The following is a 57671-nucleotide window of genomic DNA, read 5'->3' as shown; positions in this document are numbered from 1 at the left end:
GCAGCACGTGCCGGCCGGGCGTGCCGGCCCAGTCGGAGACGATCTGCTCCTTGGTGTAGAGCGTGGCGGGCTGCGCGCGGTCGACCTCGACCGTGGCGCCGGGGGCGACCGGCAGACCGGCAGCCGTCGCGTAACCGGTCGGGTCGGCGAGGAGGCGCTGGAGTTCCTCGTCGCTGCGCCACACGGCGGTGACGAGTTCCGAGTACTTGGTCACGAACCTCGCGCCATATTCCTGGTCGTCGTTGCTCATCGTTCGGTCCTTTCCTCGGGATCACTGCGGGACGGGCGGGTCGATTTCTGTGGGGAGAACGTAAAAAGATCGAGGTTCGACAATCAAGGATTTCCTCTGACTGCCATCAGAATCTGCCGTACGGGCCGGCGGGCGGCAGACATCGGTGTCACGTGCAGCAGCACGGGCAGCAGCAGGCGCAGCTGGAGTCCAGGCCGGCGACGACGCTGTCCAGTTCGTCCTCGGCCAGCTCCGCCTGGGCCACCGGCAGCAGCGACGGCACGAAGAGCGCGAAGGCGCCGGCGCTTTCCGCCCGCTCCCACGACTCGACCTGCACCTCAAGGTCGGGGTCGGCGTCGGCGACGTCCCGGACCACCCTCACCTGCACGTCCTCGGGAAGGTGAAGTCCGTAGCCGGCCAGGAACGCGCGCGGATCCTCCTCGAGCGCCCGCTCCTTGACCGGGTCGGCCCAGACGTCGGCGACCAGCCGGCTGTACGCGGCCACGAAGACCGCGCGATCGACAGGTGTCATCCCCTGCTCCCTTCGATGATCGGCCGCCGGCGGCGACGCCGGGGCGGGCGACAGGCAGCGCGGGAGGTTCCGGGCCACCGGTTCGGCTTCATCGTGGGCCACCGGCCGACCCGGCCCGACCGTCGAGCGGGAATTTCATCGAATGTGGCCGCGAAAAGGTCGCGCTGCGGCGAAAGCCGGGTAATTGGGAATCAGCGGCGTACGGCGAATCGCGATTCTAATGATGGTGGCCACTGTGGACAAGTAGTAATTCCTCGCCTGTCATACGCCGGTGCCCGCACATACGCTGCGATCGTCGGACCGCCCACCGTGACAGCGGTTCGACGGGGTACCAGGTTCCGTCACCGAGTGCTGCCGGAGGCCACCGTGACCATCGACGAGGTGACGACGACGCCCGGCGGCCCGGTCGGGTACAGCGTGGAGGAACTCGCCCGCAAGGTCGGGATGTCGCCGCGCAACATCCGCGCCCACCAGGCCCGGCGGCTGCTGCCCCCGCCGGTGCGGCGTGGCCGGGCGGCGCTCTACGACGACTCCCACGTCCGCCGGCTGGACGCGATCCTCGCCCTGCAACGGCAGGGCTTCAACCTGGTCTCCATCGAGGCGATGCTCGGGGTCCGGGCCGGTGACGAGGCGCCCGACGGGCTGACCGCGCTGCTGCAACGCCTGACCGCCGACCGTCCCGCGCTGGCCCACGCGCTGACCCGGCACGGCGTGATCGGGCGCGCCGCCGACGGCACCGTGCGCACCGTCCGGCCCCGTCCGCTGCGCGCCGCCCTGGACCTGCACCGGGTACGGGTGGGCACGGTGCCGGCGTTGCAGACCCTCAGCGAGGTGCTGGACAGCCTCCGGCCGATGGCCGACGAGCTGGTCGCCGCCGTCACCGCCCGGCTGCTCGCCCTCGCCCCGGAGCTGGTACGCAGTGACGCCCGCTCGTCCTTCGCCGACCTCGACCGGGAGACCCTGCTGCTGACCCAGGGTGTGGTCAGCGTGCTCACCGAGGCGTTCCGGCTCGCCGTGGAGAACCAGGCCGAGACGCACGTCGCGGAGCTGCTGGAGAACCACCTCGACGCGGACGTGTGCCTGGAGGACGGCATCGCCATCGACAACGGCTGACCGGCTCCCGTCAGCTCGTCGCGGGCTGCCCGTCCGGCTGCCGGCTCTGCTCGACCACCGCGTCCGGCCGTCGCGGCTCGGTGAGCAGTTGCCGCCGCGCCAACCGGTGGAACAGCCCGTCGGGCTGCTCCATCAACTCGTCGTAGCTGCCCCGCTGCACGATCCGCCCCTCGTCGAGGACCACGATGGTGTCCGCCGCCCGGACCGTGGACACCCGGTGGGCGATGACCACCCGCGTCGCGGCCAGGGCCGCGGTGCTGCGGGTGACCACCTCCTGGGTCCGGTTGTCCAGGGCGCTCGTCGCCTCGTCGAGGAAGATGATCCGGGGCCGGGGAGCCAGCGCGCGGGCGATCAGCACCCGCTGGCGCTGCCCGACCGAGAGCGTCCCCCCGCCGAACGGCACCATGGTGCTCATCCCCATCGGCAGCGCCTCCAGGTCGTCGGCGAGGCCGGCCATCCGCGCCGCCTCCCAGACCTGGTCCAGGGGGTAGCTGCCGGCGCCGCAGATGTTGTCCCGTACCGAGCCGGCGAAGAGCTGCCCGTCCTGCAGGACCACCCCGCACTGGCGGCGGACCGCGTGCACGTCGAGTTCGCAGAGGTCCTGGCCGTCGTAGAGCACCGCGCCCTGCTGCTGGCGTTCGAACCCGAGCAGCAGCCGCAGCAGTGTGGACTTTCCGCAGCCGCTCGGTCCGACGACGGCGACGAACTCACCCGGGCGCACGTGCAGGTCGATGTCGACGAGCACCGGCGGCTCGTCCGGCTGGTAGGCGAAGGTGACCCGGTGCAGCGCGACCTCGCCGCGCAGCTCGCCCGGGTCGACCAGGTCCGGGCGCGCCTCGGGGTCGGCGCGCAGGATCTCGCGCAGGCTGCCCAGCCGGGGCACCGCCGCGATCACCTCGACCCCGGCCGACGTCAGCACCAGCAGCGCGCCGAGCAGCATCGCGAAGCCGACGTTGAGGACGAAGAAGTCGCCCGGCGGGACCCGACCTGCCAGCGGCCCCATCAGCACGGCGAACAGGACCAGTTGACCGGCGATCGGGAGCACGGTGGCGAAGGCGACCAGGCCCGCCTGGCTCTGCCGGACCCGTTGCAGCGTCGCCCGGGCCGCCGCGGCCACCTCCGACCAGCGGGCGTGGGCGCGGGCCTCGGCGGACGCCAGCTTGATCTTGACGATGCCGCCGAGCAGCTGGTTGGTCATCGCCGCCGCCCGGTGCTCGGCCGGCAGCGCGGACCGCTGCTGACGCACGATCAGGACGGCGAACGCGCCGAAGGTCAGCAGGGTGACGGCGACGATGCCCGCCCCCCACAGGCCGAGCACCGGCTCGACCACCAGGAGCATGCCGAGGGTCACCGCGACTGTCGCGCCCGCCGAGACGAGCTGCGGCAGCAGTGCGCTCAACGCCTCACCGACAAACGAGATCCCCAACATCGAGTTGGCGATCTCACCGCTGCTGCGACTGGTGAAGAACCGGGCCGGCAGGCGCATGAGCCGGTCCCAGATCGCCAGCTGCGCCCCGGACTGCAACCGCCCGTCCAACCGCAGCAGCCGCAGGTTCTGCACCACCCCGACCAGCCCCGCGACCACCGCGGCGCTGAGCATCAGCGCGAGGAAGCCGAACAGGCCGTTCACCTCGCCCTGGCGGGCCAACTGCCCGAGCACCTCGCCGGTGGCCAGCGGCACGCCCAGGCCCAGCAGCGCCACGCAGGCGGCGGCGACCAGCAGGCCCCGTACGTCACGGGACGCGCCGACGAGCCCGGCCCGCACCAGGTGGCGCATCCGGGCGGTCGGCGGCAGCGGCGCCTGCACCTGTGTCGCCTCGGCGGCGAACGTCGCGGCCACCGTCGCGTCGACCGGCCCGTACGCCCGGGTGTCCGGGTCGACGTGGTGGTAGCGGCCCCGGCGGAACACCAGCGGCACCGCGACGGCGCGCTCCGGGTCGTCGCCGGTGCGCCACCCCACCAGCGGCCCGAGGTCCCGCCGCCACCACCGCTGCGGCAGGTGCAACTCGCGCAGGAACAGGCTGGACGCCCGGGACACCGCCCGCACCGCCGCCCGGTCGTCAAGTGGCGCGCGGCTGCGGTCGGCCGGCTCGTTGACCGGGCTGCCCATCCCCTCGGTGACCACCCGGACCACCGAGGCCGCCCGCCCGTACCTGTCGAAGCCCTGCTCGGTGTCCGGAACCGGAGCGGCGCCGCCGGCGCCGATCACCCCGATCGACCGGCGGGCCGCGGCGGCGAGCACCGCGGCGTCGACCTGCCGGCGCCGCCGTACGGCGTTCAGCACGGCCGCGTCGGCCTCCTCGATCCGGGTCTCCACCATCCGCAGCAGTCGGACCACGTGCTGGTCGACGGCCGTGCGGAGCTGACCGGTGACCAGCAGGTCCCAGCTGCCGTGGCTCTCCACCGCGCACGGCGACTCGGCCACCACCCAGTCCCGCTCGACAACCAGCAGCAGCTCCCGATCCCCCGACATCTCCACCGGGCCACCGTCGTTGCGGCGCAGCAGTCCGCCGGCGCTGCGCAGCCACCAGGCGCCCCCGGTGGAGGTGAGGGCGCTCCCCTGCGCCAGCGAGACGATCTCGCGGCCGCTGAGGGTGGACGCCTCCCGGGGCGCCTGCCCGCGACGCAGGGCGTCGGCGATGGTGACCAGCACCAGGTCCACCGCCTCGACCAGCTCCGTCGCGGCGGCCCGCGCCCGCGACGACCGCCCCCCGTCCGCCGGGCGACCGAGCCGGACGTGCCGCTCCAGCAGGGACAGGTGAGGTTGGGGCAGAGCGCGCAGCTCCGTGCCGGGCAGCGGCACCAGGATCAACTGCCACGCGCCGATCGCGGTGGACGTCGGCACGAGGCCCCCCGCGGGCAGCCGGGCCACGTGGTGCCGGCGCGACGGGCTCAGCCCGGCCCGGCGCACCGCGAACAGGTCGGCCTCGCCACCGGTCACCAGCCAGCCGGCCACCGGGTCGTCCAGACGGCAGACCTGGCGTACGCCGTCGGCGCAGAAGCCGATCAGGTGGCCGGCCGGGGGCTCCTGCACCGCGCCGCTCATCAGCGTCTCCCTCGGATCGTCGTGGTCACTGGTCCCGGACCAGGCGCGCGTACGTCCCGTCCCGGGCGACCAGTTGCTCGTGGGTGCCGCGTTCCACCTCGCGACCGCCGTCCAGCACGACGATCAGGTCGCAGTCGCGGACCGTGGACAGGCGGTGGGCCACGATCAGGCAGGTCGCGCCCCGCCGGCGCAGGTGCATGTCGATACGGCGTTCGGTCTCGGCGTCCAACGCGCTGGTGGCCTCGTCGAGCACCAGCACCCGGGGATCGCGGACGAGCGCGCGGGCGATCTCGAGCCGCTGCCGCTGCCCGCCGGAGAAGTTGCGGGCGTTCTCCCGCACCGGGCTGGCCAGGCCACCCGGGCGGGCGGCGACCTCGTCGTACAGGCACGCGTCGGTAAGCGCGGTCACCACGTCCTCGTCCGCGACCGTGAGGTCCCACATCGTGACGTTGTCGCGGACCGTCCCCTCGAACAGCCGCTGGTCCTGGTCCACGATGGCGACGGTGGCCGCCCAGAGTCCGTCGTCGGCGTCCGAGCGTTCGAGTCCGTCCACGGTGACCCGGCCGGTCCACGGGCGGTAGAGCCCGGCGACCAGCCGGCCCACCGTCGACTTGCCGCTGCCGGATCGCCCGACGAGCGCCACCCGGGCGCCCGGCGGCAGGTCCAGGGTGAAGTTCTCCAGCAGTGGACGGCCCAGCGGGTTGTAGCCGAAGGTGACGTCCTCGATGCGCAGATGCCCCTCCATCGGCGTCAACGGTGGGGCCGGACGGTCCCCGGCCGACGGCAGCGGGTACTGCTCCACGTCACGCAGCCGGTTCAGGTCGGCGCTCATGTCCTGCAGCCGCGAGCCCAGCGCGGTCAGGTTGCCCAACGGCCGGTTCATCGCGGCGGCCAGGCTCTGCATGCCGACCAGCACGCCGACGCTCATCGCCTCCGCCACCACCTGCCGGCTCCCCAGTCCCAGCAGCACCGCCGTCGTTCCCGAGGCGAGGAACGCCGGCAGGACCGAGAGCACCGCGGTGGGCACCCCGAGCCGCTGCTGGCGGCTGGCGACGGTGGCGTGGCGCGCCGCGAACCGGGCCACGGCGCGTTCCTCCTCGCCGCCGGCCTTCACCGTCTCGATCATCTGGACGGTGGTGTACACGGTGGTCACCAGTTTGCTGCGGTCCGCCTGGAGCCCGGCGACGGCTGTCGACCGGGTCGAGGCGACGTAGCGCAGCACGCTGACGTTCAGCCCGGCGAGGACCATCGCGCACAGTCCGAGCAGCAGGTCGTACTGGCAGAGCAACGCCCCGTACGCCAGCACCAGGCCGGTGTCCACCACTGTGGTGGCCGCCCGGCGGGTGAGCACCTCGGCGACCACCTCGTTGCCGCGGACCCGCTGGCTGAGGTCGGCGGCCTGCCGTTGGTCGAAGAACGTCGGCGGCAGCCGCAGCAGATGTCGGAAGAACCGGGCGGCGCTGCCCAGGGCGAGCGCCGTCTCCGCGCGTACGGTCAGGCGTTGCTGGAGCAGGCTGGCCAGGAAGGTCAGCCCGGTGGCCACCGCCACCGCCGCCACCAGGCCGGCGAACGCGGCCCGATCCTCCTGGAGCAGCACCCGGTCGACGAAGACCTTGGCCATCACCGGGATGGTCAGACCGACCACGGCGATCAGCAGGCCCAGCAGCAGCATCTGCGCGATCGCCGAGCCCGGTCCACGCCACCGCTGCGCCAGCGCCCGGAGCAGCCGGTAGCGGGTGCCGCCCGGCCGGAACTCCGGGCCGGGCTCCATGGTGAGCACGATGCCGGTGAAGGCGCCGTCGAACTCCTCCCAGCTCACCGCCCGGGGGCCGGTGGCCGGATCGTTGATGAAGACCTTGCGGCCGAGCCCCTCCAGCACCACGAAGTGCTCGAACCGCCAGAACAGCACCGCGGGCAGCGCCACGGTGGCCAGGCCCGCCAGGTCCATCTGGAAACCCTTGGCCACCATCCCGTACCGGCGGGCGCCCTTGAGCACTGTGGCCGCGGTGGAGCCGTCCCGGCTCACCCCGCACACCCGGCGCAACTCCTCCAGGGGTACGTGCCGACCGTGGTGGGCGAGCAGGATCCCGAGCGCGGCGGCGCCGCACTCCACCGCCTCCATCTGGATCAGGGTGGGCGTACGGACGCGTCGGCGGCGGATCCTGGGCAGCTCCGGCGCGCCGGTGGCCGCGATCGGCGGGGCGCTCATCGCCGCAGCAACCAGTCGATGGGGTGTTCCCTGTCCACGGTGAACCAGGCGGTGACCTCGCTTGCCGAGTTGAGCTGGAACGGCGGCGGGGACTTGGTCCAGCGCAGGCCACCCGGGGCGGCCGGGTCGGGTTCCAGGGTGACGGTCACCCGGACCACGCTGCCGTCGGCGAGCAGCCGCCGGACGTCCGGCCCGGTGCCCAGGAAGGCGCGCAGCGAGGCCTCGGTCTCCGGAAACGCGCCGACGGTGGTCACCCGGCCGGCCAGGGTGCCGAACACGTTGCGGGGCGCCGCCGCGGCGGCCACCTCGACGGGTACGCCGGGTTGCAGCAGCGGCGCGGCGACGGCCGGGGCGTAGACGACGGCCTGCAACTCGTCCCCGGCGGTGTCGAGCCGTTCCAGGTCGGCCAGGTGCGTACCCGGGGTGACGAGCTCGCCCTCCGAGACGAGCCAGGCCACGACGTACGCGTCACCCGGCGCGTTCTCCACCCGCACCTTGCCGTCCATACCGCGCAGGCTGTACAGGGGCGTGCCCTTGGTCACCCGCTGGTGCGGTGACGCCCACACCTTGGTGACCTGACCGCTGTCGAGCGCGTCGAGGGCGGAGATCCCGTTGGAGTGGATGAGCACCCCGGCCGCCTCGACGGTCCGGGGCACCACCGTGCGCACCGACCAGACGCCGGCGGCGACCACGACGATGACCAGCGCGGTGGTGGCCAGCCAGTTCGGCACTGTGGTCAGCCGGACCGCCCGGTCCAGCTGCTCGGGCGCCTCCAGTTGGCGCAGCGCCTGCCGCCGGAACTTCACGGCCGGCCCCCTCCGTCGGCGGCGCGGCGCGAGCCGAGCAGGAAGTCGGCGACGCTCGGCTCGACAAGCGGATCGAGGCCGGACAACTCGGCGAAGGCCTGGGAGTCCCCGGCGCCCAGGGCGCACGGCGCCAGCCCCATGGCGGTGGCGACGAGATACATCTGCTGGGTCAGCACACCCGCGTCCTTGAGAATCATGGCGTAGCTCATCCCTTCGTACTTCCACATGAGCCGCTGGACCCGGGCGGTGACCACCAGGACCGTCTGCGGCGGCCGGGGCATGGCGCCGGCCGCCCGGGCGTACGCCAGCAGCCGGTCGGCTGCCGCTCCCCAGACGGCGACCGGCTCCAGCCGGTGCCCGACCGCGTCGTAGTGGTAGAGCCCCGGGTCGAGCCCGGCGCAGCGGGCGACCAGCGGATAGATCTCCAGCTCGTAGACCCCGCCGCCGCCCGGGTAGGGCCGGTGGCCGACCTCCTGTCCGCCGGCCTCGCCGACAGCTGTGGTGTGCTGCGACCGGTACAGGAATTCCGCCAGCCGCTCCAGGGGCAGCGGCGCCCCGTCGTGGTCGCGCACGGTGCGCCGGTCCGCGACGACCTGACTGAACGCCGGGTCCGCCTTGGCGATCGTCGCCAGGTCCGGCAACGGCAGCTCGACCGCCCGGCCCCCGTCGTACGGGCGGCGCAGCGGTTGCGGGGCGAAGCGCTCCCGCATCCGGTAGGTGCCGCCCACCGGCAGCGCGTGGCCGCCGGCCCGGGAGCGTTGGTGCAGCCGCAGCTCCTCCGGCGACCAGTAGGCCAGCGGCGCGTCGTCGCGCTCCGCCTCGAACTCGGTGTCGGTGACCAGGATCCGGGCGGTGGCCAACTCGTCCAGCACCCGGCCGGCGGCCTCGGCGGGTACGCCGAGCGTGCGGGCCACCGTGTCGGGCCGGACGCCCGGCACGGCGGCGGCCAGCACCGCGCCGAGTGTGGCGTCGGCGCAGCCGACGGTGAGGGTGCTCAGCGACGACGCGGCCACCAGCATGCCCCGTTCGTGCTGGAGGGTGGCGAAGCGGGAGAGCCGGTAGCGGGCCCCCGGGGTGTGCGGGCGGCTCTCCGGGAGGCTGCCCCGTCCCAGGCCGGTGGGCACCAGGTCGAGCAGCGCCCGGTCGTCGACCTGGACGCGACGCTCCAGCCAGGAGTGGGCGAGCAGCCGCCGCAGCAGCAACTGCGCCGGCAGCACCCGGCTCTCCCCCTCCAGGCCGCTGATCAGTCGGCCCACCTCGACGTCGCCGACCCAGTCGGCGGCGAGCCGCAGCAGCAGCGCCCGCCGGCCCATCCCCGGATGCTCAAGGGTGAGCTGGAAGCGGGTCTGCCGCAGGGTCAGCGAGCCGTCCTCACCGACCCGCAGCTCCGCGTCGCGGCGCAGCCGGTACGAATCCTGGATCGGCGGACCGCCGACGGCGCCGCTCACGACGGCCACCGGCCGACCGGGTCCACCCTGCTGGTCATCTGCGCATCCCCTCACTAGAAGAAGACGTTCAGCGGATTGGCCGACGCCTCGTCGGCGGCCACCGGGCTCCGGCCGAGGCGGGCCGGCACGTCCCACAGCCGGCCGGGGCCGAGACGGCGCCAGAAGTGCCGCAGACCCGGCACGACGACCTTCACCACCGCCAGGTCGACATCCGGACGGGACTGGTCGACGACGATCACCTCGAGGCCGGCCCGCTCCGCCCGGCGTACGCAGTGCCGCACGTCGTCCCCGACGTCGCCGGTGGTCAGCGCCGGGTGGTCGGCGGCGGTGCGCGGCGGCCGGGCCGGGTCGGGAGACAGCCAGGGCTCGTCGGCCACCCGCACGGTGCCGAACCAGCGCGCGGTGTCCGGGTCGTCGACGCCGTACCTGTTGCGCGCGGAGGTCGGCCCGGGAACCGCGGGCAGGAACTGGTTCACCTCGGTGAGCGCCCGGGTCAGCGCGACCCGCGCGTCCAGGTGCGCGCCGAAGCCGACAAGGACGTCCTCCGGCCCACCGTCGGCCCGTCGGGACACCGCCGCGAACGCGGGTACGCCGAGGTCGGCGGTCAGGTCGAGGGCCCACAGCTCACGGCCCAGGGCGGTGGCGTGGTGATCGACGCAGGCGGCGGTCCACGGGTCGCCGAACGAGTCGAGGTCCACCCCGGGCATCCGGGAGCGGTGGTACCACCACAGCGCCACGCTGTCGCGTTCGACGAGTTCGCAGAAGCCCTGCACGATCGCCTCGGACAGGGTGCCGCCGGCCGCGCAGCCGTTCGAGTCGGCCGAGCACACCCCGAGCCCGGCCAGCTCCGGATGCCCGTACCAGCAGTGCGCGGCGGGCAGCTCGCGCGGCGCCTGCCGGGTCAGCGACCAGCCCGTGGTCCAGTCCAGCTCCACCTCGTCCGGCAGCGGTCGGGGAACGCGGTGCAGGTGGCCGAGATCGCGGTTGAGCCGGTCCCGGTCGGCGTACTGGCGATCGGAGAACAGCAGCAGCTCCCCCAGGTGCACCGCGCGGTCCGGGCCGAGCTGCCGGTAGGTCGCCCGGTGCACCGGACGGTCGCCGCGCCACACCCCGCAGTAGCGCTCCACCGCCTCCCCGATCGCGCTCATCCGGGCCTGCAGGTCGGTGCGGCCCTTGCCGCCGCTCTGCCCGCGCAGGTTGCGGCGCAGGGCGGCGAGCTGGCGGGGCTGGGCGAAGTTGTGCCCGGCCGAGTAGGTGTGGGTGACGCCGTTGTCGGTCGCCTCCAGCGGGGTCAGGCGGCTCACCACGCCCAGGTACCGGCTGACGTGGTGGGCGAGCGCGGCGTACGTCTCGGCGGGTTCCCGGGTCCGGGAGTCGCCGGCCCGGCTGGGCTCGGCGCCGCTGGGAGGCAGGTCGATCCGTGGTTCGGCCTTGCGGACGAGGTCCGGGTCGCCGCAGGCGGGGCACTGCGGCTGGCGTACCAGCTGGTGGCTCTCCGTGCTCAGGTCCCGGGTGTCCAGGGCGACCATCCGGCCGGTGAGGCGGGGCGAGGTGCCCCGTACGGCGAGCACGGCGAGTTCGGCGGCGAGCAGCCCGGCGGCCGTGGTGGCCAGTCCGGGCAGGACGGCCCGGCCGGGCTGCGGCGGTGGACCGGCCAGGTCCTGCCCGCCGAGGTAGGCGTTCACCTGCTCGTTCTCCTGCCAGCGTTGCCGTAGGCAGGCCCAGCAGCCGGTGCGGCCCGGCACCAGGTGCGGCCCGAGGAAGACGACGTTGCCGTGCGGCCGGGCCAGCGTCCACGCGCGGCCGGCGGCCAGGTGCCGCTCGTTGATCAGGGCCAGCCGGGGGTCGAGCATCGACGACGGCAACACCAGCACCTGGGCGGTGTCCGGGTCGGGGTGGGGCCTGTCCGGCCCGACGACCGTGACGTCGAGGCCGAGTGCGCGCAGCGCGTCGGCGGTTTCGTCGAGCCGGGGCGCCCCGAGGTCCACGATGGTCACCGGACCTCCGGCCATCCAGCGCCGCCCGGCCTCGGGCGGGACACCCCGGGCGTCCCAGCCGGCGGCCTCGGCCGGCGAGGTGTGCGCCGGACCGGACACCAGCAGTCCGTGGTCGCGCAGTCGAGCCAGGGCGGTGGCGACGGCGGCGACCGGGTGCCGGGTGGCCAGCCGGGCCACCACGTCGGCCAGCGGCGCGGCGCCGTCGAGCTCGTCGGCCAGGTCGGCGGCGACCGGATCGTCGACGAGCAGGCTGCGGGTCTCCCCCAGCACCACGAGCGGACCGTCGGGCAGCCGCACCGGTATGTAGTCCGATCGGAAACGCGGACGCCACATGCTTCCTCCCGAGCCTGGTGGCCGGACCGTGGCCCCGCCGGCGATCACGGCTGCTGCCATCGTCGCGGTCCGGGTCGTCCGATCCCGAGTGATGCCACCGGTTTCTGCCGTCGGCGGCGGGCGGGTCAGCCGGCGGTGACGGTCAGCGCGGTGTCGTTGAGCCCGAGCACCGAGGTGCCGGTGATCTGCGTCGGTACGAGCAGCAGGAAGGTCTCCACCCGGGTGACCCGGATCGACTTTCCGCTCACCGCCGTGCGGTGGCCGGTGGCGATCAGGTCCGGGCTCTGCGGCACCATCCGGACGGTGGTGGGACCGCCGGGCGCCGGGCGCAGGGTGTCGGTGGCGTGGACGGTCAGGAACGCCAGCGTGCCGGCCGGCACGGCGACCGCGCAGTCCGACCACTCCGCCTTGTCCATGGTCCGCTGCACCGTCGCGCCGGCACCGGCGAGCTGCTGGCCGTAGACCTCCCACCCGCCGGCGAACTGGCCGTCGAGCAGCGGGCTGGACGCGACGAGGGACCGGTTGCTCGTCGTGGATCCGATGCTGCGGGCGAACACTTCGGCGGCGAGGGCCCGGCGGCTGGTCTCGTCCAGGGCCGTGCCGCCCTCGGTGGCGGGGCGGCCGTCGATGCTCCGGGCCACCACCAGCGACGGTTGGGTGATCTGGACGTTGTGGCTGAGCTTCCACTGGCCGTCGGCGCCCAGCACGAACTGGCTGGTGTCGGTGGGTGCCAGCTCCGATCCGGCGAGCCTGAGGGTGGCCGTGGTGAGGAAGCAGGCCGGGTCGCCGGGCGGCACCGCGAAGGCCGGGTTGATGTGCTGGAACGACGGTTGCGGGCGCTGGTTGTAGGCGGCCCGGCGGACCGCGGCGATGCTGAGGTCCAGTGAGGGTGGTACCTCCTGGGTCCGCAGCGCCTCCACGTCACCGGCGACCGAGGCGGCCGAGTCGGCCTGGTCGAAGGCGGTGAGCACCAGCGCGGCCCGCTCCCGACCGAAGGTGGCCGGGCCCTGGGGCGCCGGGGCTGCCGCGTCCACCGGCTCACCCCCACAGCCCGTGAGCACGAGCAGCGTCACCGCGGCGGCGGCGAACGCCGGCACCGGCGCGGCGAGGGTACGCGGGCTCCTGACGGATCTTCTGCCCAGCATCTCGTCCTCCATCCACCACCGGCCGACGGGAATCGCGCCCGATGCAGTCGAGTATGTGAGCGACTGTCGGGCGTGACCGGTGCCGGCGCGGCCTCGTGCTGCCCGGCCGGTGGGCGTTGCACCGATCGACGTCATCCGGCCCGGATCGCGGTCACCGATCGGTGTCATCGAGCCGGGCGACCCAGGCGACCAGAGCCGACCGGGAGGCGACGCCCGCCTTGCGGTAGATCCGGGTCAGGTGCGCCTCGACGGTGCGTGGGCTGATGTTCAACTGCCGCCCGATCAGTCGGCTGGTGGCCCCGGTCGCCGCCAGCCGAGCGATGTGCCATTCCCTGTCGGTCAGGGCGGCGACCTCGCGTGGGCCGACCGGGCGGGCCAGTCGCAGGCCGACCCGCTCCGTCCCGCACCACCTGGCCAGTTCCAGGGCCCGGCGGCGGGCCCGCGCCGCCGGGCCGGTCTCGTCCGCCGCCTCGGCCGCTCGGGCCAGGGAGGCCAGCGCGAGGCTGCGCCGTAGCGCCATCCCGCCGGCGCGGAACAGGTCGGCGGCGGTCTCCAGGTGCGGCATCGCCGCCGCGACGTCGCCGCGGGCGAGCAGCACCTCGCCGTACGCCGACTCCGCGAAGCCCCGCTGCCCGGGAAGGCCGACCCGATCCGCCTCGGTCATCGCCCGCCGCGCCAGACGCTCGGCGTCGGCCAGCTCGCCGGCGGCGAGCGCCGCGGCGCAGAGCAGCTCGTACCACATCGGCCGGAGGGTGGTCTGCAGGCGGCTCAGCCGGCTGTCGCCGCCGGCCGAGCGCACCAGTTCGGCGCAGGTCGCCGGATCCCCGGACAGCAGCGCCGCGGTCGCCAACGCCATCGCGGCGGTACGGCCACACCAGGTGGCGGGGTCGGTGGCGATTCCGAGCGCGCTGCGGGCCAGCGCCACCGCCCGGTCCTCGTCCCGTGGCCCACCACGCCAGGCGGTCGCCTCCGCCTCGAACGCCAGGGCGAAGCTCAGCAGGTGGCGGCTGCCGATGCGCCGGGCGACGATGCCCGCCTCGGTGGCCAGTCCGATCGCGGCGGTCAGCTGACCGCCGTGGTAGGCCACCTGACCGCGACCGAGCAGCAGCTGGCACAACCCGTCGTCGCGGTGCGAGGCGCGCACGAGCGTCAGGCCCCGGTCGAGGTGTCGTACCGCGTCGGCCTGCCGTTCGAGGTACAACTCGGTCAGGCCGAGCGCGGTGAGGCAGTCGGGATGGTCCCGCACGTCCCGGTCCGGCAACGAGTCGACGATCCGGGCGCCGGCGTCGAGCAGGCCGCGGGCGTCGTCGAGGACGCCGTCGTGCGCGGCGGCCAGGCTGCGCACGGCCAGGAGGCCGGCCCGGTCCGCGCCGGAGCCGCCGTCTTCGCCGAGCGCGTCGGGCAGTGCGGCCACCGGCCGGCCGGCGAGGATGCCTGCGACGCCGATCTCGGTGGCGAGTCGATAGCCGCCGGTGGGTCCGGCGCCCTCCGGCAGGGCGGCCAGCTCGCGACGGCTGATCGCCGCCGCCTCCGCGTAGTTGCCGAGCAGGCGTTCCACGCGCGCCCAGAGAGCCACCGCCTCGGCCCGTCGTCCCTGCCGGTCGGCGGGGAACAGTGGCACGATCTCCTGAAGCAGGGCCCGGCTCTCGGCCAGGTTGCCCGCCTCCCCGGTGACCTGGGCCAACGCGAGTGACACGTCTCGGCGACGCTGCGTCGTACCGGCCGTGGGCCGTAGTGCCCGCAGTGCGAGCCGCAGCCAGCGGATCGCCAGGTCCGGTGCCTCCCGCCGGATCTCGTGCGCGGCACGGCAGAGCACGTCGACGCAGCGTTCGGCCCAGCGACCGTTCGGCTGGGCGAGCAGACGCTCGGCGTAGCGGGCCCGGTCCGCGGGTGGCGCGCCCAGCTCGACAAGCGCGGTGAGTGCCCGCGCGGAGGCCTCCACCCGCCACGCCGGATCGGTGTCCTGGGCGACCGCCATCCGCAGCACCGGGTGCCGGAAGGCGAACCGTCCCGTGCCGGGGACGCGGCGGATCAGGTCACGCCGGGCCAAACGCCAGCCGGCCTCGACCGCCAGGGCCGTCGGGACCTGAGCGACCTCGGCCAGCAGGTCCGCCCCGAAGGGCGCGTCGACGATCGCCCCGGCCCGCAGGCAGGCCAGCTCGACCGACGGCAGATCCGTCCATTCGCGGCGCAGCACGGCCACCGCCGCGTCGGACAGCCCGCCCTGCGTCTCCCGGATCGGGTCGGCGTCGTTCGACGCGGGGCCGCCCGGGAGCGCCGCCAGGTAACCGGGATTGCCGCCGGTCAGGTCGTACCGGTCGCGGAGCTCCGCCTGGTCGACGTGCGGGTGCAGGTGCGCGACCTCGGCGAGCCCGAGAGGGGTCAGCTCGATGCGGTCATGCGTCGTCGACTCCCCCTCGGCGTGTTCGTCGGGATCCGGCGGGCCGAACGGCATCGGGGTCGCCATCTGCCGCGGACGGTAGACGAGCACGAGCAGCAGCGGGGCGGGCACCGGATACCGCAGCAGGTGGGCGATCAGACCGGCGGAGGAGTCGTCCGCCCAGTGCAGGTCGTCGAGGACCAGCACCAGACCGTCCTGGGCCGCCAGGGCGATCAGCCGGCGCGCCAGCTGGTACGTCCGGAACCGCCGGGCGTCCGACGCCCGCGCCGGTGGCACCGCGGCGGCGGACTCCGCCCAGGTCTCCCCGGTGGACCGCCCGGCGCGCAGCCCTCGTCGGAGCGGCTGCCCGGTGGTGAAGGCGTGGCGGAACACGTGGAACGGAACGCCCCGCTCATCCGGCACGCAGGTCCCGACGGCCCACGGGACGGTATGGACGCACCGCTCCAGGGCCTCGCGGACGAACCGGGTCTTGCCGACGCCCGGCTCGCCGACCACCTCGCAGACCACCTGCCGGCCACGGCTCAGCACGGCGGCCTGGGCTCTCCCGATACGCGCCAACTGTGGTCGCCGCCCGACGAAGTGCGGGCCTGTTGACGCATTTTCCAGCCCAGGTGTCATCACGCAGATCAGACGCTTTCCGGAACGGTCCGAGGAGATTGGTCGCACTATACCCAAGCACCGTCGAATAACGAACGCGCCGACGCGACAAGCTCTCCTTTCGACAGCCGAGTAGGGCACAGATCCTTCTCGACTTCGCACCACAGTCCGCAGAAGGGGCGGTCACCAAAATGTCGGATCGATATCCCTGAAACGCGATAAATCACCCAGCCTCCACCGCGCCAAGGCACGGCACAACCAGGCCAAGGTCGCCACACAGCCTGCACGGGGATGGAGATCGTACCCGCGGGCACACCCCTTTGGCGCTCCATCCTGGACATTCGGATGATCGCCAGTAGGCCGCAGTTGCCCTGCCGTCTGGAAGTTATGCCCGCCTATACGATTCACCCGGATAGGTCATTCCTCTATCTTGCCCTGCCCAGAAGCCCAGAGCCCCTTGGGATCGCCCACCAGAATTGGAAACGGTTCCGCTAGTCATCGACAAGCGGACGCGACATTCGGGCCCGATCGACACAAGAGAGATGAAGGTGGAAGAGCCGCAGGCTCCGGCCGGTCGAGGAGCGCGCCGCACCGACGGGGATGGTGCCCTTGGAACGCTGGTCCGGGTCAACGTCCCGGCCGCCGCTGCCACAGGGATCGCCCACCTGCCTACACAGATCGCGCAACCCCACCATGAGCCTCTTCTCGCCGGGATTCACACCCCTACGGCAGAGCCCGATTCGTGGGCGGCACGGCGTCCAGGCTCAGTCGCGACGGAACAGCCGAGGCTGAACCGCTGTATTTCCCGGCATAGCCCACCGAGCAGCCCTGCATCGCCCAGAACGCCAACTTCCCGATGACCATGCCGGGAAACAGGCGGACCGGCGCGGCCACGGCCATCTCCAACGTCCACGGGAAGATGGCACCGCTGTGACCGAGCGGTGCCGAAAACTGGATCCAGATGCCGAGTGTCGACACGGAGCGGCAGGCGTAGAGGGTGGCAGCGTAGTGCGGGCTGCCCATCGCTTCCATGGTCCCACCGAGGTAGAACCGCCCCGGCGTGAGCACCATCCCGCCATCGTCCATGATGGTCGTTCGGGACGCGATCGGTGACCGAGCATCGATCACGTCCGTCTCGTAGGAGATGATCTCGCGGGCCAGCCGGAAGCCGTAGCTGTTGGGCTCCAGACGCTCCGCTTCGAAGTCGTCGATGTGGATGCGGCCCGCAAGGACCTCGCGGTGAATTTCACGGCCAGTGAGTATCACATCCAGCTCCGCACAATCCTACGCACAGCGTCGCGGTGCGCCATGAGGTCACCACTGTTGTCCAGGACGGCGTCCGGCTCGATCAAGTCGAGATCGCTCGTCGACTGGTCCGCTCTGCTGGTGTCGCCGCGCCCGGCCAACCTCTTTTCCCGCACCTCCGGCGCAGCCGTGACTCGCAGCACCCGGAACCCGTGGGCACGCAGGGCCACGGCATCGACGAACGGGTCACGCAGGTCGTCGTTGACCACGATGTCGGCGTCTGTCGAGGCCAACCGGGTCAGGAAGTCGTCGACCAGGGACTCTGGCCTGATGCGACGCATGGAGTCGGCCAGGGACTCCATCAGGATCTGGTCCTGTGCCCCAGCGGGAACCTTGACCCGCGCCGCCCGATAGACCTGGGCCTGCAGGTCGTACAACGGTTTGGCGAGCTTGACGGTGGCGTACGTCCGGCCGAGCTCCTGCGCGAACTCCTCAATCAGCCCGGCAGAGGTCGACTTGCCACAACCCGCCAACCCGATGATCGAAATACGCACGGATTCGCACCTCCCCCAGATGTTTGTTGGCGATCAGCACCTCGTGGGTGACGTGGCCCCGCTCGGGCTCTCGATGTCGCGCAGGAACGAGAGCTTCGAATAGAACGTCCGCTCTCGGTCCACGCCGTTGCGGGCCAGGTAGCTGTCGACGAGGTTGGTCAGGCGTTCAAGTTCGGGTTCGACGGTGGCGACGTCGAGCCCGTCGTGTATCCGCGACCGGTGGTAGGCGATCTCGGCCTGCCGAAGGACGTGCTCATCCCCGGCCGTACGCACCTCGTCGATCTCGATGCCGAAGAAGTGACCGGTCGCGCTGGACTCCAGGTTGACGTCGAAACGCGTACGGCTGAAGGTGCGCAGGGCCCGGAAGGTGAGGTGCGGATACTCGAGGTCAAGGAAGGCGGCGAAGTCTCTGCCGGGCACGGCGAGGTTGTGCCGGAAGGTCTCGACGCGCCGGAGCGTGTCCTCGGCGAAAATCTTGTGCTTGAGCATGAAGGCCCCGGACGGCTGCTCCTGGAAGGCGATGTAGCCGCGCTCCGCGGCCGGATTCAGCACCTCGAACGTGTGCTGGAAGACCTCCCAGCGTTGCACTTCGTTGCCGACATCCGGGATGAAGCCAGGAAAGGAGGCACTACCGACCTGAGAAGCCATCTCCGAGGTCAACCGCCAGATCGACACGTCGCCACGAAGGGTGATCTTGTTCTCGATCTCAACGCCGGGTACAAGATTGCGGAAAACGTGATTCTCGACGGCCACATGCTCGCGCAGGTTTCCCGCCGACTTCAGCGCAACCGGGACCACGTCGTCAGCCGTCGCCGTGGACGGGAACTCGCATTCCGCGACTCGCGCGAACACCGCCCCGACTTCGCGCAGACGTGTGCAGGCGAGCACTTCCACCCTCGTCCGCTCCTGCGACTCATGGAGCCGCAGCACCATGACCGGCGACAGGAATTCAATGCTCTCGGTGGCCGCGGCGCCCGGCCACACCGACCGTAGGTGTGTCCGCATCGATTCCGAGAGCGCGCAGCCAGACCAGGTGGGTCGCGCCACCTCGACGGGCACCTCGACCGGAGCCGAATCCTGCGGAAGAAGACGGATCGAGACGGACGCCGTGTCGATCGGCCGCAGATATTCGACAGCCCGGTCGCCACCATCCGGGTCCGCCGGAAGATCGATCGTGACAATAGGAAGCCGCTTGCGCGGCACCAGTGAATATTGGAGAGCCGGGTCGCCCAGGACAAGGATCCGGCGCACCTGAGCGGGCTTCGCCGCAGCTGTTTCCTGACTCAACGCATCCCCCCGTGGTGCAGCAAGACCGGTCACGGTGCTCGCCGACGCAAACTGCGGGCCAGCCTACACACCGACCACGGTGGAGTGTGTCCCGAGCAAGGTCCCGCACACCGACCCGGATGGTTCACGGGTGAACTCGATCTTGCATCATCCCTGCTCGGCGGCGTTTTCGACAGGGGCACTTTTCGGCGCCGAAGGTCCACAGTGTGTTCCGCTTCCCGGTGGTCGGTTGACATGGCACGGCGCCGAGTGTCATGATCGATCGTCATCGACGGGGGTCGTTCATCATGATCGAATGGCGTCAAGCCAATCCTAGAGTTCTCGAATCCTGGTATGAGAAGTCGGGAGTACGTGGAAGCCCGCGTCGAGTTGTTTCTACCGACGACGACATCCTCAAGGACTTCTTTCCCCGGCACCTGGTGACCCACCTGGCGCACCCGGCCGTTGCCGAGACCGATGAAGTGATCAAACGATATCTCCTTGCCCAGCACCTGTACCAATGGCTGAACTTCACGAAGGCGTTCGAGGTCGGGGTCGTCTGCCGGGCAACCAAACTGATCGCCGAGCAGGACTGCGGCATCGAGGTGCCGAGCCGCGTGCGCATGGACGCCTACAAGATTCTGGTCGACGAGAGCTACCACGCTCTCTACAGCGTTGACGCCGTCGAGCAGATCCAGACACGCTCCGGCATTGAGGCCCTGCCGTATGATTTCCAGCCCTTCCTCGACAACCTCGACCGGATCGGCGCAGACCATCCGCGGCATCGGCGGCTTGTCCAGCTGGTCCAGGTCTTTGTCTTCGAGACGCTCATAACCGGGCTGCTCGTCGATATCCCGAAGGATCCGAACGTCGTGTCACTGGTCCGGCAGATTGCCCGCGATCACGCGATCGACGAGGGGCGGCACCACGTCTACTTCGCCGACTTCTTCGGCCGCCTGTGGGGCCAACTCGAACCCGGCGACAGACAGGTGGTCGCGGCCCTCCTGCCCGACCTCATCATCAGGTCGTTGCAGCCGGCGACGAGATCCGCCTCGTCGGCACTCAGGGAAATCGGGTTCTCGCCGGCCGCCGCGCGGTCGATCATTGCCGAGTCGTACGACCAGGAGTCGGTGACAGCCGGCATCCGGTCCGCGGCCGAGCGGACCATCGGGATTCTCGAGGACTACGGGGTGCTGGATCAGCCGGGAGCCCGGGAAGGCTTCGCGGAGTCGGGGCTGCTGGATTTCTGATCTCCCACCAGCAACGCCAGTCGACCACCCGTACGCGATGGGAGCCCGTCGTATGTCGCAGCCTCCTTCTGAGGACCGGCAACTTGTCGTACTCGGCGCCAGCGGGCAGATCGCCGCCGTCGCGAGGCGCCTCGGCTGCCGACTCATCCACGTCCAGAAACCAGGGAGTCCACTCGAGCAGTTCATCGAGCCGGGCTCCGTACGGTCGACCTACTACACGGTCGACTACACCGCGGAATCCTTTCCGAGCTTCCTGGAGCAGGTTCTCCGGCCGCTGGCGCCCGACGCCGTCGTCAGCGTACGCGAGGACGGACTCGGCCCGGCGGCCCTCGCCAATGCGCGCCTCGGCCTCGCCGGCACCCCGCTGGAGGTGGTGGAGACGCTGCGGGACAAGGCGAAGATGAGAGCGTTACTGGAGAGCAAGGCCCCACATCTCACGGTCCGGGCGTCCGTCCCGGCGAGCCTTGAGGACGCTGTCGACACCTTTCTCAGCTGGGGCGGACGGCCGGCGATTCTCAAGCCCCGCGCGAGTTCCGGCAGCCGGGGCGTCGTGCTCGTCGAGAGCGTCGCCGATCTGCTGGCGCAGGGCGATCCCTCCGGCCAGGTGCTGGAGGAGTATCTCCCGGGCCAGGAGTACAGTGCCGAGAGCTTCAGTGTCGGCGGCGTACACCGCATTGTCGCGCTCGTCGAAAAGCACACCGGCCCGTCGTTCGTCGAGCTGGCGCACGTGGTGCCCGCACCCTCGCTGGACGTCTCGGCGGTACCGGTCATTCAGGACCAGCTGACCGAGTTCCTTGACGTCGTGGGGCTGGTCGATGGGCCGGCTCACACCGAGTTCAAGCTGATCGACGGCGGGATCCGCGTCATCGAGTCACACAACCGGATCGGCGGCGACGGGATCCCGCACCTCGTTCGCCTCGTGACCGGGACGGACCTTCAGCGCTGGAGCATGGGGTGGCCGCTCGGTCTTGGCGGGCCCGGTCCTCAGGATCGTCCGGCCGCGGCTGCCGCCGCGATCGCCTTCGCCACCGCGCCGGAGGGTGTGGTGCAGTCGGTCGCACTTCCGAGGCTGGAGTTCGCGGACGCGACGGTTGAGGACGTGCGGTCGTTCGTCAGACCGGGCGATGAGGTCGCCGTACTGACGAGCTCGTCCGCACGCGTGGGCAGTGGGAGTGTTTCCGGAGCCGATCCTTCGCGGGTCCTCGCGGCCGCGCGCAGGCTGGCTGCGGGCATCGACGTGGTCTGCCGGCCGACCGGAGCCCGAGGGTGAGGAAACCGCTGTTGATCATCAGTCGGGACCCTCACCGCGCCCTCTTCGACAGCGCACGATGCCTGCTGCCACTTGCCGACATCGAGCCACATCTGGTGACCAATCCATGGCTGGTGGAGGGCGTGAATTCCCGCGACTTCCGCCATACCACCGTGTGCGACTTCATCAACGACGACCTGGTGGAGCGGACCTGCGACTGGATCGTCGGGGCGAACGGGATTCGGGGCATCGTCGCGTTGCACGAGAAGATGGTCATCATGGCCGCCCGGCTACGGACCGCCCACGGGCTGCCCGGCCTTCAACTGGACACCGCGCTGCTGTTCCGGGACAAGGTCCGGATGAAGAGGGCGGTTCACGCTCATGGTGTGACCGTCCCGGAGTTTCGTGCTCTCGACGACGACGGCGACCTGGCGGCAGTGGACTGGAGCCGGGGCCGCCATGTCATCAAGCCGCGCTGCGGAGTCGGGTCGAACCAGACACATGTCGTCGACTCGCTGCCAACGGCGCGCGAGGTCTGGCGTCGGATCGGCGCGCGGGCCGGCGAGTACGAGATCGAGGAGTTCATCGACGGAGACATGCTCCACTGCGATGGGATCGTCCGGGACGGGCGCGTACTTCACACAAGTGTCGGGCAATACCATGCCCGTCCGGGCAACGTCGCTCCCGGAGCGATGGCGGGCAGCTATCTACTGCCGAACGGGGACCTGACCCAGCGGATCGCCGACATGCACGAACGGGTCGTGGGTGCCCTCGGGCTCGGGTCGGGGGTAACCCATCTCGAGGTCTTCCACACTCCGCAGGGCAGGCTGGTGTTCTGCGAGATCGCAGCGCGCCCCGGTGGGGGCGGCATCGATCGCATGGTCCTGCGCCGGTACGGTGTGCACCTCCGGGAGGCGGCGATTCGGATCGAGGCCGACCTGCCACCGACGGTCGCCCGCCCGCCGACGTCAGCGGGCGACCAGACGGTGTGGGGCCGGGTCGGCATCTATCCCGATGGGCGCGTGCCGACCGAGTTCACCGCGCAGGAGTGTGGCGAGCTCGGCGTCGCGGAGTACGAGTACCGCCCGGCTGCCGGCGGCAACCACCACCTTCCCCTGCACAGCACGGACTACGCGCACCGATTCATCCTGAGTGGCGGCAGCCCGGCTGATTTCATGGCCAGAGTCGAGCGCCTCAGGGCAGCCGCTGGACAGTGACCACGCTGGCGTCGCTGATGATGACCTCACCATCGGCGGTGAAGCCGGGTACGGCGACAGCGGGAACACCGGACTCTCGCAGCAGGATGGGGAGGTGACCCAGAGTGGATCCCTTCTCGAAGACGAATCCGGCCACGTGTCCGATGAGGACCGACAGGGCGGCGTACGGTAGCGCCGCGTGAATGATCGGGCGCTCTGGTAGCGACAGAACCTTGTCCAGGATCATGGCCATGCCATCCCGGGCCGCCTCGCTGGTGGAGGCCTCGATGCTGATCGCGGGGCCGATCGACATCCTGCTGAGCAGCTCATCCTCCTCCAGTCGGAGCAGCGTGCCGTGCGCGGTGCCGGGCGAGATCAGCACCGCGCCCTCCGAGGACATCACGAGCTCGTCGGCACCGCGTACGGAGTAGTCGACGAAATAGGGTTCCCCCGCGCTGAGAACCCACTCCAACGTGACCGGGCCGTGCTTGGCGGACATCGCACCGGTCAGACGCGCCAGGGTGTGCAGGTGCGGAAGCAGCGGTTCGGCTCCAGGAGCGGCGTTCAGGTTGCCCGGATCGTCGAACGGCCGCTCCAGGTCGGCGACGACGATCGTCTCGCCACCCGCGGTGCCGCGGTTGAGGGCCATGAGCCCATCGGCGGTGAACTCCACCACGATGCCGGCACCGGAGTTGCGGGAGATCATCCCCAGCTCACCCCGCAGATAGTCGCGAATGATGACCGCACGCAACTCGGTGTCGCTGGCCCGGGCCCCGGCCAGTTCGGCCAGGCGCGCGAGCACGTCCTCCTTCGGCAGCACGATCTGCCGGAGTTGGTCGCCGAGGTCCAGCACGCATTCGGGGGCGGCACCCGTTCGGAGTACGTCCCGCAGCCCGGCGACGGTCGCCTCGTCATGCAGGCCCCGCCCGTTGAACTGGATCACCCAGGCCGCTCCGGTGCCGGCGCCATTCGCGGCGGCCAGGCGGTAGGCGGAGCTGCGCTTGGCGACGTAGTTGGCGTACACCCGCGCGACGTCACCGAGATGGAACGTCGGCGGCACCTCCTCGACGTACATCGGGACGGCCTGCCCCACCGGTTCGGCCGCGGCGCGCGGCCGATCGATGGTCGCGGTGAGCGGGCGCACCTGGATCAGATGAACGCCGCTGTCGTCGGCCGCCCACTCGACGTCGACGTGGTGGCCACGCCTGTCCCGCAACGCTCGTGCGAGCGCCACCACCTCTGCCAACCGGGAGTCGGGGGTGGCCGCGACCGCGTCCGACGTGGTTCGGACCGGCGCGACGACGCCCGCGACAAGCTGATCGGCGAGGCCCTCGACGTGTTCGATGACCACCCGCTCCGGATCGGCCGCCTCCAGTCCGGTGAACGCGACACCGGCGATGACCGGCTGCACCATGGACTGAACGATCACGGCGAGCCTCGGTGTGACGTCATAGTTGTCCGCACGCAGACGCGCGGCGACAGCCGGCGCGTCGTAGTAGGACGCCCAGCACCGCTCGATGGCCGCGACGATCCCGGCGAAGGAGCACACATTCAGCACGCTGTGATGCACGCCGGCGAGGCTGCTCGCGTCCGCGTCCTCGTCCAGTCCAGACGATCTGACGGCGAAGCGGAGGTCAGTCCGATCGCCGAAGATCTCCTTCAGTCGCGCCCGAAGCAGGGAGTGCGCCGACTGCGGGAAGCGAATCTGCGCGCCGATGCTCTGGATTCGCTCCAGCGATTCGGTGTAGAACGCGCCGACGGTCGCGCGCAGGTCGGCGAACGCGTCGGTCAGCTCGGCGGTCTGCTCGGCGGAGAGGGCGCCGGCGAACTCGCCTGCGCCGATACAGAACGCTGGCGGTACGGAGAATTCACGGCTGCTCGCCGCGAGTGCGGCGAACTTCGGACCGACGTCGGCGACGGATACGCTCGCCCCCAGGCCCGGGAAACGCTGTCTCGCGAATTGTTTGTCGTAGTCGACGTGGATGTCGCTGGACCGCGGCCCGGTCGCGCCCTGATATTTTCCTTCGTAGAGATCGACGTCCCCCTGGGGCTTCCACCACATCATCTGGCCGATGTTGAGGCCGGTATAGACACGGACCCGGTTCAACGTGTAGAGCTGCAGGGTCCATTGCCCCTTGTATCCGATGTCGCCGAGGCTCGCGGACAGGTTGATGAACATCCCGAGCCGCGCCACGGATGACCTGGCGGCGAAGGTCGGTGCGTAGTGGTCGCTGCCGAGGACCTCGATCGTGTGGGCAAGGTAGAGCTTGCCCGGCTCGAGTACGTAGCCGTCGTCCGGAATCTCGATTTCGACGAACTCATTTGGAGTCCGAGGGCTCAGCGTCTCGCCAGAGTAGACCCGCAAGGTCTTGCCCAGCCTGAAGTTGTAACTGTTTGGATTCACCTGCTCAGGTGTGAACGGCTCGATGGTGATACGACCCTGGGCCCATTCCTTCTCGATCTCGCTACCGGTCAGAATCACGACAGTTCCCCCATGGTGAAGCGCGACGTGCGACTCCTACGATTCGCGGTGGTCGGCACGCTACTGAATAATGGACAGGTGTCCTCCGCGTCGCAGCGGTGCGGTCAATTGCCGATGCTACGAAAATGGCTTGTCAATTCACCGCCCTCAACGACGTGGAACACCACGCCGGGCACATCATCACGGTCGAAAGTGTTTGCCCAAGCCAGCTCGTCGGTCGTGGTCCAGGGTAGGCGGGTGGTCGAGAATATGCCCGGTGCCGCGATCAACGGCAGCCCTGCGAAAGTCCCTGCGGCGGCAGCATGGGCATGTCCGCAGAAGACCGCCCGCGGGGTGGACGATGCCTGGAGCACCGCGGCCAGATCCTCGGGGTTACGGAGCCGGATGCCGTCCAGGAGCGGGTTGTTCAGTCGAATTGGATGGTGGTGGAGGGCGACGAAGACCGGCTCCTGGGCGGCGCCGAGAACCCCTTCCAGCCAGTCGAGGGTCTCCGGCGCGAGCAGGCCCTCGTCCTCGCCAGGAATGGTGGAGTCACAGAGAGCGAACAGCAGACCACCGGCACGCTTCAGCTGATTGATAGGTGCCGCGCCATCGCCGTCAAGCAATATCTTTCGGTACGCCGACCGATCGTCATGGTTGCCGGGCAGCATCAGGACGGGGATGTCAGCCACCAGCTCGGCTTTCACCTCGTCATATTCCTCGACAGTGCCGTGGTCCGCGAGATCGCCTGTCACGAGAATCACGTCAAGGTTGCAGCCGCGCAGAAAGGCCATAGTCTGCCGAGCGCGGGCCAATGCGCGCCCACCGCCGTCGAAGTGGGTGTCGCTTATGTGCGCGATGATCGTCACCCGGCATATCCTGCCATCGTCGCTTGTCGACGTAAAGGGACCGCCGACGACCGGCGGGGCGGGTACCCTGACGTCTCGGCAGCTACCATCAAAGGGTGTACAATCACGAACCGGCCGGTTACGACTGCCCCTTCTGTGGCCTGACGAGGGGGCGTTACAACGATCTATCCAGTCCGGCGACTCTGGTCTGGCGCACCCCCGCCGTGTTTGCCTTTGTCTCGCCACGCATGTGGCCTACGAACCTCGGCCACATCCTCGTGGTGCCCAACGAGCATCACGAGAATCTGTACGACCTTCCCAGGTCCCTCGGCCACGCGGTCTTCGACCTTTCACAGCACATCGCACGAGCCATCCGGGCAACGTATCCCGGCTGCACCGGCACCTCGACACGGCAGCACAACGAACCCGACGGCCACCAGGACGTGTGGCACTTCCACCAACATGTCTTCCCCCGCTACGACCGGGACAAACTATACGCCTCCCCACCTCGGCGCGGTTACGCGTCGATCGAGGAGCAGGCCCCGTACGCCTTGCGCCTGCGCACGTACCTGGACGAGTCACTGTCCGATTCGGACGGCTGCTCCGCCGCGCTCGGGGCCCACGACGCCGCGAAGATCGCCTAGAGTCGTACCGTGCGCCACAGTGGATGTGCCCTGTGGTCGGGTCGTGCAACGTTCGGATCCGCCTCACGTCAAGGACGGACAATGCCTACCAGAGGAGAATGATGCCCGCGGAATCGGAGCTGATGCTCATTCTCGCGCCTGATCGCTACGTTCTCCGGGCCTGCCGGAAGCTCGGCGTTCCGCACGTCGTGGTCTACGGAGCGCGGCACCGTGACCTCGCCTTCCAGGAGATACCCGCCCCCGCCATCCCGGTCTTCTGTGAGGATCACCACAAGCCCGAGGCCGTTCTCACCGCCCTGCACCGCGCCGGATTCGGCGATCGCCAGTTCACCGCGGTGCAGACGACCATCGAGCCCTTGCTGATCACCGCCTCGGTTCTCGGGCGTGCCCTGGGCGCCAGGGTGCTCAGCCCCACGACCGCGGTGCTGTTCCGCGACAAGTTTCTGCAGAAGCAACGCATCGCCGACGCCGGCCTGGCCACGGCGCGCAGCGTCCTCATCGAGGACATCTTCGCCCTGGAACCGGACTTCCCGATGCCGTTCGAGCGTGGCGTCCTGAAGCCGGTGACCGGCCTGGCCACCCAGACCACGTCGGTCGTCGACGGGATCGACGATCTGCTCGCCACCGCCCGCCGGTACCGGCAACAGCGCATCTCCGCCCGCACCTTCGTCCTCGAGGAGTTCGTCACCGGTGACGAGTGGACCGCCGACGGCGTCGTGTCCGATGGCGAACTGCTGTTCTACGGCCTGGGCCGCTACGAGCAGCCATGCCTGACGACCCTGCAGGACAACGCCCCGCTGAGCATGCGCAAGTTCGACCCGCACTCGGAGAGCTGGGCCTACCAGGCGGCTGACGACATGGTGCGCGCGGCCCTTGACGCGCTCGGCCTGACGGATGGCGTCTTCCACATGGAACTGTTCCACGACCCGCTGAGCGGTCGGGTCGTCTTCAGTGAATGCGCTGCCCGCCGGGGCGGTGCGCTCACCGAGGAGGAGATCCTGGCGAAGTTCGGCGTCGACCTCGGCGAGGCGGCCGTGCAGTGCGCACTGGGCTGGAAGCCCGATCTGGACGTGCGGGTTCGAACCGGCACCGTCGGATCGGTCTACTTCACCAGTCGGCCGGGCACGCTGGCCGCCTGCCCGTCTCCCGCGGAGCTCACCGACCTTCCCGACGTGTCGTTCGCCCGTATCGAACTACCCATCGGCTACCGGATGGCTGGTGCCGCCGAATCCACCACCACACGGATCGGCATGGCGATGATCAACGCCGCCGACCCTCAGTCGTTGGAGCGAAGAAGGGCAGAGGTGTTGCAGTGGTTCGATGAGCGACTCGTTGTCATTCCCGCCGCGACGACCGGCGCCGAACTGCGCGACTGGCACCGCAGGGTCAGCGGGACGGACGAGTTCGCCGACGTCCTGTACGGCGAATGACCGCCCCGGGCCCCGCGCCGCACTCCACGAACGATGCCGAGAACGTGGCCGTCAGCGCGCAGGGGAGGCCGCAGCCTGACGCCTCCGCGGGTGCCCGGTTCGCCCGGTTGACGCGCGTCTTCCCGTCGACGGCGGCGGGAAACCAGCTGGTGTTCGTCGCGCTCATCGACTCCTTCGGCACCGGCATCTTCCTGAGCGGCAGCGTCATCTTCCTCACCCGGGTGGCCGGCTTGACGGCGGCCCAGATCGGCCTCGGGCTCTCCGCCGCGGGGATCGTGGGGCTGATCTCGACCGTACCGATCGGCGTCGTCGCCGACCGGATCGGCACGCGTAAAGTTCTCGTCGCCCTCCAGATCTGGCGCGCGGCGTGGTTCGTCGCCTACGCGTACACCGGAAGCTTCCCCTTCTTCCTCGTCGTCGCCTGCATGCTCGCCATGGCGGAGAAGGCGACGGGGCCGCTCAACCAGGCGGTCATCGCCGCCGCCGTCGGCGACAACGACCGCGTCCGGACCATGGCGCTGGTCCGCGTGGTGCGCAATGTGGGCTTCTCCCTCGGTGCGCTGGCCGGCACCACGCTCGTGGCGCTCGGCTCCAACGCCGGCTTCCGCGGCATCATCCTGACGAATGCGGCCTCGTTCCTGCTGGCCGGAATACTGCTCGCCCGGATCCCCCTGCTCAACGCGACGGCAAGTGCCCGGCGGGCCGGTCCGTGGCACAGCCTGGCGTCACTGCGCGACGGCCGATACCTGACGCTGACAGCCCTCAACGGAATCGTCGTCATGCACATGACCCTGCTCTCCGTGGGGATCCCGCTCTGGATCATCATGCACACCTCGGCTCCGCCACCGATGACCGGCGTGATCATTCTCGTCAACACCGTGCTCGTCATACTCCTGCAGGTTCGCGTCTCCCGTGGATGCGACGACATCGTTGTGGCGAGCAGTCGGATGCGCTGGGCCGCGGGTGCCCTCGCCGGGTGCTGCCTCCTGCTGGGGCTGTCCAGCGGCACGACATCGATCGTGGCCACCAGCCTCATCGTGGCGGCCGTCATCCTGCTCACCGGCGCGGAGATGTGGCAGGCGGCGGGTTCCTGGGGCATCTCCTTCGAACTGGCACCGCCGGACCGGCGAGGCGAATATCTCTCGGTGTTCAGCCTCGGCACGACCCTTCAGTCGATCGTCGGCCCCGTGCTGCTCACGACCCTGGTCGTCCCCCATGCCACCGTCGGCTGGCTGGGCCTCGGCGCCCTGTTCCTGGTCACCGGCCTGATCCTGCCCGCTGTGGCGGCGCCACGCCGCCAACCAGCCTGACGCTTGCTGCCCGGCACCGACCGCAGCAGCCCGGTACGCGACCGGGTGGTTGAACGCGAATCTCGCCTAACTCGACAATCCTCCCCCTAGGTTCGATGCGCAGGACGGAGCCGAACCGGGGAGAGACGTGGACAGCTATCCGGCGATCGAGGATCACGGACTCATCGGCGACCTGCAGACCGCCGCGCTGGTCACGTGTGACGGGACGGTCGACTGGTTCTGCGCGCCGCGGTTCGACTCGCCGAGCGTCTTCGCCGCACTGCTGGACAAGGAGAAGGGCGGCTACTTCCGGATCGCGCCGCACGACGTGAAGTACGTGACCAAGCAGCTCTACCTGCCCGGCACGCCGATCCTGATCACACGGTTCATCAGTGCCGACGGCGTCGCCGAGGTGATGGACTTCATGCCGGTCACCGGCGAACGGGCCACCGACGCGCACCGCCTGGTCCGCATCGTCACCATGGTCCGGGGGAGCATGCGGTTCCGGGTGGAGTGCCGGCCGCGGTTCGACTACGCCCGCGAAGAGCATCAGCTGGAGCGGCACCACAACGGCTACGTCTTTCGCAGCCGGTCCGGGACGATGACGTTCAACCCGGTCGACCCCGTGCGACGGCTGCTCGCCGAACGCGGCGACGTCCGCCTCGAGGGCGGCGACCTCGTCGCGTACGGCACCCTGAACGAGGGCGACACCGGCGGTGTGGTCCTGGAGACGGCAGGCACCGAGCCACGGATCTTCCCGCCGGAGGAGATCCAGGGCATGTTCGAGTGGACCAGGGACTACTGGCGGCGCTGGCTCGAACGCTCCCGCTACACAGGTCGTTGGCGGGAGATGGTCGAGCGCTCCGCCATCACGCTGAAGCTCATGACGTACGCGCCGACCGGCGCGATGATCGCCGCGCCCACCGCCGCGCTCCCCGAACTGGTCGGCGGCACCCGCAACTGGGACTACCGCTACACCTGGGTGCGCGACACCTCGTTCTCCGTGCACGCGCTGCTCGGCCTCGGCTTCACCGAGGAGGTCGGCCGGTACATGGACTGGCTGGACGAGCGGATCCGCGAGGCCGGCGACCACCAGGACCCGCTGAAGATCATGTACCGGGTGGACGGCTCCTCCGACCTGCACGAGGAGGTGCTCGACCACCTGGAGGGCTACCGGGGCTCGCGGCCGGTGCGGATCGGCAACGGCGCCGCCGACCAGCTCCAGCTCGACATCCACGGCGAGGCGCTCTACGCCATGCATCTCGCCGACGAGCAGGGGATCCGCGTCTCACACCAGGTGTGGAAGAGCACCGTCCGGCTGGTCGACTGGCTCTGCCACAACTGGGATCAGCGCGACGCCGGCATCTGGGAGAGCCGGCACCACCCCCGCAACTACACGTTCGGGCGGGTGATGTCCTGGGTGGCGTTGGATCGGGCCATCCGTCTGGCCACCCGCACCGGCCGCCCGGGGGACCTGACCTGCTGGTCCGAACAACGCAACCGGATCTACAACCAGGTCATGGAGCGCGGGTACGACCGGGGTCGCGGCACCTTCGTGCAGGCGTACGACGAGGCCGTGCTGGACGCGGCGTTGCTCGCCATGCCGGCGGTCGGTTTCGTCACGCCGAGCGATCCCCTGTGGCAGTCCACCCTGGAGGCGATCGAACGCGAACTGGTCTCCGACAGCCTGGTGCACAGGTACGACCCGGTCCACTCCCCCGACGGTCTGCCCGGCCACGAGGGCACCTTCAACATGTGCACGTTCTGGTACGTCGAGGCGCTGGCCCGTTCCGGCCGCCTCGACGACGCCCGGCTCACGTTCGAGAAGATGTTCACCTTCAGCAACCACCTCGGCCTCTACGCCGAGGAGATCGCCGCGACCGGGGAGCAGATCGGCAACTATCCCCAGGCGTTCAGCCACCTGTCGTTGATCAATTCGGCGCTGACGCTCAACGACCTGCTCGACACCGAGGCCGACTCCCGCCGCCGCCGGTAGCGCGTGCGGTGGCCCTCGCCGTCGGGTGGCCGGACGAGTCGAGGCCCGGTCCGCTCCCCCTCCGCCCGGCTGTGCGGAGCCGACGCCGGGAAGTTCTTGACGCGCCGACGTCCATCACGCATCGTCGATTTGCATCGACAATCTCGAATGTATTGACACGGGGAGGACACATGAATGCCTTCGTCACCACCGCCACTGTCACGGCCCTGCTGCTCCTGACCACGGGCGGCGCATCGTACGGCCAGCCCACGGCCGACGCGCCCTGCGCCGGGCAGATCCACCCGAACCCCGGGTTCGAGCGCGGCACCACCGGCTGGACCGCCGGCCCTCGCATCGTCGTCGTGGGCGACGAGACCCGGCCCGCGCACACCGGCCGCGCGTACGCGAGCTTCGCGGGGCTCGACGTGACGCACAGCGACCTGCTGCGCACCACCGTCACGGTGCCGGCCGACTGCGACCTGACGGTCCGCTTCTGGATCCGGACCACCACCACGGAGACCAGCCGCAGCGACTACCTGAATGTCGGCCTGGCGGTCACCGGGATACCCCCGAAGACCAGGTTCTCGCTGGCCTTCGACGGCGGGTCGCAGTGGCGGCAGTACAGCATGTCGACCGGGACGGCGACGACCGAACGCACCGCGACGGCCAGCTTCCTCGCCAGCGAGACGGCCGGCAACGGCGCCACCGCCTTCGACGTCGACGACGTGACCTTCACGTTGAGCTGACCCCAGGGGGAACGCCCGGCCCTCGCGGCCGCGGTGACCGTCCTCGCGCAACGCGAACTCGGCGCAGCGCGTCCCGCGTATCCGGGGCGGCACCTGGATGGAGGCGACGCGAAGACCAATTCGATCAGGAACTCGCCGTGATGCGGATCGGCAGACTACTGATACCGAGGATGAAGTTGGACCGCACCCGCCTGACGGAACCGCTCACCTCCCATCGCAGCCCGTCGGCGGTGAGCTTCCTGAACAGGATGGACAGTTCCAGGTGCGCGAGCATGGCGCCGATACAGCGGTGCACGCCGCTGCCGTAGGACAGGTGCCGGTTCGGTGCTCTGCCCACGTCGAACAACCGGGGATCGACGAACTGCTCCGGATCGTAGTTGGCCGAGACGTTCCAGAGGGTCACCGCGTCGCCCTGCCGGATCGTTCGCCCCGCGACCTCCACGTCACGGGCGGCCACCCGCTGCACGTACGCATTTGTGGAACTCCAGCGGAGGATCTCGTTGATCGCGACGTCGAGCAGCGTCGGGTCCTTCAGGAGCCGAGCGTACTGGCCGGGATTCTCAGCGAGCGCGACCATGCCCGACGAGGCGGTGTGCGATGTTGTCTCGTTGCCGCCGACGGCCACGTTCATGCAGTTGTAGAGAATGTCTTCTTCGGTCAGGCGGCGCCCGTTCAGCTCGGCTGTGAGCAGCATACTGACCAGATCCGAGCCCGGCCGTTTACGCCGCATCGAGATCAAATCATAGAAGAAGTCGAATATTTCGCTCTGGATCGACGCGAGACGTAGCCGGTCGTCACCGGACGTCTGCACATACGAGGAATCCCGGAAGCCGATCATCCGTCGGGTCATCCCGATCAGGGAATGCGCGTCGCCATGACCGACGTCGAGCATGCTCATCAGCGCACCAGCCGGCAGTTCGGTAGCGATCTGCGTGGCAAAATCACAGCCCCCGTCGTGGACCGCCCGCGCGATCGCCGCCTCGACCAGCACGGATACCCGGGCCGCGACGCTTGCAAGCATCTGGGGCACGAACGCACCGTGCATCTGCTGCCGGAGCAGCCGGTGCCGGGGCGGGTCCGAGGAGACCAGCATGCGGCCCGCGGCGGTGTCGGCCTCGTTTCGGTACGAGCCACCGAGCATCGCTCCCCCGAACGATCGGAAGGTGCCGTGATCCAGGTACGCCGACGACACGTCGACATGGCGCGTAAGCGCCCAGAAGCCAGAACCGTCGGCCGATTCCTGCCAGTGGACGGGGTCGTTCTCCCGCAGCCAGGAGAACCACGGCTGGTAGTCGCCTCGAACGAACGCGTCCACGTCGGTAAGGTCGATCACCGCAGGCATCATGACGACACCGCCTGCCGCTGCTTCAGCAGGTCCGCGAGTTCGCCGAGCACTGTCACTGTCAACACCTCCTGGGCGGTGATCGTCGTACTCAGGTCGGAACTGATCCTGCGACGCAACCGGAAGGCCAGCAGCGAGTTTCCGCCGAGCGCGAAGAAGTCGTCATGGACGCCGACCTTCTCCGCACCCAGCAGTTCCTCCCACACCTCGACCAGGTAGCGCTCGACATCGTCGCGCGGACTGACCGCTTCCGATCGACGACGCAACTCCTGTTGCGCGAGCTCCAGCAGTTCTCGGGCGTCACGCTTGCCGTGATCGTCGGCAGGAATCTTGCTGATCGTCGTGAAGGCGCTCGGCACCATGTAGTCGGGCATCACCTCGGATGCGTAGGACCGCAGTTCTCGGATCAGCAGAGCCTCGTCGGCCACCACCAACGCGATCAGGTGCCGCCCGTCTCCCTGACCGCCGACCACCACCGCCACATCGTGCACCCCGGGGAAGCGCCCGAGGATCCGCTCGACCTCGCGAGGCTCGACCCGGTATCCGCGGACCTTCGCCTGGTCGTCGATGCGGCCCAGAAACTCCAGCACGCCGTCGCGCCGCCGCCGCGCGCGGTCGCCCGTGGCGTACATCCGCGCCCCGGCCGACGAGCAGGGGTCCGGGAGAAAGCGGGATGCGGTGAGCGCCGGCTGACCGAGGTAGCCGCGCGCCACGCCTTGACCGCCGATGAACAGCTCGCCGGGTTCACCGTCGGGCACCGGTCGCCTGCCTTCATCGAGCAGATGGACGTGGGCACCGGCCAGGGGCGTTCCAATGGGCACGTTGCTGTCCTCGTCGCCGACCGCGGTGACGTGGTGACCGGTACAGGCGGTGGTGCCTTCGGTCGGACCGTACAGGTTGTGCAAGCTGCCCCGGAACGACCCCGCCAGCAGCGCCCGACAGCTCGCCGGCAGGACCACGTCACCCCCCGTGTGCAGAATCCGCAGTCCGGAGAAGGCATCCCGGTCCTCACGCACGATGTGGTTGACCGCCATGGTGGGCGCGAGCATCGCGGTGATGCGGTGACGGCGCAACTCCCGTTGCAGATCCGCGGCCACCAGGTCCGGCATCGTGGGGAGCACCACGATCTCGGCCCCGGCCGCCAGCGAGCACCAGACCTCGAAGTTGAGGGCGTCGAAGGACAGGCTCGACACGTGCGCCACCCGGTCCCGCTCTGACAACTCGGGCAGCGCCGGGTTGGTGGCGAAATACCGGAGGTTGCGGTGTTCGAGGACGATGGCCTTCGGCGTACCCGAGGATCCCGAGGTGAACAGAACGCAAGCGGCCTGGCAGCCCGGGATGTCGGTGCCGGAGAGCGGCGCGGCGGCGTCGTCGGCCAACGTGTTCGGGGTTTCGACGGCCACTCCGATTTCGGTCAGTTCGGGCAGCATCGACGCCGCGGTGATGACCAGCCGGGCGCCACTGGCGTGAATCATCAGGTCGCGGCGCGCGGCCGGATACCGGGTGTCGACCGGCACGTAGGCCGCACCCGCCTTCAATATGGACAGCAGCGACACGAAGACATCCACCCCGCGGGGGAGGTACACCGCCACCCGATCTTCGCGGCCGACTCCCCGGTCGCGCAGGCTTGCCGCGATCCTGTCGGACCGTCGGTCCACCTCTCGGTACGTCAGTGACCGCTCCGGGTCTGTGACGGCAGGCCGGTCACCATGTTGTCGTAGCGTCTCGGCGAACACCGGGAGCAGGCCGGGACCGTGAGGGCAGGGCACGGCATCGCATCCGGAGTCCCGATCGGTCGGCTGCTGCTTGGCGCGCCGCTCGACCCCCGCCAGGCACTGAGTGAGGTCGCCGTGCTCCTCCAGCCGTTCCCAGTTCGCAGGCAGACTCCGCGCCACCGGCCAGACACTCAGTCGACCCTCGACCGACCTGACGACCGAGAACCCGGTTTCGTTCTCGGACCACGTGCCCAGATCAGAATTCACGCCTCGGCTCCCTTCTCCAGAATGGCGGACACGATCGATGCCACCTGCGCGTCGTGCAGCAGCCCGTTGCGGGTGGCGTCCACGCGGACCGTCTCGGTGCGGGTGGCACCGGGCCAGTCCGGCACGCACGGGTGGTCCCGGGAGGCGATCTGCACCGCAGGCCCGCCCCAGCTGGGCCACTCCGCGTTGTGCGCGGCCACCAGGTGAATCAGCCAGTCGAGGTAGAAATCACTGATCTCCAGGGCGTCGGCCGTTATGGCGTCGGCCTCCTCCGGCCGCTGCGTAGCGGCCCGGATGCCCAGCTCCAGCAGGCCGTCCCGCATCCGCCGTACGGCCTCCGACGGGTCGTCGCGGAGCAGAGCGGCGTCCAGATTCCCGTCCGGGATCCGCTCGGACTCGGGCAGATCCAGCAGCTCACCGAGCTTGTCCGCCGCGAGCAGGTACTGATCCCGCAACGATCGCGGTGTGGCCGGTTCCCCGTCGAACACCACAAGCGGCAGCGTCACCCCCGTGGCGACCGCGATGGACGCCACGAGGTGTTGGGCGATGGGCGCCGCCATGCAGTACGCCAGCACCGCTCGGACCTCTGATCCGAACGGCCCGTGCTCCCTCCACAGCCGATCGGCGTACTCGACCGCGGTCAGCGCCCGGGGCAGCGGCGGCTCGAGCAGGTACCGCACCCGATAGCCGTGACGCTCCAGGGCCAGGGCGGAGATCGGTGCCTCCGCCCGACGTCCGATGTAGTCGAGCACGAGCACGGATGGCGCCTCGGCCGTCGAACCCTGCTCGTTCTGCGCTTGGTCGGGCACCTCATCCTCCACTGCGGTCGATCGCCGGGACCATGGCCGACATACGTCGCTTTCGTCGGTGGGGCGTTCCGCCGGGCCACGTGCCATCGCACGACCTGGGTCGTGGACAAACCACGGCATTTCAGGCGATGAGTACGCTGCCACGGCGCACGCCGCCGAACCTCGGGTCAGTTCGAAGGCGAGGTCAGGCGCCGGACCAGGCTCAACGGCCGCATGTCGGTCCAGGTGCGTTCCACGTGGTCGAGGCAGGCCGCCCGGTCGCCCGGTCCGTGCACCACCTCCCATCCCGCCGGCGTGGCAAGGCCCTCGGGCCACAACGAGTGCTGGCCCTCCTCGTTGACGAGGACCACGTAGGTGCCGTTCGGGTCATCGAAGGGGTTGGTCATGGCGATGAACCTCGTTTCGGAGAAGGACGCCGCTTCGCCGGGCCAACCACCACTTCGGTGGAGGGCGACCGCCAGCGTTGCCACGGTCGGATTGCGGAACAGGTCGAACGGGCGACAACCGACGCCCAATCTGGTGCGGATTCTCGTGATCAGACGCACACCCAGCAGCGAGTGGCCGCCAATCTCGAAGAAGTTGTCGTCGATCGTCACCGTGTCCCTGCCGAGCACCTCCGCGAACAGGGCGCACAGGGCGCGCTCTGCCTCCGTACGCGGCGGCCGACCCTCGGTGGGTGGGAACTCGGGATTCGGCAGCGCGAGCCGGTCCAGTTTCCCGTTCGGGGTCAGGGGGAGCCTGTCGAGGACAACGACCGCACCCGGGAGCATGTACTGCGGTAGTTCATTCCCGAGCCGCTGTCGCAACTCTGTGGGGTCCACCTCGCGGCCGGCGGCCAGCACGACGTACGCCACCAACATCTTGTCGCCCACGCCGTTCTCGCGTACGGCGACGGCCGCCCGGTCGACGGCCGGATCCCGCGCCAGAACGGCCTCGATCTCGCCCAGCTCGATCCGGAAGCCCCGGAGTTTGACCTGCTGGTCGACTCGGCCAAGGAACTCGATCACGCCCCGTGGGCCCGGTCCGTCCGACTCGGCGGGGTGCGGCTCCAGCCGCCATCGAGCCCGGTCGCCCGTGCGGTACAGCCGAGCGCCCGACTCGATGCTGAACGGGTCCGCGACGAACCGTTCGGCGGTCAGCGCCGGTCGGCCGTGGTAACCCCTCGCCACCCCCGCGCCACCGATGTACAGCTCCCCGCCGACTCCGATCGGCACCTGGTTGAGCCGCCCGTCGAGGACGTAGAGACGCAGGTTGCTGATCGGGCCCCCGATGGGCGGGCTCGCCAGGCCGGTGAGGGCCTCGGGGCGGCAGTGCCACGCGCTGACGTCGACGGCGGCTTCGGTCGGGCCGTAGAGGTTGTGCAGTTCGCTGCCCGGAGCGCGCCGAACGAACTCGGCGGCGACCGCGGCCGGCAGTTCCTCACCGCTACAGATCACCCGGCGCAGGGTCGCGCAGTCCTCGAAACCGGCCTCGTCGAGAAAAACCGCCAGCATGGACGGCACGAAGTGCGCCGTGGTCACGCGCTGCGAGATGAGCAGGTCGCGCAGGTAGCCAGCGTCCTTCTGCCCTCCCGGCCGGGCCAGCACCAGCCGGGCACCGGCCCGCAACGGCCAGAAGAACTCCCAGACCGAGACGTCGAAGCTCGCCGGTGTCTTCTGCAGCACGGCGTCATCGGCGCCGAGCCGGTAGGTCTGCTGCATCCACTCCAGCCGGTTCCAGATGCCGCGGTGGGTGTTCGGCACGCCCTTCGGCCGGCCGGTCGACCCGGAGGTGTAGATGACGTAGGCCAGATGGTCGGGGCCGGCCGTGGGTGCAGGATTCGCGACACGCTCACCGGCCCACTCGGCGTCGTCGTCCAATGACAGCACGGTGGAGTCCGCCGCCGGTACCAGGCCACGTAGGTGCTCCTGGACCAGCACCACGGGGGCGGCCACGTCGGCGACCATGAAGGCGATCCGGTCGGCGGGATACTCCGGATCAAGCGGAACGTAGGCACCACCCGCCTTCAGCACGCCGAGCAGCCCGACGACCAGCTCGATGGAGCGCTCGGCGCAGACCCCGACCAGGGTCTCCGGCCCCACCCCGAGCGCCCGCAGCCGGTGGGCCACCCGGTTGGCCATCGCGTTCAACTCGGCGTACGACACCGACCGGTCCTCGAAGGTCAGTGCAACCGCGCCCGGTGTCCGGGCTACCTGCTGCTCGATCAGGCCGTGCAGGGTCGCCGGCCCGGAATAGTCGACACGGGTGTCGTTCCAGGCGGGCAGCAGCTCGTGCCGTTCCTCGTCGGTCATCATCGGCAGTTGGGACACCGGCCGGTGCGGGTCCTCCGCCACGGCCGCCAGCAGGGTGCTGAAGTGCCGTACCATCCGGTCCGCCGTCTCCGGACGGAACAGGTCCCTGCTGTACCTGAACGCGCCGAACAGTTCCTCCCCGCGCAGCCCGAGTTCGGCCTGAATGTCGAGGGAGGTGGCGCTGTCGCCGCCCTGTAGCAGTTCGAGTGTCAGGTCGCCTAGCTTCGGCGGGTTGTCCTCCCGTCCGCCGTCGAACGCGATCTGGAAGAGCGGATTGAAGCTGGTGTCGCGTGGCGGCGCGATGTCGAGAACGATCCGCTCCAGGGGTACGTCCTCGTGCGCGTATGCGTCGAGGGCCGTCTCGCGCACCTGTGCCAGCAGCTCGACGAAGGTCGGGTCGCCGGTGATCCGGGTCCGGATCGGCAGTTGGTTGACGAAGTGGCCGATCAACCCTTCGAGCTCGGGCCGGATGCGGCCGGCGGCTGGCGACGCGGTCACGATGTCGGAATTGCCGCTGTAGCGCCACAGCAGGGAGTGGAAGGTCGTCAACAGCACCATGAACAGCGAGGAGTCGCGGGAGCTGGCCAACGCACGTAGCCTGGCCACGACGTTCGCCGGCACGACGAACTCGACGCGCAGACCCACGCCGCTGAGCTGGCTGGGGCGCGCGTAGTCGAAGGGGAGATCGATCGACTGAGGGGCACCCGCGAGTTGCCGCCGCCAGTACTCCCGGTGCTCGACCGCCTCCGGGGTGTCGATCCAGGACTCCTGCCAGACCCCGTAGTCCGCGTACTGGATCGGCAGGGGCGGCAGCGGTGACGGCTCGCCGGCGGCGAACGCCGCGTAGATCGCGGAGAGTTCGGACCAGAAGACCCCCAGGGACATCCGGTCGAACATGATGTGGTGCATCACGATGGCGAGAAGGTGCCGGTCCGGGCTCAGCCGGATCACCCACATCCGCATGAGCGGCCCTGTGGTGAGGTCGTACGGTCCCTCGGCTTCGCGCTCGGTCCACCGTGCCGCGTCGGCCTCGGCCTGTTCGACCGTCCGGTCCGACCAGTTTACGAGAGGAATGGCGACCGGCTGCCAGTCGGCGATCAGCTGCCGCGGTTGCCCATCGACCATGGCGAAGGTCGTACGCAACGCATCGTGGCGGCGCCGGACTTCGTCGACGCCCCGCTCGAACGCCGCCACGTCGAACGCACCAGTGATTCGCCAGAGGTAGCTGGTCCGAGACGATTCGGAGTTCGGTGCCATCTGCTCGAAGAACCAGGCTCGCTGCTGGGCGAACGAGGCGAGCGGCGGATCGCTGTCCGCGCTGGGGCGCCGCGAAATGACCGGCTCGGGCGTCGCGGTCGACCCGCCACCGCTCAGTCTGAGCTTGAGCAACCGAGCCCGGTCGGAGTCCGAGAACCGCACCGCGCCTGCCGTGGCCGTATCGTCATCAATCGACATAACCAAAACTCTCTTTCAGCGCCGCATGGTTGATCTTGCCGTTGCCGCTCAACGGCATGGAGTCCAACTGGAACCAGCGACCCGGCACCATCGCTGGTGGCAGCCGGCTGCGCAGATAGCCGCGGAGGCCCGGCTCGTCCAGCGGCGTCGCGCCGGCTGTCTGTACGAATGCCGCCAACTCGGTGTTGCCCTCCACCCGCACAGCGGTCACCGCGCACGCCTCGACGTCCGGATGGACGCTCAGCACCGCCTCGACCTCGTCCGGCTCGACCCGGATTCCGGAGACCTTCACCTGGCGGCCGATCCGCCCCAGGTAGTAGAGAACGCCGTTCTCCTGGAGAACCGCCAGATCCCCGGTCCGGTACAGCCGACCGGTCTCGGACGAGGAATCGAAGGGATCGCGGAAAAAGGCGGACCTGGTTGCCTCGGCGTCGCCGATGTAGCCCCGGCCGACCGGCACGCCGCCCACGAACAACTCGCCCCGCTCACCACGCGTCGCTGCTCGCCAGGACGAGCCGGCAGCGACCAGCACGTAGAGAGAGGCATTTATGATCACCGATCCTACCGGTAGCCGCTCTGCCAGCAGGTCCTCTTCGGTGACGACGTGATGGGCGATGTCATCGGAGCATTCGGTGAAACCGAACGAGTTCATCAGTCGCGCCGCTGGCAGAGCGCGCATGACCTGCCGGGCGAGCGCCGGACGCAGTTCCTCGCCGGTTGATATGACGCAGCGCAGCGGAGGGACACCCCCGCCGGTCTGGCCGATGCCGGTGACGAGCCAGCCGATCAGCGTCGGGACGAGCTCGACCACGGTCACGCGATGACGGTTGAGTTCGGTGGCCAGCCGCCGGGGTGATCGGACGTCCGCGTCGGGAACCACAGCGATCCGGCCGCCCACCAGGATGGGCATCATCATCTGGCAGATGGCGATGTCGAACACCAGTGGAGCGGTGAACGCGAGCGTGTCATCGGCGTCCAGCCGAAGGTCGACGATCTTCGCCCAGAGATGGTTGACCATCCCCCGGTGCTCGATCAGCGCGCCCTTCGGGCTTCCCGTCGTCCCAGAGGTGAAGTAGAGGTAACGGGGTTCGTCTGCCCCGGCGCAACTCTCCCTGTCGATCTCCTTCAACGCGTCGGCCGGGTCCGGCTCCGGTCGGGCGAATGCCGGGCCGGAGGTGGACACGACCGGCACCTGGGCCATGGCGGACGCCTGGGCGATCTCGTCACGCGCCCGACCCGGGCCGCCCTGCCCCAGGTACTCCACCACGCAGTCCGACTCGCTCCTGCCGAGGACCGCGGCCATCCGAGCCGCCGGCCAGGCGGTGTCGAGAGGCAGGTAGACGCCACCCAGACTCTCGACGGCCAGGAAGATCGCTATGGTTTCGACGGACCGTGGGCCGAATGCGGCCACCACGGATCCGGCGCCGCAGCCCCGCTCCGCCAGGGCGCGTCGCACCACCGCTGTGCGGACGGCGAGTTGCAGGTACGTCGTGGTCTTGTCCTTCTCGACGGCGACCACGCGCTCCGGCGTGCTCGTGGCCCGCTCGACGAGCCGACCCACGACCGTCGCGGTGAGATCGACCGACAGATGCCGGGCGGCACGCAACCGACGTGCGGCCGCGATCTCCTCCTCGGCGATCGGCAGCAGGTCAAGGTCGGACGTGCCGCGGCCCACGGTGGCCACAGACGGCCCTTGCCGGTTGCCGGTCATCGGGTCCTCCTCCCTGATCGGTGTCATGACGGGTCACACCGCAACGTCGAACGCCTGCTGGTCCGCCGCCCGCGGTGGTGCGGCATCGCAGGCACGGACGCCCCGGGTTCGCGGGACCGCACGACGTCCGGCCGGATGCCGTAGCCCGGAATGGGCGCCGGCCCCGCGTCACGTCGAGGCAGCCAGTGCGGTGCCACGCCCTCGGAGATCCGGCAGCCGAGGCCCGCCACAGGCCCCAGGCGTAGGGCCGCGCTGTCGAGTAGCAACGGCGGCCGCACGCCCCCGTCCCTGACTCGACGGCCCATCCCGATTCGACGAGCTTGCAGCGATATGCATCCTGCCACCTTTTCGCTGAATATCTCGGTCGGTGGACATTGCGGGCGGAGCCGCTTTTTATGCTTCCGCATTCGGCGTCTCGCTGGCGGGACAGAGCCGAACCTGAGCGCGCGAGAGACGGACCGCGTGGCGCTCATTTCACGGGTTCCAGGTGCGTCCATTCCTCCGGCACCGATGACGATTCATGATTCTCAGGTCGTCTCCGATCAACACCGGACGAGCTTCTCGGGTATTGCACGCAGGGAACGTCAGCCTCTCCCCCGGCGACGATTGCCGACGGGTTTCGCGCGTCCAGTGAAGAATGGGAAGAACCGCCCGCTACGGTCTGGGAGGCCGACCGCTGCCGGGTGTCAGTGGAGGTCGAGGCGACCGGCGCGCCAGGCTCAACAGAGAAATGTGGTCGCGTTTCCCATTGGCCAGGACCGGGAAGCGATCCAGGCGTCGCAGCACGCGGGGCACCAGATAGCCGGGCAGGACCTCCCGTAGCCGCGCGAGCACATGTTGGGGGTCGCTCATGCTGGGGCCAGCCGGTGCGTCCTCGCCGGGGTCCCCCACATAGAACAGCGCCAGGTTCGTCACCTGGCCATTCGGGTCGGACAGCGCCAGCGCGGTGCAGTCGCGTACGCCGGGCAACCGCAGCGCTTCGGCCTCGATCTCGGCGAGTTCCACCCGGTAGCCAGAAATCTTCACCTGTCGGTCCGCGCGGCCACGAAAGTGAAGGCAGCCGGCATCGTCGAAGAGTCCCACGTCGCCGGTGCGGTAGACGCGCTGGGCAGCCCCGTCCAGCATGACCGTGGGGAACCTCGCCGCCGTCTCCCCCGGATCGTTGAGATAGCCCACGGCGAGGCCCTGCCCTGCGATGCAGATCTCGCCCGGGCGTCCCGTCCCACACCGCTGCCCGGCCTCGTCGAGGACGTGCACGGTGGTTCCGGGAACGGGCTCGCCGACGGGAATGCCACCCGGAACCTCGCAGTCCGCTCCCCGGATCAGGCGGGTCGTGGTGAGCATGCAATTCTCGGCCGGGCCGTACCCGTTGTGCAGCGGCACCGTCGGATGTGCGAGCAGGAAGCGGTGGACGTGCCCCGACGACAACTTCTCACCGCCGGTGAAGACCTGGCCCAAGCCTCGGAAACAATCCGGATCCTCGTCGACGAACAGGTTGAACAGCGAACTGGTCAGCCACAGTGTGTCCACCCCAACGTCGCGGACCAACTCCCGCAAGACTCCGGGAAGCAGGTGCTCGCCCTCGACGAGCACACTGGTGCCACCGGTGGTGAGCTGGCCCCAGAGTTCGAACGCGTACATGTCCCAGGGCACCGGGGCTGCCTGCGGGGTGGCGTGCCCGGGGCCGAACCCGGGCAGGCCCGCCGGGCCGAACAAACGAGTCACCGCCCGGTGGGGCGAAACGACACCCTTGGGACGGCCGGTCGTGCCCGAGGTGAAGAACACCATGGCGGCGGCGGACGGGTCGATGTCAACCTCCTCGAACCGGCAACCGCGTGCGGCCAACGCGTCCAGGTGCTCGTGCTCGACCGGGTAGCTCTCACAGCGGTCGCGGTGCACCCCGGGCTCAGACGCCACCAACACGGGCGCGAGCTGGTCGAGGATGGCCGCCTGCCGCTCCGCCGGCCAGCGCGGGTCGATGCAAGCGTAGGCGGCCCCACACTTGAGGACCGCGAGCTGCAATGCCACCAGTTGCGCCGAACGCGGCACCAGCAGCGGGACGACGTCTCCGGGGCCAACTCCACGCGCGGCAAGCTCGACCGCGTGGAACGCCGCGGCGGCGTCCAGCGTGCGGTAGTCGACGCTCCCGCCGCGGTGCAGAAGTGCCGTCGCCTCCGGCCGGCGAGCGGCATGGTCGGCGACGGCCTCGTGGATCAACGCTCCACGACGACGTGGATCAACCATCAACCCCCATCCCTTCGCTCGCGATGCGGGCGGCGAACGCCTGCAGGACGTCGCACTCGATCAGCCACATCGGCAGTGCCCGATAGCCAAGGGTGCGCTCGATGCGGGCGCAGATCCGTACTGCGTGCAGGGATGTACCGCCGAGTTCGAAGAAGCTGTCGGTGCGGCTGACCCGATCGATGCCCAGCACCGCAGCCTCGACGCCGGCGATCCTGGCCTCCAGCTCGCTGTCCGGCGGCTCGTACTCGGTGTCCAGCAGATCTTCGCGACGTACGCACGCCTCGGTTACGGCCACGCCGGGTTCGGGCGGGGGCGTCGCGTCATCGCGTGGCCCGCTCATGCCCGCTCCCCGGATCGCGTCACCGAGGTGGGCACCTGGCGAAGATGGGCATCGACCATCGCTGCGACCTCGGCCGTGCTCAGCAGATCCGCCCTCGGTGCCGCCGTGCGAACGAGGTGGGTCTCCCGCGCGCCGGGCCAGGGGCCAGTGAAGCCAGGTGAGCGGGACAGAACGTGCACCACCGAGCCGCCCCACGCCGGCCAGGTCGCGTGGTACGCAGCGACGAGATGTACCAGCCAGTCAAGGTACAGCTCCGCCAGCGCACTCGCCGTGCCGGCCGCCTCGTCCTCGTCGTAACTCCCCGCCGTCAGCGCGCTGGTGGCGAACCCGACGAGTTCCTGCCGCATCCGGCGGATGACCTCGTCCGGTCGCCGGGTGAGCGCGTCCTCGTCGAAGATCTGCCCCGACCACGGTTGCGGCTGACCGACGTCGAGCTGCTCGGCCATCTGTCGGAGCGCCTCCGCGTACTGCCCCGCCACCGCGGCCGGGGTGACCGGCTCGGCGTCGAACAGGACGACCCGGACCGGCTCCTGGTCCCGGTTGACGAGGGCCGCAACTTCCTGCGCGATCGCTGCCGACATGCAGTACGACAGCACCGCCGCGACGCTCGCCTCGGCAAGCCGGTGCCGCCGCACGAGATCCCGCGCGTAGGACGGGGCATCCAGCTCGCGGCTGAAGGGCGCCACCAGCAGGTGACGGACGTCGTATCCGCGCTCCTGAAGGCGCAGGTCCGCGATCCGTGCCTCCTCCCTGCGCCCGGGGTAGTCCAGGACGAGCAGCACGGGGCGGGTGTCGGTCATCGCGTCGCCTGCCCCGTGCCGGCGGTAAAGAACCGCCGCTCGATCGCCTGCAGGGTACGCAGGTCGTTCCGGGTCACCGTGTCCATGTCGATCTCCGCACCGGTCAGCTCCTCGATCAGCAGGACGAACTCGACGATGGCCAGGGAGTCGAGGATGCGGCTGTCGATCAGATCCTGGGCCGGGTCCAGCGGACCCAGCTCCGGATTGCGGCGGCGCAGGTAGGCGACGACGGCGTCGATTCCGTCTTGCATGATCGGACCCCTCTCAGGACTGTTCACGGCGGTCCAGTACCGGACGCACCTCGGTGAGCAGGTCGACGTCAACCGGCCCGGCGCCGTGCCGGTGGGTCACCAGCGGCTGGTCCGCCGGACAGTCCGCTCTGATCACCCGGTTGATGAGCGAGCCGCTGGCCAACTGCCGGTACGCCCCGCTGCCGGGGGCCAGTAGGCCGGCGAGCTGCGGCAGGATCAGATCGACCGTCTTGATCGCTCCGTCCTCATCCCGCACCTCCAGCCACCCGTGCGAGACGTTGACGATGCCCGTCATCCAGCCGCACCGGGTCTGCGCCTCGATGCCCAGCCGGGTCATTCGTTCAGCGAGATACAGGCTCGCCATCACACAGTCGGTCACGCCGAGGCGATGGAACCGTTCGATGTCGGGCCACTGCTCCTCGGTCAGCAGGTGCCAGCGCAGGTTCAGCGCCGAGAACCGCTCGATCTCGGCCAGGATCCGGGACGAGCGGATCTGACGCCGGACGCCGATCGTCTCGACCACGCCTTCGACGAGCAGGTCCGGGGGCCGTGGTTCCCGGGCGAGATGGCCTGCCGGCGACGTGGCGCCGGCAGACGGGGCAGGCCGCGCGAGTCCCGGGCGCACCTGCCAGGAGAGCAGGCGGCCGCCGCCGGGAAAGGGATCCGGCTGCTGGACCTGCCACGTCCCCTCGGGAGCGCCACCGTCGCGGCAGGCGGCACATTCCCCCCTGATCTGGACCGTCCAACGCCGCGGGGTCAAGAGCTGCTCGACCGGCCGGGACGCGAAACGCATCATCACCTGCAACGCCTGCTCCGCCTGCGAGGTGCCGAAGCCCGCGTACAGACCCACGTTGTAGAGGTCCCGGAAGTCGTACCGGAGTTCGCCCCCCACGTTCGCGCCCGGCAGCCCCGCCGCGGTGAGCCGGTCCAGCTCGTCGGGTGCCAGCCGCAGGAACTCCTGTGCCCGCCGGGCGGATACGGTCGCCCTTCGTCGGGCGTCGTCGACCAGGACGACCCGCGACAGCACCTGCTCCCAGTCGATCGGGCCGGCGCGGTCGAGCCGGGTCCTCGTCACGACTGCCGGACCAGGGCGAGGGCTTCCTCAGCCGATCGGCCGCTGTCGAGCAGCGCCGCGATCCAGCGTTCCAGGCCGAAGCCGACACAACTGGTGTGTATGGGGGCGCCCGCCTCGTCGGTGATGTCGCAGCGCTCACCGAAGAAGTTACGGTGGGCGTTGACTGAGGCGATGGCCAGCTCGCCCTTGTAGAGGAGCTCCTCCTTGATCGGAGCCACCCGCTGCGCGATCGCCCGCGGGTGCCGGGCGTCGAAGAATGGGTCGGATCCCGTGCGCCAGCCAACGTCGAGCCCCAGCTCCGCGCACCAGTCCGAGATCAGCCGCTTGGCGGTGGCCAGGTGCTCGGCGGCCCCTCCGGCATCGCCCAGGTACACGATCTCGCGCATTTCGAACGACCAGAGCCGCCGCAGACCGTCGTAGCTCGCCTCGTTGCGGAAGCAGCGGGACCGGGTCGTGATCCTCGTCGGACCCAGCCCGCTCGTGGACCGCAGGTTGAAGTAGACGCCGTAGCAGGCCGATGAGGGCAGCGCATAATCCGCGTCGACCAGCCTCCCCCTACCGACGGTGGGCGGTGCGGTACCGCTCACCGCGGCGGGACTGGCCGGATCAGCCACTCGGCTGACCAGCACGGGTAGGTGCGGGAAGTTGTCGAAGTAGTCGATGCTGACCAGGTCCGCGACCGAAACCAAGGGCGGGAGCCGTACCTCAGCGGCACCCATCCGGGCGGCCCAGCCCAGCACCTTGGCGTCAACGGACTCCAGTATCGACAGGCCAGCAGGTTGCAGCGTGCACAGACCGTTCTGTGTCATCGCCACGTCGATCGGAATCGTCCGCATGACGGATGTCTCCTTGCTCCGCGGGCGGGTCAACGACGGGCGTCCATCCTCATGCCTCGTCCGCGACGATCGCATCGACTTCAATCTCCACCATGAGGTCCGACATGACGAGCCCGGAAACCTCGACGATTGTGCTGGCCGGCAGGACACTCTCGAAGACCGCCGCGTGGATGCGCCCGATGGCCTGCCAGTCGTTTATGTCGGTGACAAAAACGCGCGTCCTTACCACATCCCCTAGCCCAGCTCCCGCCTTCTCCAAGGCGAGTTCGACCCGGCGAAACACCTCCCGGGTCTGCTCCTGCACGTCGGTGCCCCCGACTGCCCCGTCAGGGGAGGCCGCGGTGGTCCCCGCGACAAAGACATGGGGGCCGACGCGCACCGCGCGCGAATAGCCGAAATGTTGTTCAAAACTGCTGCCGGTGTTGACGAGCATGCGTCTGTGCATGGCGATCCCTTCATCAGTCCACACCGGATTCTCGGCCCAGCGTCGGTCCAGTATTCCCGCGCCGACGGTCTCGCCGGCGAGACATCAAGTGCGGAATTCGCCGCACCCGCACGAGCTCCGGGAGGCTGGGACTGGACCATAGTGGAGTCGAGGGCCACAGCCGCGCAGGGTGAACGGTTGCCGGTCGGGGCGGTTTCACCGCCGCGTTCGGTCGGCGGCGCAGGAGCCCGACGACACACATGGAAGGTGTTATGTCCGGGGGCAACAGCCAATCCCTGAGCATTGCGCGGAATGCGCCGGCGCAGGCCGACCAGTCCACAGCCGACGGCGAGCCACGCGACGTGCGCCGACAATGACGGGGCAAACCGCCGACCCGCCCGGCGCGCTGCCTGCGGATCACCGTCGTCTGCTCGCACTACGACTGCGCGGTCGGGCACCGCGCGGGCCCGACAGCTCCTCGAGCGCGTCGATCGCGGTCACGGCTGACCGTACCCAGACGTCGTCAGCCCAGCAGCGGGTGTGGCTGATGCACGAGCTGGCCCGGGACCCGGCGGCGTCGAACGTCTCCTCCCTCTGGCACGTTTCCGGTGGCCCGCTGGACATCACGCGCCTCGCCGACGCCCTGGCCGCGGTAAGCCGGCGGCACGAGATTCTGCGCACCCGCTACCGCGAGGTGGAGGGCGAGGTGCGGCAGTCCATCTCAGGCGACGAGTTGCCGCTCGGACTCGTGGACCTCACCGGCCTGGCGCCCTCTGTCGCCATCGAGCGGGCCGCCGAAGCCGCGCGGCACGACACGGCACAGGCGTTCGACCTCGCCCGGGACCCGCCGGTACGGTTCGTCGCCTACCAGCTGCGCTGCGGGGAGCACCTCCTGCACGCCTGCTTCCACCACATCGCCGTGGACGGCCCCTCCATCGCGCTGTTCTGGAGGGACCTGTCCGCGGCCTACGCCGCACTGTCGTCCGGCCGGCCCCCTCCCCCGCCACCGGCGGTGCAGTACGTCGACTACGCCGGCTGGCAGAACCGGTGGCTCGACGGCCCGGAGGCGGCGGAGCAGGTGACCTTCTGGCGAATGTTCCTCGACGGTGCGCCCCCGTACGTCGCCATCGTCACCGACCGCGACCGGCCGAAGGTCCCCGGCGGGGAGGCGGGCCTCGCGGTGGTCGACGTACCGGACGAGACCCTCGTCCGGCTGCGGTCGCTGTCCCAGTCGGCGGGCACGACACAGTTCATGACGCTGCTGGCGGCCTTCTACGCGTTTCTCGCCTGGCGCACAGGGCAGACAGACCTCGTCGTCGGCTCGCCGAGCGCCGGCCGGGCGCGGCCCGAGTTCGACGACGTCATGGGGGTCTTCGTCAACACGATCGCGCTGCGCCTGCAGTGGACGGGGGACCCCACCTTCCGGCAGTTGCTGGCCAAGACGCGGGACATGGCACTGGCGGCGTACCAGCACCAGGAACTGCCCTTCCAACGCATCGTTCAGGCGATACGCCCCCGCCGCCGGAGCGGCCGAAACCCGATCTTCAACATCTGGTTCGACGTCGTCCAGCAGCAGGCGCAGCCGGACTTCGCCGGAATGCGCGTATCGGAGGTGCCGGTGCGGCTGCGCGGGCCCAGGGTGGATCTCTCTGTACGGCTTGTGGAATCCGGCGGCCGGCTGTCGTGCTCCTTCGCGTACACCACCGACCTCTGGACGGCATCGACGGTCGATCAGATCGCGTCCCGGTTCGTCCGACTGCTGGAGGTGATCGGCCAGAGACCCGACGAGGCGATCACATCGATCACGGTCCTGGCGGAGTCCCGACCCCACCACGGGCGCGAGGAGGAACGACATGACCCACGGTGACAACCAGAACGCTGCCCACCACGGGCGGACGACCGGTCAGACCGACGAGGCGACGCAGGAGGCCGTGCGTCGGCTGTTCGGTGAAGTCCTCGGCGTTCCGGACGTGGCGGTCGACGAGGACTTCTTCGACCTTGGCGGGCATTCCCTGCTGGGGCTGAGGCTGGTGAACCGAATTCGCGCCGAGTTGGGCGCGGAACTGGAGCTGTACCACATCTTCGACGCGCCGACCGTCGCGGAACTCGTGGTCGAGGTGCAGACTGCACCACGGGTGTCCCCGGCGGCGGCCCCGTGACGGGCACGCCGACGCAGGCGGGGCCGGCGGTCGGGCCGACGGATCCCGGCGGGCCGGCGCCGTCGCAGGTGCGGTCCGGCCCCGCGTCACTGGCCCAGCAGCGGCTCTGGTTCCTCTATCGGCTTCAACCAGAGGCGCTGGTCTACCAGGCGAGCGCTACCTTCCAGATCGACGGTGACCTCCACGTCGAGGCGCTGCGCCAAGCGGTCCGCGCTGTCGTCGAACGGCACGAGATCCTCCGTACCCTGATCGTCGCGGACGCTGAGGGCGACCCGGTGCAGCTGGTCACCGCCACGAACCTGGTCACGATGCCGATCGAGGACGTCACCGGTCTGCGCGAACCGGACCGCGACGATCGGGTCCGACGCTTCCTGGCACCGGTGACCCAGCGCCCGTTCGCCCTCGAGCGCGAGCCGCCCTTCCGCGCCGCGCTAGTGCGGTTGGCGCCCACCCGGCACCTGTTCGTCGTCGCCTGCCACCACATCGCCTTCGACGGCTGGTCCTGGGGGATCCTCCTGCGGGACCTGCAACGCCTGTACGAAGCCGCGCTGGGTGAACCGACCCGGCTACCGCCGCTGGCCCTGCAACACGTGGACTTCGCCCGCCGGCAGCAGGAGACGGCGACCGGGGAAAGCTGGGCGGAGCAGTTGAGGTACTGGCGACGCCAGCTCGACGGCGCCCCTCGGGTGATCAACCTGCCTCTGGACCGGACCCGCCCCGCCGAGAGCAGCCATCGGGGATCCAAGGTGGAAGTCCACCTGCTCGAGTCGCTCGCCACAGAGGTGCGGCGGTTCGGCTCCAGGCCCAGGGTCACCACCTTCATGATCCTGTTGACCGTGTTCCAGGCACTCATGCACCGCTACAGCGGCGACCGCACGGTCGTGGTGGGCACTCCAGTCGCTGGCCGCGACGACGTCGCGCTGGAACAGTTGATCGGCTTCTTCGTGGGCACGGTCGCGCTACGCGCCGACTTCACCGAGGACGTGAGCTTCCGGGAGCTGCTGCTGGCCACCCGACGGGCGGTGCTGGAGGCCACGAGCCGGTTGGACGTTCCGTTCGACGTGGTGGTGCAGAACCTCGGACTCGATCCCCAGCTGTCCCACCACCCGGTCTTCCAGACGCTGTTCCAGCTGGACGACGGTCGGCTGCCCGGTCTGGAGCTGCCGGGCGTCACCTGTACGTATCTGGCGGCCGAGCAGGACACCTGCGGTTGGGATCTGCACCTCTCCCTCGCGGAGCAGCCGGACGGCTCGATCCGCGGCTGGCTGGCATACGCTACCGATCTGTTCGACCGGGACACTGCGGCCCGTTTCGCCCGGGACTACGTGACGCTTCTGCGGTCCCTGGTCGCTGAGCCGGACCAGCCGATGCTCGCCGTGTCCCTGGCGCCGGCGCGGGAGATCGCGCACATCGTGGACCGATGGGGCGATGGCGGGCGAGTGAAAGGGCCTGACCAACGGCTGCCCGAGCGGGTCGACAGCGTGGCGGTCGCGACGCCGGACGCGGTGGCAGTCGAGCACGACGGCGCCCGGGTGACCTTCGACGAGCTGGCGCGCCGGTCCAATCAGCTGGCGCATCACCTCCGCGCCCGGGGCGTAGGGTCCGAGACCGTGGTCGGGGTGCTCCTCGCCCCGGGGATCAATGCGGTGGCCGCAACCCTGGCCGTACACCGGGCGGGTGGTGTCGTGTTGGGCCTCGACCCCCGCGAGGCGCCTTCCCGGCTGGGGGCGGTGCTTGTCGATTCCGCCACCGCGCTGGTGGTGACGACCAGCAGATGGGCGGAGCGGGTCGGTCACCTGCCCCTGGTCCTGCTCGACGAGCAGCACGGCGAGCTGGTCCAGCTTCCCGAGACGGCCGTCGACCGGCGCGATGTCGCGGCGGAGGCGGCGTGCCTCGTCTATCCGGGTCCGTCGTCCGGGCGGCCGCTCGGTGTGGTCGTCACCCACCGGGGGATAGCCGGCCACCTCGCCGACGCGGCCCGGTCCGCTCGACTCGGGCCGGCGGACCGGTGTCTGCAGGTCATGCCGCACGGCTCCACCGGTTGGTTCGGCGACCTCGTCGAATCGCTGTCGGTCGGCGCGACGCTGGTGGTCGGGGGCGATTTGCTCGACAGTCCTCCGGCACGGTTCGTCCAGCGCTGCGCGCAACTGCGGCCGACCGCACTGCGCCTGCCCGTGTCGTACTGGAGCGACCTCGTCGACGCCGGGGCGGCGGCCGAATTGGCCGGGCGCCTGCGGTGGATCAGCATCGGCGGCGGGCATGTCACACCAGATCGGATTCACCGCTGGCGGCGGGAGGTGGGGAACCGCGTTCGACTGCGCGTCCTGTACGACCCGCCCGAGTACGGCACCTTCTGCGCGGCCGCCGAGGTGACCGACGCCTGGCCCGCCGTCGGTTCGGTGCCGATCGGCCGCCCGGCGAACAACACCCGGTTGTACGTACTGGGCCGCACGGGGCAGCCGGTCGGCATCGGTGAGGTGGGCGAGCTGTACATCGCGGGTGACGGCATGCCGCGCGGCTACCTCGGGCAACCCGCACTGACGGCGACGACCTTCGTGGCGAATCCGTCCGGCGGGCTGCCGGGGCAGCGGCTGTTCCGCAGCAATGACCTGGCGCGCTGGCGCGCCGACGGCGCTCTGATGGTCGTGCGGCCCGAAATACCGCCCGCCCCGCCGGTGCGGCAGACCGGTCCGACTCCCACCAGCGCTGTCCCGGCCGAGGATCTCGACGTCCCGCCGACGGTCGATCCGGAACGAGAAGCGGTCGTCCGGCTCGCGCCAAGGGACGAGATGGAACGCCGGCTGGCGGAGCTGTACCGGGAATTGCTGGGCGTGGACGAGATCGGCATACGGGAGGACTTCTTCAAGCTGGGCGGCCACTCCCTGCTCGCGGCCCGTCTGGTGAACCGCATCGAACGACGGCTGGGGGTATCGCTGCCGGTGTCGGCCCTGTTCCCCACTGCCACGGTCGAGCGGCTCGCCGCCCAGATCCGCGATCATGACCGGCGGCCCGACTCCGTCGTCGTCCGCCTTCGGGAGGGGCACGGCGGACACATCGTGCTGGTCCATCCGGTGGGCGGCGAGGTACTGCCGTACTCCACGCTGGCTCGGACGATACCCGGCCCGGCCACCGTGCACGGCATCCGATCGCCACTGCTGGACGGCGATGCGGAGGCCCTCGCCGACCTGGAGTCGCTCGCGGCGGACTACCTGTCCCGCCTGCGCGCCCAGGGCGTGCACCGGCCCGCGTGCTACGGCGGGTGGTCCATGGGCGGCGTGATCGCGCTCGAGATGGCCCTGCAGGCACACGAGCGCGACGTCCGTCATCCGCCGGTGCTGGCGATAGACTCGGCGCTCGCCGCACCGGGCTCGCCCGACTTCGTCCTCGATGAGGAGGCGCTGGCCGTCGCCTTCGCGCAGGACGTGTGCCGGAGCACCGGCCTGCGCCCGCCGGCTGCCGGAGAGGGAGAGGATCCGCTGGCGGCCCTGCACGCCACGCTGGTCGAGGCGGGTCGGCTGGCCGCCGCCGAGGGGCGACGGTGGGTGGATCGCCGTTTCCAGGTGTTCAGCGCCCATCTGCGGCTACTGACCCGATACCGCCCGAGGCCCTATCCTGGGCGGGTGGTCCTGGTCCTGAGCGGCGACCGCGACGACAACCGGGAGGAGACACTCAGCGCCTGGCGGCTCGTCGCCGCCGGAGGATTGGAGGTGCGGAAGCTTCCCGCCGACCACTACTCGATCCTCGGTCCGGCACATGTGGCCGCCCTTGCCGCCGCCGTACCGTCCGAAGAGGTGTCGGGCCACGACTAGCCGAAGGGCACGCGGCCAGGGACACGAATACCTGCCGTGGTGCTACGTGCTTCCGTCCGCTTCGCCACGGAGTCCCGGACCACCCGTGGGGCCCTTCACGAGCGGCCCCAGTAGCTCAAGGGGAGCAATGAACGAGAGTGCCACTAATGCCGCCGAGCCGTCCGGGTCCCGCAAGCTCGGCGCCAGACAGTCGTTCCCCCGCTCCTCGCCCTACTGGCCGGTCATCAGCCATCGGCTGCTGCGCCGGGTCCTGCCGGGAATGGCGGTCTCCTCGTTCGGCGACGGCATGTCGGTGGTGGCCATCAGCTGGTTCGCGCTCGAACTGGCCCCCGCGGGTTCCGAGGCGGCCTGGGTGGCGCTGGCGGTCGCCGCGTACTCGCTCCCCGCAACCGTCGGCGCCGCTGTCTTCGGCCGTTTCCTCGCCGGTCGGGGAAGCGCGCAGCTGGTCTACTGGGATGCGACCCTGCGCGGTGTCACACTCGCGCTGATACCCGTGGCGTACCTGACCGGTCTGCTCAACCCGACGATCTTCGTCGTCCTGTTGGCGGTGTCCTCCCTGCTGCACTCCTGGGGTGTCGCCGGTCGGTTCACCCTGATCGCCGAGGTGTTGCCGGAGAGGCAGCACGTACCCGCCAATGCCTTGCTCAACATCTTCGCCGGGGCCGCCACCATAGCCGGTCCCCCGGTCGCGGGACTGCTCATCGGCTGGCAGGGCGCCGCCCTGGTGATCGCGCTCGACGCCGTCAGCTTCCTTGCTCTGGCCGTGTCCTACCTGTTCGCGCTCCGGGCGGGTGTCGCCGACAAGCCCGCCGAGGCCCCGCCGAAGAACCGCGGGGCAGGGCTGCGTGCCGTCGCCGGCGACCGCACCCTGCTCGTCCTGATGCTGCTCACCTTCGCCTTCTTCGCCTTCTTCGGGCCGGTCTATGTGGCCTTCCCGATCTACGTCAACGACATCGGTGGGTCCGCGGCCCTGCTCGGCCTGTACTACACGGTCTTTGGGGTCGGCTCTCTCATCGGCGCGGTGGCAAGCGGGTACGCCGGACGCCTCCCGCTGTGGCGCACCATCACCGGAATCATCCTCGGCTTCGGAGTCACCCTGCTGCCGCTGGGGCTGGGCGCACCGGTACCGGTGTCGCTCGCCGCGTTCGCGCTCGGCGGCTTCATCTGGGCGCCTTACATGGCTTTGAGCCGCGCGCTCATCCAACGTCGTGCTGAGCCGGGACGGCTGGCGAGCGTCCTGGCAGCCAACACCGCCTTGATCATCCCGGCGGTGCCGCTCGGCACCATCGCGGGTGGCCCGCTCGTCACGCTGCTGGGCGCCCGGGGCACCTTGCTGTGTTGCGCGATCGCCACTATCGCGTTGGGCCTCCTGGCCGTCGTGTTCCTCGCCCTGGCCGCCCCCGAGGACGGCCCTGCGGGTGCCGGCGGCGGTCACCAGGCCACCGACGACACCCCTCCCGACGGCGGTCTCCGGGACACCGACCAGGCCCGAGAGGAGCGGTCGCATCCGCAGGATGGTGAGCCCGCGGCGGAGATCGGGGAGGACGAGCAAGCGACGCCGGACGGCGATCGGACCCAGGTGCCGTCTCGTCATCCGTAGCTCACGCGGGTTGCAGCGGACGGCGCGAAGGCACCGGCTTGCTCCCGCCAGGGACACGGCCTAGCGGAGCCGTACCGGGAGCTGCTCGAAACCCCAGATGAAGTTCGAGTAGAGCCGCCGGACGGGTCCGACCAACTCCATCGTGGTCACCCGCTCCCGCAGGACCTCAAGCAGAATCCGCAGCTCCTGGCGGGCCAGGAGGCCGCCCAGGCAGTTGTGTGGACCGTGCCCGAGGGTCAGGTGTCGGTTGGGCCTGCGGGCGAGATCGAAGCGCTCGGGATCAGGGAAGATCTGCTCGTCACGGTTGACCGACGGGTTCCACACCGCCACGGCCTGCCCCGCCTCTACGAGTTGACCGCCCAGTTCAACGTCTGCGGTGACGACCCGCTTGACGTGCATTGCCGGACTGGTGTATCGAAGGACCTCTTCGACCGCCGTGTCGACGTCCAGCGTCCCCTCACGCAGGCCCCGCCACTGGTCCGGATTCTCGATAAGGGCGAGCAGCCCTCCGACGAAGGCGTGCCGAGTGGTCTCGTTCGCTCCGGTGACGAGGCCGTCGCAGTTCAGCAGCACCTCTTCGTTGGTGAGCCGCCGACCATCGATCTCGCTGTGCACCAGGGTGCTGACAAGGTCGTCGCCCGGATGGCGCCGGCGCTCTTCGACCAGGTCGTCGTAGTAGAGGAAGATCTCCGCGTGCGCCTCCGCCCGATCCAGCATGTCGGCCGGACGGCCGGTCGTCTCGCCGGCGACGGAGGCGCCGAACGCGCGACTGGTCAGCGCGATCATCATGGGACGGTCGGATTCGGGTACCCCCATCAAGTCGCAGATGACCGCGGCCGGAATGATCGCGGCGACCTCGCTGACGAACTCCACCGTCTCCCGGGTCAGGTTCTCCTCGATCAGCGGCTCGACCGCACGCCGCATCGAGGTGGCCAGCGCCCTGACTGCGGCCGGGCGGAACGCGGGGTTCAACGCCTGGCGCAGGCTGGTGTGGTGCGGAGGATCGCTGACGATCAGCATGCGGCCAGCGGCGGCTTCCACCGCAGCGCGGTCCGCGCCGACACGCATGCCACCTTCGGATGTGAAGGTGGCGGCATCGCGGTAGACCTGAAGGGCCGGCGCGTAGGTCATGATGGCCCAGAATCCCTCGCCGCCCGCCGGTTGGTTCCAGAACACCGGCCTGGTCGCGCGCAGCTGCGCCCACGTGGCGACCGCGTCCCCGGCTCCGTAGATCGCCGGGTCCGAGATGTCAATCATGTCGGAGTTGCTGTGCAGCACTCGGCCTCCACTCAGGCGACGCCACAGCGGCGTCGGCTGTGGGGCGGGATCGATCTGGAGCGGCGGACGGGCCCGTCGGTCGCACCGGGACCCCGCCGGCCGGCGACCGAACTGATGGGTCGCATCGGCCAGGAGTCGGCCGGCTTGCCGCTCACAGAGACAATTCCTGCTCCGCGGTCCAACGGTCACTGTCGGCTCGGCTTGTCTGGTTGTCCATGATGTCACCCGGATGGTCGGTAACCTGACCCGGCGAGAGCCTCTTCCTGACCAGCTGGGGTCCGCCCATCCAGCGACGGTGATGACTGCGGTCTATCCTGCTCGGCCCGCCGGGATGACGACGCTCAGCCGTCCTCGACCGTCGATCCCGCGCGCGCCTCACGGAACGCCGGGAGCGCCCCGGCAAGGTCGTGGACACGTCCGGGACGAGAACCCAGTTCCAGATCCGCACCGGCACTGAATCCCAAGTCATGGCAGCCTTGTGCGACGCCGCCATCGACTTTTGCCGGGGCCTTGGCGGCGCAGTCCACCGCCCACTGCACCTGTGCGCACCTCCACCGCCACACCGGATTTTGGGTCATATTCGAGTAGGACGGATGCGGTGCTCAAACCTTCGGCCCGCATTACCGATAGTCGCGCGCTGCTCGGGCAACCGGAATCATGCCGTCTGGGCGTCTCGCCGGCGGGACGGTCAGCGACCGCTACCACCGTGAATCGGTGAACGGCCGGCCAGCGAACGGCTCTCTGGTGTCGCCGATGCACGAGCATTGGGCTGCGTACGTTCACGCCGGCAAATCGCACGTCCGCTGACTGACTCACACGTCAGATTGAGTGAGGGCATTGTGAAACTAATCGAGTGGTTCGAACACCGGGCAGCGCAGGGACCGGATGCGGTGGCGTTGGTGCGGGGACAGGATCGGTTGACGTACCGCGAGTTGCAGGAGAGGGCCAACCGCTGCGCTCACCTCCTGCGCGCTGCCGGCGTCACCGCGGAGGTCGTCGTCGGCGTGTGCGGCCCCGCCGACCTGAACACCAGCACCCTGCTCCTGGCCATCCTCAAAGCCGGCGGCACCTACCTGCCACTGGACCCGACCCACCCCGACGAACGACTCCGCCACATGCTGCACAAGGCCGGCACCCACCTCGTCGTCACCCACAACGACACCCAGGCCCAACGCCTCGCCACCCTGCACCCCAACGTCACCACCTGGCAACAACTCACCACCGACCTGCACCACCAACCCACCACCGCCCCACCC

Annotated in this window: 42 protein-coding genes (1 of these 42 running past the window's edge); 14 read left to right on the top strand and 28 right to left on the bottom strand. The window is 70.0% G+C overall.

The window, feature by feature from the left end; all coding sequences use genetic code 11:
- Both FHG89_RS11655 and FHG89_RS11650 read right to left on the bottom strand, forming a co-directional pair.
- Positions 1–250 carry the 5' portion of a hypothetical protein gene (locus FHG89_RS11655; protein ID WP_139584396.1) on the bottom strand. 125 nt of this gene lie to the left of the window's left edge, so 250 of the gene's 375 nt are visible here — the first part of the coding sequence; its start codon is at positions 248–250; the stop codon falls past the left edge of the window.
- A gap of 148 nt (positions 251–398) precedes the next feature.
- Positions 399–761, bottom strand: coding sequence for a hypothetical protein (locus FHG89_RS11650; protein WP_139584395.1), 363 nt, complete (start codon positions 759–761; stop codon positions 399–401).
- A gap of 366 nt (positions 762–1127) precedes the next feature.
- Between FHG89_RS11650 and FHG89_RS11645 the strand changes: the two genes are divergently transcribed.
- Positions 1128–1874: a MerR family transcriptional regulator gene (locus FHG89_RS11645; RefSeq protein WP_167517390.1), complete on the top strand. Its 747-nt coding sequence runs from the start codon at positions 1128–1130 to the stop codon at positions 1872–1874.
- Positions 1875–1884: 10 nt separating this feature from the next.
- On the opposite strand, the gene FHG89_RS33300 is transcribed toward FHG89_RS11645, so the two are convergent.
- From FHG89_RS33300 to FHG89_RS11595, 10 genes are all read right to left on the bottom strand, one after another.
- Entirely contained in the window at positions 1885–4920 is a 3036-nt protein-coding gene (locus FHG89_RS33300; RefSeq protein ID WP_208760937.1) for an ATP-binding cassette domain-containing protein, read from the bottom strand.
- A 25-nt stretch (positions 4921–4945) separates the two neighbouring features.
- Positions 4946–7129 carry an NHLP family bacteriocin export ABC transporter peptidase/permease/ATPase subunit gene (locus tag FHG89_RS11635; RefSeq protein ID WP_139584393.1) on the bottom strand — a complete coding sequence of 728 codons (2184 nt, stop codon included), beginning with the start codon at positions 7127–7129 and terminating at the stop codon, positions 4946–4948.
- Complete coding sequence (locus FHG89_RS11630; protein WP_139584392.1) at positions 7126–7935, bottom strand: HlyD family efflux transporter periplasmic adaptor subunit; 810 nt, start codon at positions 7933–7935, stop codon at positions 7126–7128. Before FHG89_RS11630 ends, FHG89_RS11635 begins: the two co-directional genes overlap by 4 nt.
- Positions 7932–9392, bottom strand: coding sequence for a SagB/ThcOx family dehydrogenase (locus FHG89_RS11625; RefSeq protein WP_139584391.1), 1461 nt, complete (start codon positions 9390–9392; stop codon positions 7932–7934). The genes FHG89_RS11630 and FHG89_RS11625 overlap by 4 nt, the downstream gene beginning before the upstream one ends.
- A gap of 44 nt (positions 9393–9436) precedes the next feature.
- Positions 9437–11713, bottom strand: coding sequence for a TOMM precursor leader peptide-binding protein (locus FHG89_RS11620; protein WP_139584390.1), 2277 nt, complete (start codon positions 11711–11713; stop codon positions 9437–9439).
- A gap of 125 nt (positions 11714–11838) precedes the next feature.
- Positions 11839–12858, bottom strand: a complete 1020-nt coding sequence (locus tag FHG89_RS11615) for a hypothetical protein (protein ID WP_139584389.1) — start codon at positions 12856–12858, stop codon at positions 11839–11841.
- A gap of 151 nt (positions 12859–13009) precedes the next feature.
- Positions 13010–15877, bottom strand: a complete 2868-nt coding sequence (locus FHG89_RS11610; RefSeq protein WP_139584388.1) for an ATP-binding protein — start codon at positions 15875–15877, stop codon at positions 13010–13012.
- 702 nt (positions 15878–16579) lie between these two features.
- Complete coding sequence (locus tag FHG89_RS11605; protein ID WP_139584387.1) at positions 16580–17122, bottom strand: dCTP deaminase; 543 nt, start codon at positions 17120–17122, stop codon at positions 16580–16582.
- A complete protein-coding gene (locus FHG89_RS11600; protein WP_208760936.1) occupies positions 17119–17655 on the bottom strand; it encodes a DEAD/DEAH box helicase family protein in 537 nt (178 codons plus the stop codon). Before FHG89_RS11600 ends, FHG89_RS11605 begins: the two co-directional genes overlap by 4 nt.
- A gap of 33 nt (positions 17656–17688) precedes the next feature.
- Positions 17689–18942, bottom strand: a complete 1254-nt coding sequence (locus FHG89_RS11595; RefSeq protein WP_139584385.1) for a hypothetical protein — start codon at positions 18940–18942, stop codon at positions 17689–17691.
- Positions 18943–19196: 254 nt separating this feature from the next.
- Between FHG89_RS11595 and FHG89_RS11590 the strand changes: the two genes are divergently transcribed.
- From FHG89_RS11590 to FHG89_RS11580, 3 genes are read left to right on the top strand one after another with little or no spacing between them, the layout of a single operon-like run.
- Positions 19197–20171 carry a diiron oxygenase gene (locus tag FHG89_RS11590; protein ID WP_139584384.1) on the top strand — a complete coding sequence of 325 codons (975 nt, stop codon included), beginning with the start codon at positions 19197–19199 and terminating at the stop codon, positions 20169–20171.
- 52 nt (positions 20172–20223) lie between these two features.
- Complete coding sequence (locus FHG89_RS11585) at positions 20224–21441, top strand: ATP-grasp domain-containing protein (RefSeq protein WP_167517389.1); 1218 nt, start codon at positions 20224–20226, stop codon at positions 21439–21441.
- Positions 21442–21452: 11 nt separating this feature from the next.
- Positions 21453–22637, top strand: a complete 1185-nt coding sequence (locus FHG89_RS11580) for an ATP-grasp domain-containing protein (RefSeq protein ID WP_139584382.1) — start codon at positions 21453–21455, stop codon at positions 22635–22637.
- Here FHG89_RS11580 and FHG89_RS11575 read toward each other — a convergent pair.
- Entirely contained in the window at positions 22615–25098 is a 2484-nt protein-coding gene (locus FHG89_RS11575; RefSeq protein WP_139584381.1) for a dCTP deaminase domain-containing protein, read from the bottom strand. The genes FHG89_RS11580 and FHG89_RS11575 overlap by 23 nt on opposite strands.
- 104 nt (positions 25099–25202) lie before the next feature.
- Entirely contained in the window at positions 25203–25946 is a 744-nt protein-coding gene (locus tag FHG89_RS11570) for a metallophosphoesterase (RefSeq protein ID WP_139584380.1), read from the bottom strand.
- Positions 25947–26041: 95 nt separating this feature from the next.
- On the opposite strand from FHG89_RS11570, the gene FHG89_RS11565 reads away from it, so the two are divergent.
- From FHG89_RS11565 to FHG89_RS11545, 5 genes are all read left to right on the top strand, one after another.
- Positions 26042–26569, top strand: coding sequence for an HIT family protein (locus tag FHG89_RS11565; protein ID WP_139584379.1), 528 nt, complete (start codon positions 26042–26044; stop codon positions 26567–26569).
- A 101-nt stretch (positions 26570–26670) separates the two neighbouring features.
- The gene (locus tag FHG89_RS11560; RefSeq protein ID WP_139584378.1) at positions 26671–27999 is read left to right on the top strand and encodes an ATP-grasp domain-containing protein; all 1329 of its coding nucleotides are present in this window, start codon (positions 26671–26673) and stop codon (positions 27997–27999) included.
- Entirely contained in the window at positions 27996–29309 is a 1314-nt protein-coding gene (locus tag FHG89_RS11555; protein ID WP_139584377.1) for an MFS transporter, read from the top strand. The genes FHG89_RS11560 and FHG89_RS11555 overlap by 4 nt, the downstream gene beginning before the upstream one ends.
- 127 nt (positions 29310–29436) lie before the next feature.
- Positions 29437–31284, top strand: a complete 1848-nt coding sequence (locus FHG89_RS11550) for a glycoside hydrolase family 15 protein (RefSeq protein WP_139584376.1) — start codon at positions 29437–29439, stop codon at positions 31282–31284.
- A 170-nt stretch (positions 31285–31454) separates the two neighbouring features.
- Positions 31455–32009, top strand: coding sequence for a hypothetical protein (locus FHG89_RS11545; protein ID WP_139584375.1), 555 nt, complete (start codon positions 31455–31457; stop codon positions 32007–32009).
- Between the two features lie 124 nt (positions 32010–32133).
- Here FHG89_RS11545 and FHG89_RS11540 read toward each other — a convergent pair whose 3' ends face one another.
- The 12 genes from FHG89_RS11540 to FHG89_RS11490 form a co-directional block, all read right to left on the bottom strand.
- Complete coding sequence (locus FHG89_RS11540) at positions 32134–33342, bottom strand: cytochrome P450 (protein WP_244295365.1); 1209 nt, start codon at positions 33340–33342, stop codon at positions 32134–32136.
- 8 nt (positions 33343–33350) lie between these two features.
- Entirely contained in the window at positions 33351–35087 is a 1737-nt protein-coding gene (locus FHG89_RS11535; protein ID WP_341874253.1) for a non-ribosomal peptide synthetase, read from the bottom strand.
- 242 nt (positions 35088–35329) lie between these two features.
- The gene (locus FHG89_RS33675) at positions 35330–36142 is read right to left on the bottom strand and encodes a hypothetical protein (RefSeq protein WP_244295363.1); all 813 of its coding nucleotides are present in this window, start codon (positions 36140–36142) and stop codon (positions 35330–35332) included.
- 167 nt (positions 36143–36309) lie between these two features.
- The gene (locus FHG89_RS11530) at positions 36310–39888 is read right to left on the bottom strand and encodes a non-ribosomal peptide synthetase (protein ID WP_139584372.1); all 3579 of its coding nucleotides are present in this window, start codon (positions 39886–39888) and stop codon (positions 36310–36312) included.
- Entirely contained in the window at positions 39878–41599 is a 1722-nt protein-coding gene (locus FHG89_RS11525) for an amino acid adenylation domain-containing protein (RefSeq protein WP_139584371.1), read from the bottom strand. The genes FHG89_RS11530 and FHG89_RS11525 overlap by 11 nt, the downstream gene beginning before the upstream one ends.
- Before the next feature lie 654 nt (positions 41600–42253).
- On the bottom strand, positions 42254–43843 hold the full coding sequence (locus tag FHG89_RS11520; protein ID WP_139584370.1) for an amino acid adenylation domain-containing protein: 1590 nt from the start codon (positions 43841–43843) through the stop codon (positions 42254–42256).
- On the bottom strand, positions 43836–44183 hold the full coding sequence (locus FHG89_RS11515) for a phosphopantetheine-binding protein (RefSeq protein WP_139584369.1): 348 nt from the start codon (positions 44181–44183) through the stop codon (positions 43836–43838). Before FHG89_RS11515 ends, FHG89_RS11520 begins: the two co-directional genes overlap by 8 nt.
- On the bottom strand, positions 44180–44983 hold the full coding sequence (locus tag FHG89_RS32900) for a hypothetical protein (RefSeq protein ID WP_167517388.1): 804 nt from the start codon (positions 44981–44983) through the stop codon (positions 44180–44182). Before FHG89_RS32900 ends, FHG89_RS11515 begins: the two co-directional genes overlap by 4 nt.
- Entirely contained in the window at positions 44980–45234 is a 255-nt protein-coding gene (locus FHG89_RS11505) for a phosphopantetheine-binding protein (protein WP_139584368.1), read from the bottom strand. The genes FHG89_RS32900 and FHG89_RS11505 overlap by 4 nt, the downstream gene beginning before the upstream one ends.
- Before the next feature lie 13 nt (positions 45235–45247).
- Positions 45248–46309: a hypothetical protein gene (locus tag FHG89_RS11500; RefSeq protein WP_139584367.1), complete on the bottom strand. Its 1062-nt coding sequence runs from the start codon at positions 46307–46309 to the stop codon at positions 45248–45250.
- Positions 46306–47145, bottom strand: coding sequence for a class-II aminoacyl-tRNA synthetase family protein (locus tag FHG89_RS11495; RefSeq protein WP_139584366.1), 840 nt, complete (start codon positions 47143–47145; stop codon positions 46306–46308). The genes FHG89_RS11500 and FHG89_RS11495 overlap by 4 nt, the downstream gene beginning before the upstream one ends.
- 49 nt (positions 47146–47194) lie before the next feature.
- Entirely contained in the window at positions 47195–47578 is a 384-nt protein-coding gene (locus FHG89_RS11490) for a RidA family protein (RefSeq protein ID WP_208760935.1), read from the bottom strand.
- Positions 47579–47942: 364 nt separating this feature from the next.
- On the opposite strand from FHG89_RS11490, the gene FHG89_RS11485 reads away from it, so the two are divergent.
- The 4 genes from FHG89_RS11485 (at position 47943) to FHG89_RS11470 (ending at position 55137) form a co-directional block, all read left to right on the top strand.
- On the top strand, positions 47943–49436 hold the full coding sequence (locus tag FHG89_RS11485) for a condensation domain-containing protein (RefSeq protein ID WP_139584365.1): 1494 nt from the start codon (positions 47943–47945) through the stop codon (positions 49434–49436).
- A complete protein-coding gene (locus FHG89_RS11480; protein ID WP_139584364.1) occupies positions 49423–49728 on the top strand; it encodes a phosphopantetheine-binding protein in 306 nt (101 codons plus the stop codon). Before FHG89_RS11485 ends, FHG89_RS11480 begins: the two co-directional genes overlap by 14 nt.
- Positions 49725–53537, top strand: a complete 3813-nt coding sequence (locus tag FHG89_RS11475) for a non-ribosomal peptide synthetase (protein ID WP_139584363.1) — start codon at positions 49725–49727, stop codon at positions 53535–53537. The genes FHG89_RS11480 and FHG89_RS11475 overlap by 4 nt, the downstream gene beginning before the upstream one ends.
- Positions 53538–53664: 127 nt before the next feature.
- Positions 53665–55137 carry an MFS transporter gene (locus FHG89_RS11470; RefSeq protein WP_139584362.1) on the top strand — a complete coding sequence of 491 codons (1473 nt, stop codon included), beginning with the start codon at positions 53665–53667 and terminating at the stop codon, positions 55135–55137.
- Positions 55138–55197: 60 nt separating this feature from the next.
- Here FHG89_RS11470 and FHG89_RS11465 read toward each other — a convergent pair whose 3' ends face one another.
- Both FHG89_RS11465 and FHG89_RS11460 read right to left on the bottom strand, forming a co-directional pair.
- Positions 55198–56394, bottom strand: a complete 1197-nt coding sequence (locus tag FHG89_RS11465; protein ID WP_139584361.1) for a cytochrome P450 — start codon at positions 56392–56394, stop codon at positions 55198–55200.
- Between the two features lie 362 nt (positions 56395–56756).
- The gene (locus tag FHG89_RS11460) at positions 56757–56954 is read right to left on the bottom strand and encodes a hypothetical protein (protein WP_139584360.1); all 198 of its coding nucleotides are present in this window, start codon (positions 56952–56954) and stop codon (positions 56757–56759) included.
- A 300-nt stretch (positions 56955–57254) separates the two neighbouring features.
- Here FHG89_RS11460 and FHG89_RS11455 point away from each other — a divergent pair.
- On the top strand, positions 57255–57671 hold a 417-nt coding region (locus FHG89_RS11455; RefSeq protein WP_167517386.1), incomplete at its 3' end, for an AMP-binding protein.

The sequence above is a fragment of the Micromonospora orduensis genome (genome assembly GCF_006228125.1).
GTDB classification, from domain to species: domain Bacteria; phylum Actinomycetota; class Actinomycetes; order Mycobacteriales; family Micromonosporaceae; genus Micromonospora; species Micromonospora orduensis.
Note: the sequence above shows the minus strand (reverse complement) of the source record. Positions and strands in the feature narration are given on the sequence as shown.

What these genes read in the sequence shown, in the direction of transcription:
- FHG89_RS11635 (WP_139584393.1), bottom strand. Translation starts at nt 7,129, where the DNA reads ATGAGCGCCCCGCCGATCGCGGCCACCGGCGCGCCGGAGCTGCCCAGG.
- FHG89_RS11525 (WP_139584371.1), bottom strand. Translation starts at nt 41,599, where the DNA reads ATGACCGGCAACCGGCAAGGGCCGTCTGTGGCCACCGTGGGCCGCGGC.
- FHG89_RS11485 (WP_139584365.1), top strand. Translation starts at nt 47,943, where the DNA reads ATGACGGGGCAAACCGCCGACCCGCCCGGCGCGCTGCCTGCGGATCAC.
- FHG89_RS11465 (WP_139584361.1), bottom strand. Translation starts at nt 56,394, where the DNA reads ATGATTGACATCTCGGACCCGGCGATCTACGGAGCCGGGGACGCGGTC.
- FHG89_RS11615 (WP_139584389.1), bottom strand. Translation starts at nt 12,858, where the DNA reads ATGCTGGGCAGAAGATCCGTCAGGAGCCCGCGTACCCTCGCCGCGCCG.
- FHG89_RS11590 (WP_139584384.1), top strand. Translation starts at nt 19,197, where the DNA reads ATGATCGATCGTCATCGACGGGGGTCGTTCATCATGATCGAATGGCGT.
- FHG89_RS11555 (WP_139584377.1), top strand. Translation starts at nt 27,996, where the DNA reads ATGACCGCCCCGGGCCCCGCGCCGCACTCCACGAACGATGCCGAGAAC.
- FHG89_RS11495 (WP_139584366.1), bottom strand. Translation starts at nt 47,145, where the DNA reads ATGCGGACGATTCCGATCGACGTGGCGATGACACAGAACGGTCTGTGC.
- FHG89_RS11530 (WP_139584372.1), bottom strand. Translation starts at nt 39,888, where the DNA reads ATGTCGATTGATGACGATACGGCCACGGCAGGCGCGGTGCGGTTCTCG.
- FHG89_RS11610 (WP_139584388.1), bottom strand. Translation starts at nt 15,877, where the DNA reads ATGACACCTGGGCTGGAAAATGCGTCAACAGGCCCGCACTTCGTCGGG.
- FHG89_RS11560 (WP_139584378.1), top strand. Translation starts at nt 26,671, where the DNA reads ATGCCCGCGGAATCGGAGCTGATGCTCATTCTCGCGCCTGATCGCTAC.
- FHG89_RS11515 (WP_139584369.1), bottom strand. Translation starts at nt 44,183, where the DNA reads ATGAGCGGGCCACGCGATGACGCGACGCCCCCGCCCGAACCCGGCGTG.
- FHG89_RS32900 (WP_167517388.1), bottom strand. Translation starts at nt 44,983, where the DNA reads ATGACCGACACCCGCCCCGTGCTGCTCGTCCTGGACTACCCCGGGCGC.
- FHG89_RS11490 (WP_208760935.1), bottom strand. Translation starts at nt 47,578, where the DNA reads ATGCTCGTCAACACCGGCAGCAGTTTTGAACAACATTTCGGCTATTCG.
- FHG89_RS11520 (WP_139584370.1), bottom strand. Translation starts at nt 43,843, where the DNA reads ATGGTTGATCCACGTCGTCGTGGAGCGTTGATCCACGAGGCCGTCGCC.
- FHG89_RS11480 (WP_139584364.1), top strand. Translation starts at nt 49,423, where the DNA reads ATGACCCACGGTGACAACCAGAACGCTGCCCACCACGGGCGGACGACC.
- FHG89_RS11650 (WP_139584395.1), bottom strand. Translation starts at nt 761, where the DNA reads ATGACACCTGTCGATCGCGCGGTCTTCGTGGCCGCGTACAGCCGGCTG.
- FHG89_RS11545 (WP_139584375.1), top strand. Translation starts at nt 31,455, where the DNA reads ATGAATGCCTTCGTCACCACCGCCACTGTCACGGCCCTGCTGCTCCTG.
- FHG89_RS11505 (WP_139584368.1), bottom strand. Translation starts at nt 45,234, where the DNA reads ATGCAAGACGGAATCGACGCCGTCGTCGCCTACCTGCGCCGCCGCAAT.
- FHG89_RS11620 (WP_139584390.1), bottom strand. Translation starts at nt 11,713, where the DNA reads ATGTGGCGTCCGCGTTTCCGATCGGACTACATACCGGTGCGGCTGCCC.
- FHG89_RS11585 (WP_167517389.1), top strand. Translation starts at nt 20,224, where the DNA reads ATGTCGCAGCCTCCTTCTGAGGACCGGCAACTTGTCGTACTCGGCGCC.
- FHG89_RS11470 (WP_139584362.1), top strand. Translation starts at nt 53,665, where the DNA reads ATGAACGAGAGTGCCACTAATGCCGCCGAGCCGTCCGGGTCCCGCAAG.
- FHG89_RS33300 (WP_208760937.1), bottom strand. Translation starts at nt 4,920, where the DNA reads ATGAGCGGCGCGGTGCAGGAGCCCCCGGCCGGCCACCTGATCGGCTTC.